54 protein-coding genes and 2 pseudogenes (1 of these 56 running past the window's edge) are annotated in these 56834 nt (G+C 62.1%); 27 read left to right on the forward strand and 29 right to left on the reverse strand.

Going from position 1 to position 56834, the window contains the following annotated elements; translation table 11 throughout:
• Together CDI09_RS07315 and CDI09_RS07320 are read right to left on the reverse strand one after the other, a co-directional pair.
• A pseudogene (locus CDI09_RS07315) lies at nt 1-505 on the reverse strand (hypothetical protein); the annotation flags it as partial.
• 105 nt (nt 506-610) lie between these two features.
• The gene (locus CDI09_RS07320; protein WP_078523723.1) at nt 611-1129 is read right to left on the reverse strand and encodes a hypothetical protein; all 519 of its coding nucleotides are present in this window, start codon (nt 1127-1129) and stop codon (nt 611-613) included.
• A gap of 170 nt (nt 1130-1299) precedes the next feature.
• Between CDI09_RS07320 and CDI09_RS07325 the strand changes: the two genes are divergently transcribed.
• From CDI09_RS07325 to CDI09_RS07345, 5 genes are all read left to right on the forward strand, one after another.
• Nucleotides 1300-1842: an iron transporter gene (locus CDI09_RS07325; RefSeq protein ID WP_078523724.1), complete on the forward strand. Its 543-nt coding sequence runs from the start codon at nt 1300-1302 to the stop codon at nt 1840-1842.
• A gap of 12 nt (nt 1843-1854) precedes the next feature.
• Nucleotides 1855-2991 (forward strand): ABC transporter substrate-binding protein, encoded by a 1137-nt coding sequence (locus tag CDI09_RS07330; protein ID WP_078523725.1) that lies wholly within the window; start codon nt 1855-1857, stop codon nt 2989-2991.
• Entirely contained in the window at nt 2978-4081 is a 1104-nt protein-coding gene (locus CDI09_RS07335; RefSeq protein ID WP_078523726.1) for a FecCD family ABC transporter permease, read from the forward strand. The genes CDI09_RS07330 and CDI09_RS07335 overlap by 14 nt, the downstream gene beginning before the upstream one ends.
• Nucleotides 4081-4860 carry an ABC transporter ATP-binding protein gene (locus CDI09_RS07340; RefSeq protein WP_078523727.1) on the forward strand — a complete coding sequence of 260 codons (780 nt, stop codon included), beginning with the start codon at nt 4081-4083 and terminating at the stop codon, nt 4858-4860. Before CDI09_RS07335 ends, CDI09_RS07340 begins: the two co-directional genes overlap by 1 nt.
• A gap of 971 nt (nt 4861-5831) precedes the next feature.
• Nucleotides 5832-6341, forward strand: a complete 510-nt coding sequence (locus CDI09_RS07345; protein WP_078523728.1) for a MucR family transcriptional regulator — start codon at nt 5832-5834, stop codon at nt 6339-6341.
• A 241-nt stretch (nt 6342-6582) separates the two neighbouring features.
• Here CDI09_RS07345 and CDI09_RS07350 read toward each other — a convergent pair whose 3' ends face one another.
• The 5 genes from CDI09_RS07350 to CDI09_RS07370 all read right to left on the reverse strand — a co-directional run bounded on the left by CDI09_RS07350 (nt 6583) and on the right by CDI09_RS07370 (nt 10357).
• Nucleotides 6583-7368, reverse strand: a complete 786-nt coding sequence (locus tag CDI09_RS07350) for a sulfite exporter TauE/SafE family protein (protein ID WP_078523729.1) — start codon at nt 7366-7368, stop codon at nt 6583-6585.
• A 192-nt stretch (nt 7369-7560) separates the two neighbouring features.
• The gene (locus tag CDI09_RS07355; RefSeq protein ID WP_078523730.1) at nt 7561-7797 is read right to left on the reverse strand and encodes a hypothetical protein; all 237 of its coding nucleotides are present in this window, start codon (nt 7795-7797) and stop codon (nt 7561-7563) included.
• Between the two features lie 254 nt (nt 7798-8051).
• Nucleotides 8052-8993, reverse strand: coding sequence for a nucleoside hydrolase (locus CDI09_RS07360; RefSeq protein WP_078523731.1), 942 nt, complete (start codon nt 8991-8993; stop codon nt 8052-8054).
• A gap of 368 nt (nt 8994-9361) precedes the next feature.
• Nucleotides 9362-9838 carry a DUF3574 domain-containing protein gene (locus CDI09_RS07365; RefSeq protein ID WP_078523732.1) on the reverse strand — a complete coding sequence of 159 codons (477 nt, stop codon included), beginning with the start codon at nt 9836-9838 and terminating at the stop codon, nt 9362-9364.
• Nucleotides 9839-9973: 135 nt separating this feature from the next.
• On the reverse strand, nt 9974-10357 hold the full coding sequence (locus tag CDI09_RS07370; protein ID WP_078523733.1) for a VOC family protein: 384 nt from the start codon (nt 10355-10357) through the stop codon (nt 9974-9976).
• A 202-nt stretch (nt 10358-10559) separates the two neighbouring features.
• Between CDI09_RS07370 and CDI09_RS07375 the strand changes: the two genes are divergently transcribed.
• Nucleotides 10560-11252: a YfdX family protein gene (locus tag CDI09_RS07375; protein WP_078527556.1), complete on the forward strand. Its 693-nt coding sequence runs from the start codon at nt 10560-10562 to the stop codon at nt 11250-11252.
• Nucleotides 11253-11378: 126 nt separating this feature from the next.
• Here CDI09_RS07375 and CDI09_RS07380 read toward each other — a convergent pair.
• A pseudogene (locus CDI09_RS07380) lies at nt 11379-11840 on the reverse strand (hypothetical protein); the annotation flags it as partial.
• Here CDI09_RS07380 and CDI09_RS17560 point away from each other — a divergent pair.
• The 3 genes from CDI09_RS17560 to CDI09_RS07390 all read left to right on the forward strand — a co-directional run bounded on the left by CDI09_RS17560 (nt 11832) and on the right by CDI09_RS07390 (nt 13148).
• Nucleotides 11832-12125, forward strand: coding sequence for a hypothetical protein (locus CDI09_RS17560; protein ID WP_146220817.1), 294 nt, complete (start codon nt 11832-11834; stop codon nt 12123-12125). The pseudogene CDI09_RS07380 and the gene CDI09_RS17560 sit on opposite strands and share 9 nt — an antisense overlap.
• Nucleotides 12126-12145: 20 nt before the next feature.
• Nucleotides 12146-12520, forward strand: a complete 375-nt coding sequence (locus CDI09_RS07385; protein WP_078527558.1) for a con-10 family general stress protein — start codon at nt 12146-12148, stop codon at nt 12518-12520.
• Nucleotides 12521-12614: 94 nt separating this feature from the next.
• Nucleotides 12615-13148, forward strand: a complete 534-nt coding sequence (locus tag CDI09_RS07390) for a DUF4142 domain-containing protein (protein WP_078523734.1) — start codon at nt 12615-12617, stop codon at nt 13146-13148.
• Between the two features lie 302 nt (nt 13149-13450).
• Here the strand turns inward: CDI09_RS07390 and CDI09_RS18430 are convergent, their stop codons facing one another.
• Both CDI09_RS18430 and CDI09_RS18435 read right to left on the reverse strand, forming a co-directional pair.
• Nucleotides 13451-13588 carry a hypothetical protein gene (locus CDI09_RS18430; protein WP_205836648.1) on the reverse strand — a complete coding sequence of 46 codons (138 nt, stop codon included), beginning with the start codon at nt 13586-13588 and terminating at the stop codon, nt 13451-13453.
• Nucleotides 13589-13636: 48 nt separating this feature from the next.
• On the reverse strand, nt 13637-13807 hold the full coding sequence (locus tag CDI09_RS18435) for an immunity protein Imm33 domain-containing protein (RefSeq protein ID WP_205836649.1): 171 nt from the start codon (nt 13805-13807) through the stop codon (nt 13637-13639).
• Between the two features lie 376 nt (nt 13808-14183).
• Between CDI09_RS18435 and glgA the strand changes: the two genes are divergently transcribed.
• The 6 genes from glgA to treY all read left to right on the forward strand — a co-directional run bounded on the left by glgA (nt 14184) and on the right by treY (nt 26815).
• The gene (gene glgA / locus CDI09_RS07400; RefSeq protein ID WP_078523735.1) at nt 14184-15818 is read left to right on the forward strand and encodes a glycogen synthase GlgA; all 1635 of its coding nucleotides are present in this window, start codon (nt 14184-14186) and stop codon (nt 15816-15818) included.
• Between the two features lie 65 nt (nt 15819-15883).
• The gene (glgB, locus tag CDI09_RS07405) at nt 15884-18103 is read left to right on the forward strand and encodes a 1,4-alpha-glucan branching protein GlgB (RefSeq protein WP_078523736.1); all 2220 of its coding nucleotides are present in this window, start codon (nt 15884-15886) and stop codon (nt 18101-18103) included.
• A complete protein-coding gene (gene glgX, locus CDI09_RS07410; protein ID WP_078523737.1) occupies nt 18100-20229 on the forward strand; it encodes a glycogen debranching protein GlgX in 2130 nt (709 codons plus the stop codon). The genes glgB and glgX overlap by 4 nt, the downstream gene beginning before the upstream one ends.
• Nucleotides 20226-22007, forward strand: a complete 1782-nt coding sequence (gene treZ, locus CDI09_RS07415) for a malto-oligosyltrehalose trehalohydrolase (RefSeq protein WP_078523738.1) — start codon at nt 20226-20228, stop codon at nt 22005-22007. Before glgX ends, treZ begins: the two co-directional genes overlap by 4 nt.
• The gene (gene malQ, locus CDI09_RS07420) at nt 22000-24078 is read left to right on the forward strand and encodes a 4-alpha-glucanotransferase (RefSeq protein WP_078523739.1); all 2079 of its coding nucleotides are present in this window, start codon (nt 22000-22002) and stop codon (nt 24076-24078) included. Before treZ ends, malQ begins: the two co-directional genes overlap by 8 nt.
• Nucleotides 24071-26815 (forward strand): malto-oligosyltrehalose synthase, encoded by a 2745-nt coding sequence (gene treY / locus CDI09_RS07425; protein WP_078527560.1) that lies wholly within the window; start codon nt 24071-24073, stop codon nt 26813-26815. The genes malQ and treY overlap by 8 nt, the downstream gene beginning before the upstream one ends.
• Before the next feature lie 2 nt (nt 26816-26817).
• Here treY and CDI09_RS18080 read toward each other — a convergent pair whose 3' ends face one another.
• On the reverse strand, nt 26818-26955 hold the full coding sequence (locus CDI09_RS18080; RefSeq protein ID WP_167370148.1) for a hypothetical protein: 138 nt from the start codon (nt 26953-26955) through the stop codon (nt 26818-26820).
• A 616-nt stretch (nt 26956-27571) separates the two neighbouring features.
• Between CDI09_RS18080 and CDI09_RS07435 the strand changes: the two genes are divergently transcribed.
• Entirely contained in the window at nt 27572-28813 is a 1242-nt protein-coding gene (locus CDI09_RS07435) for an FAD-dependent oxidoreductase (protein ID WP_078527562.1), read from the forward strand.
• Complete coding sequence (locus tag CDI09_RS07440) at nt 28813-29265, forward strand: c-type cytochrome (RefSeq protein WP_078523741.1); 453 nt, start codon at nt 28813-28815, stop codon at nt 29263-29265. The genes CDI09_RS07435 and CDI09_RS07440 overlap by 1 nt, the downstream gene beginning before the upstream one ends.
• A gap of 17 nt (nt 29266-29282) precedes the next feature.
• On the opposite strand, the gene CDI09_RS07445 is transcribed toward CDI09_RS07440, so the two are convergent.
• Nucleotides 29283-29492, reverse strand: coding sequence for a hypothetical protein (locus CDI09_RS07445; RefSeq protein ID WP_078523742.1), 210 nt, complete (start codon nt 29490-29492; stop codon nt 29283-29285).
• 326 nt (nt 29493-29818) lie between these two features.
• Between CDI09_RS07445 and CDI09_RS07450 the strand changes: the two genes are divergently transcribed.
• Nucleotides 29819-30049 carry a hypothetical protein gene (locus tag CDI09_RS07450; RefSeq protein ID WP_236944559.1) on the forward strand — a complete coding sequence of 77 codons (231 nt, stop codon included), beginning with the start codon at nt 29819-29821 and terminating at the stop codon, nt 30047-30049.
• A 152-nt stretch (nt 30050-30201) separates the two neighbouring features.
• Here the strand turns inward: CDI09_RS07450 and CDI09_RS07455 are convergent, their stop codons facing one another.
• A complete protein-coding gene (locus CDI09_RS07455) occupies nt 30202-30519 on the reverse strand; it encodes a hypothetical protein (RefSeq protein WP_236944560.1) in 318 nt (105 codons plus the stop codon).
• 111 nt (nt 30520-30630) lie between these two features.
• A complete protein-coding gene (locus tag CDI09_RS17565) occupies nt 30631-30906 on the reverse strand; it encodes a hypothetical protein (protein WP_167370135.1) in 276 nt (91 codons plus the stop codon).
• 27 nt (nt 30907-30933) lie between these two features.
• Between CDI09_RS17565 and CDI09_RS07460 the strand changes: the two genes are divergently transcribed.
• From CDI09_RS07460 to CDI09_RS07475, 4 genes are all read left to right on the forward strand, one after another.
• On the forward strand, nt 30934-31659 hold the full coding sequence (locus CDI09_RS07460; RefSeq protein ID WP_249034005.1) for a glycosyltransferase: 726 nt from the start codon (nt 30934-30936) through the stop codon (nt 31657-31659).
• A gap of 108 nt (nt 31660-31767) precedes the next feature.
• On the forward strand, nt 31768-32073 hold the full coding sequence (locus CDI09_RS07465; RefSeq protein ID WP_078523744.1) for a hypothetical protein: 306 nt from the start codon (nt 31768-31770) through the stop codon (nt 32071-32073).
• Between the two features lie 93 nt (nt 32074-32166).
• On the forward strand, nt 32167-32625 hold the full coding sequence (locus CDI09_RS07470; RefSeq protein ID WP_078523745.1) for a hypothetical protein: 459 nt from the start codon (nt 32167-32169) through the stop codon (nt 32623-32625).
• Between the two features lie 283 nt (nt 32626-32908).
• Nucleotides 32909-35419, forward strand: coding sequence for a mechanosensitive ion channel family protein (locus CDI09_RS07475; RefSeq protein ID WP_078523746.1), 2511 nt, complete (start codon nt 32909-32911; stop codon nt 35417-35419).
• Nucleotides 35420-35470: 51 nt separating this feature from the next.
• Here the strand turns inward: CDI09_RS07475 and CDI09_RS07480 are convergent, their stop codons facing one another.
• The 5 genes from CDI09_RS07480 to CDI09_RS07500 all read right to left on the reverse strand — a co-directional run bounded on the left by CDI09_RS07480 (nt 35471) and on the right by CDI09_RS07500 (nt 40079).
• Nucleotides 35471-35776: a hypothetical protein gene (locus CDI09_RS07480; RefSeq protein ID WP_078523747.1), complete on the reverse strand. Its 306-nt coding sequence runs from the start codon at nt 35774-35776 to the stop codon at nt 35471-35473.
• A 142-nt stretch (nt 35777-35918) separates the two neighbouring features.
• The gene (locus CDI09_RS07485) at nt 35919-37286 is read right to left on the reverse strand and encodes an Nramp family divalent metal transporter (protein ID WP_078523748.1); all 1368 of its coding nucleotides are present in this window, start codon (nt 37284-37286) and stop codon (nt 35919-35921) included.
• Nucleotides 37287-37864: 578 nt separating this feature from the next.
• Nucleotides 37865-38020 (reverse strand): hypothetical protein, encoded by a 156-nt coding sequence (locus CDI09_RS18085; RefSeq protein ID WP_170120486.1) that lies wholly within the window; start codon nt 38018-38020, stop codon nt 37865-37867.
• Between the two features lie 74 nt (nt 38021-38094).
• Nucleotides 38095-38583 carry an RcnB family protein gene (locus CDI09_RS07495; protein WP_078523750.1) on the reverse strand — a complete coding sequence of 163 codons (489 nt, stop codon included), beginning with the start codon at nt 38581-38583 and terminating at the stop codon, nt 38095-38097.
• A 335-nt stretch (nt 38584-38918) separates the two neighbouring features.
• Complete coding sequence (locus CDI09_RS07500) at nt 38919-40079, reverse strand: acyl-CoA dehydrogenase family protein (RefSeq protein ID WP_078523751.1); 1161 nt, start codon at nt 40077-40079, stop codon at nt 38919-38921.
• A 507-nt stretch (nt 40080-40586) separates the two neighbouring features.
• On the opposite strand from CDI09_RS07500, the gene CDI09_RS07505 reads away from it, so the two are divergent.
• The gene (locus CDI09_RS07505; RefSeq protein ID WP_205836650.1) at nt 40587-41924 is read left to right on the forward strand and encodes a hemolysin family protein; all 1338 of its coding nucleotides are present in this window, start codon (nt 40587-40589) and stop codon (nt 41922-41924) included.
• A 35-nt stretch (nt 41925-41959) separates the two neighbouring features.
• Here CDI09_RS07505 and CDI09_RS07510 read toward each other — a convergent pair whose 3' ends face one another.
• Nucleotides 41960-42457, reverse strand: a complete 498-nt coding sequence (locus CDI09_RS07510; RefSeq protein ID WP_078523753.1) for a hypothetical protein — start codon at nt 42455-42457, stop codon at nt 41960-41962.
• 199 nt (nt 42458-42656) lie between these two features.
• Nucleotides 42657-43619, reverse strand: coding sequence for a hydrogen peroxide-inducible genes activator (locus tag CDI09_RS07515; protein WP_110571229.1), 963 nt, complete (start codon nt 43617-43619; stop codon nt 42657-42659).
• Nucleotides 43620-43761: 142 nt separating this feature from the next.
• On the opposite strand from CDI09_RS07515, the gene ahpC reads away from it, so the two are divergent.
• From ahpC to CDI09_RS07530, 3 genes are all read left to right on the forward strand, one after another.
• A complete protein-coding gene (ahpC, locus tag CDI09_RS07520; protein ID WP_078523755.1) occupies nt 43762-44325 on the forward strand; it encodes an alkyl hydroperoxide reductase subunit C in 564 nt (187 codons plus the stop codon).
• Between the two features lie 84 nt (nt 44326-44409).
• Nucleotides 44410-45993, forward strand: a complete 1584-nt coding sequence (gene ahpF, locus CDI09_RS07525) for an alkyl hydroperoxide reductase subunit F (protein ID WP_078523756.1) — start codon at nt 44410-44412, stop codon at nt 45991-45993.
• A 269-nt stretch (nt 45994-46262) separates the two neighbouring features.
• Nucleotides 46263-47654 carry an NAD-dependent succinate-semialdehyde dehydrogenase gene (locus tag CDI09_RS07530; protein WP_078523757.1) on the forward strand — a complete coding sequence of 464 codons (1392 nt, stop codon included), beginning with the start codon at nt 46263-46265 and terminating at the stop codon, nt 47652-47654.
• Nucleotides 47655-47718: 64 nt separating this feature from the next.
• On the opposite strand, the gene CDI09_RS07535 is transcribed toward CDI09_RS07530, so the two are convergent.
• The 4 genes from CDI09_RS07535 to CDI09_RS07550 form a co-directional block, all read right to left on the reverse strand.
• Nucleotides 47719-49104 (reverse strand): glucoamylase family protein, encoded by a 1386-nt coding sequence (locus CDI09_RS07535; RefSeq protein WP_110571230.1) that lies wholly within the window; start codon nt 49102-49104, stop codon nt 47719-47721.
• Nucleotides 49105-49484: 380 nt separating this feature from the next.
• Nucleotides 49485-51008 (reverse strand): efflux transporter outer membrane subunit, encoded by a 1524-nt coding sequence (locus tag CDI09_RS07540; RefSeq protein ID WP_110571239.1) that lies wholly within the window; start codon nt 51006-51008, stop codon nt 49485-49487.
• 8 nt (nt 51009-51016) lie between these two features.
• Nucleotides 51017-52543, reverse strand: coding sequence for a DHA2 family efflux MFS transporter permease subunit (locus tag CDI09_RS07545; protein ID WP_078523758.1), 1527 nt, complete (start codon nt 52541-52543; stop codon nt 51017-51019).
• A complete protein-coding gene (locus tag CDI09_RS07550; protein ID WP_078523759.1) occupies nt 52540-53670 on the reverse strand; it encodes an HlyD family secretion protein in 1131 nt (376 codons plus the stop codon). The genes CDI09_RS07545 and CDI09_RS07550 overlap by 4 nt, the downstream gene beginning before the upstream one ends.
• 117 nt (nt 53671-53787) lie before the next feature.
• Between CDI09_RS07550 and CDI09_RS07555 the strand changes: the two genes are divergently transcribed.
• Nucleotides 53788-54507, forward strand: coding sequence for a TetR/AcrR family transcriptional regulator (locus CDI09_RS07555; RefSeq protein WP_110571231.1), 720 nt, complete (start codon nt 53788-53790; stop codon nt 54505-54507).
• On the opposite strand, the gene CDI09_RS07560 is transcribed toward CDI09_RS07555, so the two are convergent.
• From CDI09_RS07560 to CDI09_RS07575, 4 genes are all read right to left on the reverse strand, one after another.
• Nucleotides 54441-55052, reverse strand: coding sequence for a YceI family protein (locus CDI09_RS07560; protein ID WP_078523761.1), 612 nt, complete (start codon nt 55050-55052; stop codon nt 54441-54443). The genes CDI09_RS07555 and CDI09_RS07560 overlap by 67 nt on opposite strands.
• Before the next feature lie 40 nt (nt 55053-55092).
• On the reverse strand, nt 55093-55899 hold the full coding sequence (locus CDI09_RS07565) for a DODA-type extradiol aromatic ring-opening family dioxygenase (protein ID WP_078523762.1): 807 nt from the start codon (nt 55897-55899) through the stop codon (nt 55093-55095).
• A gap of 175 nt (nt 55900-56074) precedes the next feature.
• Nucleotides 56075-56332: a hypothetical protein gene (locus tag CDI09_RS07570; protein WP_205836651.1), complete on the reverse strand. Its 258-nt coding sequence runs from the start codon at nt 56330-56332 to the stop codon at nt 56075-56077.
• Nucleotides 56333-56466: 134 nt separating this feature from the next.
• Nucleotides 56467-56834, reverse strand: the 3' portion of a protein-coding gene (locus CDI09_RS07575) for an OprO/OprP family phosphate-selective porin (protein WP_078523763.1). The gene runs 805 nt beyond the window's last position; only the last 368 of its 1173 coding nucleotides appear in the window; the start codon falls outside the window, past its right edge; its stop codon occupies nt 56467-56469.

The following is a 56834-nucleotide window of genomic DNA, read 5'->3' on the forward strand; positions in this document are numbered from 1 at the left end:
TTTCGGTATCCACGGTCAGCGTGGGCATGGTCACGCCGTCATAGGCGGGGCCGGTGCCCGAGCCACTGGAGCCATCGTTGCTGGAAGGCGAACCGCCGGTGCCGTTGCCCCACACTTCATCGACTTCCTGAATGTCGAAGCTGATGCCGTGCTTGTACAGCCACGGCCGCGCGCCCCACATATTGCCCAGCAGGTTGCCGCTGGTGTCGAGTTTGTCGCCATCGCCTGCGGCCTTTTCCTCCGCTTCCGCCTGGGCGCGCTCGGAATCACGCACCGTGGCGGGGTCGATCTGCTCGACCAGAGGGGTGGAGTTACCGAGGCGGGCGCGGTCTTCCTCGATCTGGGTCTGGACCTGCGCGAAGCCGGTTGCGGGCAGTACCAGCCCGAAGCAGACCAGGCATGAGCCCGCACGCAGGCGGTGGCGCGTCAGCCTGGAGGGGAAAAATGCCGGGCAGCGGGAAAGGGCATGTCTGGCAATGGCAGTCGCGAGGAATGAAGGGCTCATGGGGTCCGCCGTATTGAGAATCAATTTCATTAAGAATGGTTCTCAATAACATTTTGATACGAAGCCGTCAATTCAAACCGGTATGCGTATATTGCAATCCTGTTATTATCTAAGAAAAACCTTGGGCACGCCCTCGCTGTTGAGGCAGGACATGATCATCACCCCGCTCCATAGCAGCAGCGAAAGACTGGCCCCGATGCGGCCGCGCATGCTCATGGCGGCATTGCCGCGCAGCACGGGCAGGTAGACGCTGCGGTGGCACCACAGCGCGTTGAGCATGGCCAGCGTAATAAGCGCCAGCTTGGGGGTAAGATACGCGCGGCTGCCGATATGCACCGGGTCATAGAAGAACAGCACCACGCCCGAGACCATGGCGATGGCAAACGTCACGTGCAGCGGCCGCACCATGAGCTGGGCCGCGGGTGCGATGCGTGCGGCCATGCGGGGCCTGAGCACGCCAAGGTCGAACAGCATGTCCATGCCAAAGAACATGGCCATGCTGATGATATGCACGATGCGGATCAGGTAATGGACCGGCTGGAGCCAGAAGTGGAACATCCGACTGTCCAGCGCCATCAGGACCGCATAGGGCAGGCGCATGAATGCGAAGGGGTGGGTGATCATGGCGGGTGGCTCTCCGTTACCTTGCAGAGGGCATACCATCCGTTGACAGTGATAACAATTATCATTATCAGAGCTTGGAAATCAGCCGGTTGGGAAGCTGCGATCAGGCCCTGGTGTGACTGTAAACAACAATAAATGGCAGCAGGCACCCGGACTTAATTCAATTAAGTATGGAAACCGTCATCATGAACAAGAAATATTCCATTCTGGCCTTCGCCGTCGCGGCGCTGCCTGTCCTTTCCACCGCTGCACAAGCGCGTGAATACCCGATCGGTGGCCCGGTCCATGAACATGACATGGAAATTGCCTCGAGCTACCTGACCGGCATCATGGTCGACCCCATGCCCGCAGGCATGATGGACAACACCAAGCCCGACACCATCCACCTCGAAACCGACGTGCATGCCACGGCCGACAACGTGTGGGGCTACCCCGATGGGGCCTGGGTGCCGTATCTGAACATCGGCTACAAGCTGACCAAGGATGGCACAACATGGAAGGCCGAGGGCACCATGCATTTCATGACCGCCAAGGATGGCCCGCATTATGCCGATAACGTGCAGATGAATGGCCCGGGCCGCTATACGGTGGTGCTGACCTATTCCTCGCCCGAGCAGAACGGCTTCCTGCACCATGTGGATAAGGAAACCGGCACGCCGGGCTTCTGGCAGCCGTTCAGCGAGAAATTCAACTTCGCCTATCCCCAGAAATAAGCAGGGCATATCATGAAACGGATACTGGACGGATGGCGGGCCGTGGCCTGTGGCGCGGTCATGGCCGTGGGGCTTGCGGGGCATGCGCCCGCAGCAGTGGCTGATACCGTGACCGACCTTGCAGGCCGCAAGGTGGACGTGCCGGCCAGTGTCCATCGCATCATACTGGGGGAAGGGCGGCTGATCTATGCCCTTGCCCCGCTGGAAAAACAGCACCTGTTTGACCGGATCGTGGGCTGGCAGGGTGAGTTCCGCGGCGCGGATACGCAGAGCTATGACCAGTATGTCGCAACCTTTCCGCAGGCGGCAGGTGTCGCGCTGATCGGTAAGACCACGGCGGATACGGTCAGCCCCGAGCGCGTGCTCGACCTGCACCCTGACCTTGCGATTTTGACCGTATCGGGCCATGGCCCGGGCAAGGCGAGCGAACTTGTGGGTCAGCTTGAAAGCGCCCATATTCCGGTCATCTTTGTCGATTTCCGCGCTGATCCGGTCAATGACACCATCCGCTCCATGCAGATCCTCGGCCAGGTGCTGCATCGCGAGCAGGAAGCGACTGACTATCTCGCCTTCTACCAGTCTCACCTCAAGCGCATTACCGATCGTGTTGCTTCAGTGCCTGAAAGCCAGCGGCCCAAAGTGTTCATTGAAATGCTGGCCGCCATGCGCGAGAGCTGTTGCCATACGGCGGGCAAGGGCAATATGGGGGCGTTTATTGCAGCCGCCGGCGGCCAGAACATCGCGGCCCCGCTATTGCCGGGCTATATTGGCGATATCGACCTCGAAAAAGTGATCGCCTCTGACCCCGATATTTACATTGCGGACGGCACCAAGGGGCCGAAGGCCAGCGGGCCGGGCGTGCGCATGGGGGCCGAAGTAACGCCGGATGTAGCCCGTGCCTCGCTGCTCAAGGTCATGGAACGCCCCGGCATTTCATCGCTGCATGCCGTAACGGATGGGCATGCGCATGGCATCTGGCACTCGTTTTATGATTCGCCGTACAATATTCTTGCCATCGAAGTCATGGCGAAGTGGTTCCACCCCGATCTGTTTACAGATATCGACCCCGACGCCACGCAGAAGGAACTCTACAGCCGCTTCCTCCCCGTAAAGCAGGAAGGGACCTTCTGGATTGATGCGCGTCCCTGAGGAATCGATCGGTACGCCTTCTGTTTCCTCCTCCGCGGGCCTGTCAGCTTATGCGCGTGAGGTGCGGGGGCGCTACCATGGGCTGCTGCGGCGGCGCATGGGGCTGCTTGGCCTGCTGCTCGCGCTGATCGTGGCCTCGGTGGTGCTTGATTTCTCGCTCGGGCCATCGGGGCTTTCGCCTTCAGCCCTCATCCGCACCCTGCTGCACCCGCATGACGTGCCCGCCGGGCAGGGCGTGATCGTGTGGCAGATCAGGCTACCCTACGCGCTTATGGCCGTATGTGTCGGGGCGTCGCTGGGGCTGGCTGGGGCGGAAATGCAGACCGTGCTCGCCAACCCGCTAGCAAGTCCCTTCACGCTCGGGGTCTCGGCGGCTGCGGCGTTTGGCGCGTCACTCGCCATCATTCTTGGCTGGCGGCTGCCCGGCGTGCCCGATGCGTGGGTGGTGTCGGGGGATGCCTTTGTCTTTGCCATAGGCTCCGTGCTGCTGCTCGACATGGTCTCGCGCAGGCGCAATGCGGGCACCGGCACGGTGGTGCTGTTTGGCATTGCGCTGGTGTTCGCCTTCCATGCGCTGGTGTCGCTGCTGCAGTTTGTGGCCAATGAAGATGCGTTGCAGGACCTGGTGTTCTGGACCATGGGCAGCCTGACACGCGCAACATGGCCCAAGCTGGGCCTGCTGGCCGCCGCCTGCGTGATCGTGGCCCCGCTTTCCTTTGCTGCGTCATGGAAGCTGACCGTGCTGCGCATGGGCGAGGAACGTGCCGCGAGCCTGGGCGTGGACGTGCCGCGCGTGCGGCGTGGCGCGTTGCTGCGGGTGAGCATCCTGTCCGCTCTGGCCGTGTCCTTCGTGGGTACGATCGGTTTCGTGGGGTTGGTAGCGCCGCATATCGCCCGCCGCATGCTGGGCGAGGACCATCGTTTCTACCTGCCGGGCAGCATGCTGGTGGGCGCGCTGGTGATGTCGCTTTCATCCATCGCGGCGCGCAACCTGCTGCCAGGCGTGGTCATTCCCACCGGGATCGTGACCGCGCTGGTGGGCATTCCGTTCTTTCTGGCCATTGTGCTGCGCAGGCGGAGCATGACCTGATGGACGGGCTGTACTGCGAGCACATGACCGTGCGCTACGGCAGGCGCACGGTGCTGGATAATATAAGTGTCGGGCCGTTTCCGCACGGCCAGGTCTCGGCGCTGCTTGGCCCCAATGGCAGCGGCAAGTCAACGCTGCTGCGCGCCATGGCCGGGCTGGGCGAGGCCACGGGTAGGGTCATGCTGGGGGCGGATGACCTGACGCGCCTCAGTCTGGCCGGGCGCACGCGGCGCTGCCTGTACCTGCCGCAGGCCCTGCCTGCCATGGTGCACCTGCAGGTTCTGGAATCCATGCTTGCCGCTCAGCATGCCACCGGCGTTGTTCCATCCGATGTGCAGGGCGATGAAATCGATGCCGCCCTGCATATGCTGGATGTGTTTGGCATAGCCCATCTGTCCATGCGGTATATGGATGAACTCTCGGGCGGGCAGCGGCAGCTTGTGGGGCTGGCACAGGCGCTTGGCCGCCACCCCGATGCCCTGCTGCTTGATGAACCGCTCAGCGCACTTGACCTGCACCACCAGTTTGCGGTGATGGAGATCCTGCGGCGTGAAACCGCTGCACGGCAGATCGTGACCGTGATGGTGCTGCATGACCTCAATATTGCCGTGCGCATGACTGATTACGACGTGATCCTGCGCGAAGGACGGATTATTGCCGCAGGCACGCCACAGGCCGTTATTACGCCCGAAACTCTGGGCCAGACCTATGATATTGTGGCGCGGGTGGAAAAATGTAGCCGGGGCCTCCCACACGTTATGGTTGACGGCCTGTGTTAAACCGGGTTTCGAGACCCGAGGAAAATTACAATTCATTACATAATGGATATTTCGTCGCCCTGCCTGTGACGGTCGGCGGCGAATCACAAGTAACGCGCTGTCTGTCATAACAGGATGGTGATGGGCAATGCCTGCAGGGCAGACCCTTATACAGTGCGCTACAATAACGCGAACCCGGCCATGCAGCGCAGTAGCTGTATTACGTGCAGGGGCATCGGGTCGTGCAGTGCCGATGTGATAACATGGTATGATGATGAATACTGTATTGAGGCATGATGCTGAAAAAAGTGCTGATATGTAAAAGCATGTTAGCAAAATGTAATGACAGGCGTCTGGCCGGACCGGTTACGACCGCAGCCTGCGGGCATTATGGTTCATCTGTCTGTTTGTGGTTATTGATGCAGATATATTCTATTTATAACTAAATATAAACCATAATCGCTAAAATTTGTCATAACATCGCGTGTTTATACTCTGTTCCTGATGCGGATACAATGAAAATTCTGTAACGTAGAAGCAGTGATTCGCCCTTTTCCGGGCGCGTTCCATTTAATTATTATAAGAGATTGTTTGAAAAAAACATTGATAAAAAATAAGAAAAGTTTTTGGGTGCCGTCTTTTTTTAAAAGGCAGCGTTTTCTGAAGCTTTTTATAAAATATTCACCAAAAACCTTTATAATTTCAGGATATTATTGATCCTGACTTTTCAAGCAGCCTCTAAACAAAATAATTGCATATATGCAGGGGGAAGGATAATGGTTGGATTATTATAATGTAATCATGACCTGCAAGAACAGCATGGCGCACCCTATGCAACCTATGCTGGCGGCAAAAGCAGGGGAGGCTGTAATGGGGGTGGCGTAAAAAATACGGGTTAAAATGCTTTATTGTGGTTGCATAATACACGCATGATTATTACTCATAGGGTTAATCATCCCCTGATGACCCGACCACCAAGGAAAGTACCGACATTGGATAATAAAGAAATCCCGCATACCGAACTGGTATCCATGACCACCGAGATCGTGGCCGCGCACACCAATCATAATACGGTTGCTGTTGAGCAGATCCCCACACTGGTCGAGACCGTTTATACTGCGCTCAAGGCACTCGGGGCTGAAAAGGCGGTTGAACCCGCGCCGCTGCAGCCTGCCGTGCCCATCAAGAAGTCGGTCTTCCCCGATTACATCGTCTGCCTTGAAGACGGCAAGAAGCTGAAAATGCTCAAGCGCCACCTGCAGACCGCTTATGGCATGACGCCGGAACAGTATCGTGAGAAGTGGGGCCTGCCCGCCAATTACCCGATGACTGCGCCGAGCTACGCCGCGCACCGCTCGTCGCTTGCCCAGAAGATCGGGCTCGGCCGGAAAGTGGTGGTTGAACCCGTGGCCGAGGAAGTCGAGGAAACACCTGCTGCAAAGCCTGCCCGCAAGACCCGCGCACGCCGCAGCAAGAAGAACACGGACGACACGCTGGTCTGAGCCAGCCCGTTACGTAAAGACAAAACACCCGCCCCGGTAACGAGGCGGGTGTTTTTTTTGTTTGTTGTATCAGGCAGAAGAAGCAGATTGAGCTTTCATATCAAGAAGATATTTTTAAAAATTCATATTGATGAAAGTTCTGGGCACCTGCCTTTATCTGCCAATAGCACCCCCTGAACCTTTTTCATGACCTGCCCGGCATTATGTCCTGTCTGTCCACGCCAGACAGGCGGGGCGTGGATCAGATAACCTTGAGGCCCACGGTCAGCAGGATGGCGGCCAGGATAATCCGCTGCGCCCGGTCAGGAATAAGGCCGATGCACAGGCTGCCCAATATAATGCCCGGAACAGACCCGCACAGCAGCGATGCCAGCAGGGGCATGTCGATATCCCCGATCCACCAGTGCCCCATGCCCGCAATGGCCGTGAGCGGCACGGCGTGGGCGATGTCGCAGCCCACGAGGCGACGGATTTCCAGGCCGGGGTAGAGAAAGATCAATGCCGCCATGCCAATCGCGCCAGCGCCGACAGAGGACAGCGTGACCATGACGCCGAGCACCGCGCCAAGCAGCGTGGTCAGGTGCGCGGTCATGGCGGGGTTGATGGCAGCAGCCTTGCGGCGTGAGAGATCCTGCAGTTTCTGCCGGAACAGTACGCTTGGCGCGGTAATGAGCAGGGCAATGCCCAGTGCGACCGAAATGACATGCGTCACAGCGGGTGAGGGGCTACCCGCCCAGTGCAGGGCGGCAATGGTCAGTAGCGTTGCCGGTATGCTGCCCAGCGCCAGGCGGCCCACCACATGCCATTCCACGGACTGTTTGCGACCATGCACCAGTGTGCCCACAGTCTTGGTCAGGGCGGCATAGAGCAGGTCGGTGCCCACGGCGGATTGCGGATGCACCTTGAACAGCAGGATCAGCAGCGGCGTCATGAGCGAACCACCGCCCACGCCGGTCATGCCCACAAGGAAGCCAACGCCAAGGCCGGAGAGAACATAAAGCAGGTTGATGGATTCAAGCAGGGGCATGGTGGCGGGTTATCCGTTTCTGATCGCCTGGCGCTAAAAACACGATAAAATAAAGTGAAATATCAGGTATCTGTGCAGTTTTCTACGTGGAATTATGATCCGGCACAAGCCTGATCGTTAATAAGCTGCCCCGTTATTTTTGCAGGTATCGCGTAAAATAGAAAAAACCCGGCGCGAGGCCGGGTTCCATCATCAGTAAGGGTAGGGATAGGGCGGCGGCGGCGGGGGTGGCCGCCATGCCCACCGGCGTGGCGGCGGTGGGCGGTCATAACGCCAGCCACTCTCGCGCCAATAAGGGCGGCGCGGCCCACCGGCATAGGGGGCATGCCAGTGCGGCTGGTCACGCCACCCCCAGGGCTGGGCCTGCGCTCCACCATGCGCACCGAGTAAGAGCAGGGCGGTAAAAGCAGCCAGGATCATCTTTTTCATGGCGTCCTCCTGCTGGCAGATAAGCCCCGGATTGCGGCAGGATCTGGATGGTTGTTTTACGCAATGCAATAAACGGCCCGGAAACCGACATGCGGGGCAGGACTTGCGAAAAGCCTGTCCCGCCATCACCGCGGCAGGGGGCTGTTCCGGTGGAACCGGACTGTCAGCCGCTGGTGAATGACTGCACCATTCATGATGAACCCGTCATGGTCCGGGCCAGCGGTGCCTGCCAGGCATGGGCGGCCCGGCCAGCTTCAGGGCAGGCGGTCCAGATGCGCCAGCAGTAGCGCCCATAGGCCGTCACTCTCCACTTCATTGAGGAAAAGCGCGTTACGGGGCCGGTCGGTCACATGCCACCAGTCAATAGCGGTAGCCCCCTGCATGAGCGGACTGCCCACCTCAACCGATACGTTCACCTCCCGCCCTGCAAACAGGTTGGGGGCAAGCAGCCAGCCGATGGTGCAGGGATCGTGCAGGGGGGCACCGTCCCACCCATATTTGGCCAGGTCAAACCGCCCCGAAAAGCCCAGCATGGCCGCTGCCGCCCGGGCGCAGCGGCCCTTCAGCGCACTGAGCCCCGCCATCCGTGCCGGCGTGACCAGAAAGCGGTGGGTTACATCCAGCGGCACGAGCGTGTGCGCGATGGCGTGGCGCAGCACGATATCGGCGGCATCGGGGTCGGCATAGACATTGAACTCGGCGCTGGGCGTGATATTGCCGCCTTCCGCCCATGCGCCCCCCATGGAGACGATGCCCGCCATACGCTGCGCGATATCGGGCGCCTTGACCAGCGCCATGGCCAGATTGGTCATTGGCCCCAGCGTTACCACCGTTATGCTGCCCGGTGGATGTGCCCTGATCGTATCGATCAGGAAATCCACGCCATGCTGCGCGCGGGGCTGCATGACGGGATCGGGCAGGGTGGGGCCATCCATGCCGGTCTGGCCATGCACATGCGCGGCGGTAATGGGCGTGCGGCGCAGGGGGGCAGCGCAACCGGCATGAACCGGAATGTCGGTGTGCCCGGCGAGTTCCAGCACCTTGCAGGCATTGGCGGTTGTGTGATGCACCGACACGTTGCCCGCCACGCTGACCACGCCCAGCACGTCGAGACCGGGGGCGGCGAGGGCGAGCATGATGGCAATCGCATCGTCCTGCCCCGGATCGGTATCAATGATGATCTTGCGCGGGTTCACGATAATCCGGTCCTTTATACTGTGGGGCGCTGGTTGGCATAGGTAACCTGATTGAACCCGTGTTGACAAAGTCACGCAACGCAACCGCCACGATCCGTTTTGTGTCCCTATGATAGCAAACATGATGCGCTGCTGGTGCGTGAGGCGCAGGGGGTGACCGCACGGACAAGGGCACTGCGCCCCATGTCATCTCAGCGCGCCGCCACAATTCAGTGCTTATGGGCCGGTGACCCTTGGCGTGCCGCGCAATAGCCCCGTCGGGTTGAACCATAACCCGGACGTTCCGTATGCCGTCTCCGCACGGTCTGGTTGCCCCATGCTTCCATCATGGCCGTAAATAGTGGTGGGGCGGGGTATTAAGTGCTCTCTCAGAACGCGGCGCAGCCGGGCGTGATGACCAGCCCCACGGAATCCTGCCCGAAGCGCTGGCGATAGGCCTGGCGTATGGCCTCAAGCCGTGGCTGGAGGTCAGGAGTGAAGGGGGTTGCCACCCAGATGATGCGCGAGGGTTCGCGCACGATGCGCCCGCTGTGCTCATCCCGCCATTGCCCCGTCATCCGCAGGACCGAAAAACCGGCGGGAAAACGCGGGGTAATGATGTCACGCACGAAATGGGTCCAGTCACGCTGGCTTACATGACCGCCATCAGGGCGGTTGAGGCCGAACAGGAGCGAGACCTGCAGCACGGATGGGGCATGTAACGCCGTGCAGGCGGTCTGTAGCGCATTCGGCCCAGGCGCATCCGGCCCGCGTGCATGGGTCGGGTGCCCCCACGCCACCGCCATGACCAGAACGGCGATGCACAGGCACCATCGTGTTGAAAAGACAGCAGGCTGGCGGCTCATGGTCTGCCTTCTTTCCGCCCGTTACGAGGCGCGGCGCAGTCGAAAGTTTCTGGTGAAGCTTTATTCAAACGCTTCGGAAGAACGCCGCCTCCCCGAAAAAAGGCGGCGTCCGGAAACTGTATCGGCTGGTCCGGATCAGGACTTTACGCGATAGAGCGCGCACAGCTTGTTGCCGGTCGGGTCGCGCAGATAGGCCAGGTACAGATCGCCATTAGGCATGTGGCGGATGCCCGGCGGGTCTTCGCAGGTGGTGCCGCCATTGGCCACGCCAGCGGCGTGCCATGCGTCGATCACTTCAGGCGAGGGGGCGGCAAAGCCGATCGTGCCCCCGTTGGCGGCCGTGGCAGGCTGGCCGTTGACCGGCTTCGTAACAAGGAAAAAACCCGTATCACCGTTATAGACCAGCTTGCCCTTGGCATTGATGGTGGCGGGGGGCACGCCAAGGGTTGCAAATATGCTATCGTAGAATTTCTTTGCGGCTTCAATGTCGTTTGCGCCAACAGCAATATGGCTGAACATGCAGTTTCTCCGTGAGTAATAATGGTCTGTCACGATCATGGCACGGCGCGCGCGGGGCCGACAACCGCCCGCATGCGGCCCACGGTGTAACAATGGCAATAGTCATGGACCCCGTGTGCCATTTTTTGTAATATTCCGCCCGGGCGCGGATATCCGGGCCACGGAATAAATGAACAGACAGATTGCTCTGAAAAGGGAAACCATGCGTTTTATCGCTTCACTGGCCGCCGTGGCGGGACTGCTCGCCGCCCCACTGGGTGCCCACGCGGCATCGGTGCATACGGATTGGGAAAAGTTCAAGGCCACCCGTGCGTTCAATCACCTCTCGGCTGATGGGCAGCGCGCCATGATGGATGTGCTCAATGCCAAGCAGGTGCTCGACGCAGGCCAGACCGACGCCGCCATTCCCGCGCTGTATGACGCGACCAGGCGCCTGACCGCAGCAGGCAAGGCCAACACGCAGTTCATCGCTGCCGAGACAAGCCTCCACCCCGCCCCGCAGCACCCGGCGGCCCCCGGCCACGTGGCAGGCACCACGCCCGTGACCTGGATTCCGGTCGGGGGTGAAATCATTGGCAGCGAGACGCTTGCACCCGAGAAGAAGGCCGCCATCGCCACCGCCAACACCCAGCTCAAGGCGGGCCAGACCAAACAGGCCGCGCAGACGTTGCAGGTTGTGGGCGAGGATGCCGATTTCATCATGGCGCTGACAGCCCTTGAACCCACGCAGGGCGCGATCAACCGCGCCACCGTCTTCACCGAAGCCCGCCACCCGCAGGAGGCTTCCGCAGCCCTGCAGCAGGTGCTTGATAATGTCGTGTTCGTTTCGGAAGATGTTTCCGAGACACTGGCCCCACCGACCGCCGGAACCCAGGCTACCCCTGCACAGAAATAACCTGCCACGGGCCTGAAAGCGGCCTTGGCAGACGAGATAAAGTTTCCGGGTGCCGCCTTTTTTCAAAAAGGCGGCATTACTTTTAAAATGTTGAAGCTGTTCGATATACGGGATGGCTATTCTTTTCTCCCCACCCACCTTTTTCTTTTCACGTTCGGCATCCACGCTCATGCGCTGGAACGCGCCTAGCGAAAGGACGATGAAGGTCGCCACCACCAGCAGGCTGGCGGGGTAGAGAATGGCGGCCGGTTCGCTTGTACTGGTCTCGAAAACGCCAACCAGTCCTTCAATGAATACCGCAATGATGATGGTGGTGATGAACTTGGTCAGGCTGGCCCGTGCCTCGCCGAGGCTTTTCTTGCCGCTGGTCTGGATCACCTCCTCCTCCACGAAGTATTTGGCCACGTCAAAGACCGCCACCGCAATCACGACATAGCTGATGGCCTGCAATATGGCGTTGCGGCCCGTATGCCATGACTGCCCCACGGCCCTGATCAGGTCGAACATGCCCGATGTCAGCAGGAAAAGGGCCAGCATCATGAGCAGCAGACTGGCGCAGGCGAACGCGAAGCGGGAGAGATGTTGCATGTTGCTCTTTTCCTGATGCTGTGGCCATGGCGATGGGCTTCCTATCGCGTGGGGTGGGGATGGGTTGCGGGTGAAGTTGGGGCTACCGCTTCGCTTTATTATGAATTTTGTCCATATAAGGTGTTTGTGGTGCTGAATATTTATTTTTTATTTTCCGCAGGTGTGCCGAAACCGCCTGCCGGTTGCCTCGTTGAACCCTCCACAGCACCTGTTGCCGGGATTGCTTTCTCGCCCTGGCCCCATGAGGCGGCGAGAAAAAACAAGGATCCCGTATCCGTGCTGTAATCTGGAAAAGGTGAATGACCATGTCTTATCGCATTCCCATGCAAGAACGCACCCGTACTGCCACCTCAGCACCGGCTGATAGCCGGGGTGGTGGGGGCGCCGAGCATAATCCGGGCAACTTCGCCAATGACCGCAAGAAAGCCTCGGAGGCGGGCCACAAGGGCGGCCAGCACAGTTCGGGCAATTTTGCCCAGGACCCCGAGCGCGCAGCCGAAGCGGGCCATAAGGGCGGGCAGCACAGCCCCGGCAATTTCGCTCACGACCCGGCAAAGGCCGCCGAGGCAGGCCATAAGGGTGGCCAGCATAGCGGCGGCAATTTTGCCCAGGACCCCGAACGCGCGGCGGAAGCCGGGCGCAAGGGCGGCCAGCATAGTCACGATCACGGTAAATCCTGACTGATGCCGGGCGGAACCCCGGCCTGGTTCCGCCCCTTCCATTGCCCGGCCGGGCCGGGATGACACGGATTTCTGATCCATCTGGAGCAAAACAATGAAAAAAAGCATGATGGTGATACTGGGGCTGGTGGCCTGCGTGCCCGCGCCGGTCCTGGCCCAGTCCATACCCGAAAAGGCAGGCATCAACTCCCTGATGGGGGTGGCGCCCCGCACGGATGATTTCATCAAGCTGGCCACGATCAGCGATATGTTCGAGATCCAGTCAAGCGAACTGGCATTGCAGGACAATGACCCCAAGCTGACCGCCTTTGCCAACCGGATGATCGAAGACCACAAGAAAACATCCGCCGCCCTGAAAGACCTGCTCCAGAGCAGTAATGTACAGGTCAGTCCGCCCACTGGCATTGACGAGGCCCATCAGGACAAGCTCGATCACCTCAAGACCCTGCATGGCCGTGACTTCGCCCTGCAGTACCGTGCGGACCAGATCGCGGGGCATGAAGATGCTGTCTCGCTCTTCCGCCGTTATGCGCAGAGTGGTGATAACGCAGCGCTCAAGACATGGGCAGGCAATACACTGCCCACACTTGAAAACCACCTGCAGATGGCCAAGGACCTGCCACAGTAAACCCGCAGGCACGCCACCCGCCTGTTCGGGGGCAGCCTGTATCAACACCTGCCAAGGGAGTATTTCCCATGCAATACGGTCAAGACAAACAGATGCATGGTGGGGCGGCGACCAACCCGCGCCATGATATACCTTTAGCCACCCCGGCAGAAAAGCGGCATGTCTTTATTGTGGGGGGCATGGTGGTGTTTTTTGTAACGCTTATCGTGCTGACATGCCTTTTCGCGCCCCACATCCCGCTGCCACGGTTCTGAGCGTGGCAGCACTCCTTTTAAGGCCGCCTTTTTTCAACAAAGGCGGCCTTACTGTTCTTCAACAGGTCTGCTGGATTCAAGCTCAAGGTAAATCCGGTCATGCGCCGTGTCGAACCGCCATCCAAATGACAGGGCCACATAGCGCGCCAGGTCGGGCCGTACTACGGTGACATAATGGGCGTGCACGGTTTTCAGGCTGGTGATGTCACCATCATAGCAGTCGGTGATGATCCATCAGCCTGACATATGGGGTGGCGAGGCATAGCGCACGCCCTGCACCATATCACGTTCATAAACCCCATCGGATACCACGATCAGCTGCTCGGGCTCGGGCGGGCTGAACGCGGCCTGCGCTTTGCGGCAGGTGATGTGCTGTTCTTCCCAGTAGGTTACGCGGGCATCCATGCCTGGCTGTTCTTTTTGCCCGGACGCGCTGCATCCGGTCACGGGTTCATGAAAGTCAGAGTAGTCGTCAGCAGCACATTCGCCGCATGTGGCCCAGTAGCCGTAACGAATGGGCTCGCCGTTTTTTATGATTGGGGTCATATCCTGCCATTTCCGTACCCAGCCCTGATAGGGGAAAGAATAACCACACGTGTCGGTATTGTAAATAATGACACGGAATTGCCATTTTTATTGAATCGGCACTAATTAAATAAGTAATGAGAGTCCATAAAACAGATCACTTAACCGTGTGGGTGAGACCCAGGAGGTAATAACCCGTTAACCGCTACAGATCCAGAAATAGGACCGGTTTCTCCTCCTGCAAGGAAACAGGCCGATGATGAATGCGGTTACACCTTTTTCAACACCCATCCGCCTGCTTTCGGTCGCGGCAGAGATGTTTCCCTTCGTCAAGACCGGCGGGCTGGGTGATGTAGTGGGTTCCCTGCCACATGCGCTGGCCCCTTACGGCGTGGAAGTCACGACCCTTCTGCCCGGCTACCCTGCGGTCATGGCGGCACTTTTCACGCGCGCGCAGGTCATGCACCATCCCGACCTGCTGGGACATGAGGCCACGCTGTGGTCGGCCCATGTGGCGGGGCTCGATCTGCTGGTGCTTGACGTGCCCGCCCTGTTCGACCGCCCCGGCAACCCCTATCTCGCCCCCGAGGGGCAGGACTGGCCCGATAACGGCCTCCGCTTCGCAGTCCTTTCACGCATGGCGGCCGATATTGCCCAGGGTCGCACGCCGCACCCGCGTCCCGATCTGGTGCAGGCGCATGACTGGCAGGCGGGGCTGACGGCAGCCTACCTGCATCATGACCAGCAGGCCGCTGAACGCGGCGGCCAGCCCGTGGCTACCCGCGTGCCGGTCGTCCAGACCATTCACAACCTTGCCTTTCAGGGGCGTTTTCCCGCGCAGTGCCTGGCGGAATTCGGCCTCCCGCCCGAGGCGTTCTCGGTCGAGGGGTGCGAGTGCTACGGGGCCATCAGCTTCCTCAAGGCGGGGCTGTACCATGCTGACCGGATCACCACCGTCTCGCCATCCTACGCGCAGGAAATCCAGACACCCGAAGGCGGCATGGGCCTTGATGGCCTGCTGCGCCACCGTGGCGACCGGCTGGAGGGCATTCTCAACGGCATCAGCACCGAGACATGGAACCCGGCCTCAGACCCGGCGGTGCATTTTCCCTACATGGTGGGTGATACCGTGGGCCGCGCGCCCAACAAGCGCGACCTGCAGGCGGAATTCGGCCTGTGGGCTGACCCGGATGCCTTTGTGGTGGGCGTAGTCAGCCGCCTGACCGCGCAAAAGGGCATAGACCTGTTGGCGGACGTGACCCCGCGCCTGCTGGCAGGCAACACCCAGCTTATCGTGGTGGGCGAGGGCGACCGCGAGATCGAGCGCCGCCTCGCCAGCCTGCAACGCCAGTTTCCCGGCCGGTTTGCCTGCCATCTCGGCTATAGTGAATCCCTTGGCCACCGCCTGCCTTCGGCGGTGGATGCGCTGCTCATTCCCTCGCGTTTCGAGCCCTGCGGGCTGACCCAGCTTGGCGCGCTGCGCTATGGCGCGGTGCCGGTCGCCGCCCGCGTGGGCGGCCTGGCCGATACGATCGTCAACGCCAACCCCGCCGCCATTGCCCAGGGCGCAGCGACGGGCTTCCTGTTCACGCCCGTTGATGGCGAGACCCTGCTCGCCACCGTGGCGCGCGCGCGCCAGTTCTACCGGCGCAATCGCCACATGTGGCGCCAGCTCCAGCTTACGGGTGCGGCCTATGACGTGTCGTGGAACGACAAGGCCGCCCATTATGTCAGGCTGTTTGCCGAGATGCTGGGCATGGACACGGGTGGGCGCGCGGATTCAAACGTGATCAGCCTGCCATCGGGGCGGCACGGCCTGCGCGAGGGGCGCAGGCGGCGCATCGCGCGCAGGCCACCCCGCCTGTCACGCGCGCTGGTCGCCCCCCATTAAATACGCCCGGCCCCCTGCTGGGCCCTGTTCACGGCATATCCCTACAGCACAGTAAAGGCCCCGGCATGCGGATCAGGCACGATGCAGCCCACTATGTTCTTCCCGATGGTATTGATGATCTTGTGCATGGGCGCAGTTCTGACCCGTTTGCCATTCTTGGCCGTCATAACATGGGGCGTGTCGATGTCATCCGCGTGCTGTACCATGATGCGGCCCGCGTGCGGCTGGTGGTTGAGCGCCCGCGTGCCGCCGCCATCGAGCGCCCGATGCGGCGCATGGGCGAGACGGGGCTGCATGTTGGCACCATTCCCGCAGGCGCGCGCTATCACCTGAAAATCGTCTGGGCCGATGCGGTGGAGGAAACCGCCGATCCCTACGCCTTCGGCCTGCTGCTCGATGAGGCGGACCTGACCCTGTTTGCCCAAGGCCGCCATGGTCAGCTTGACCACCTCATGGGCGCGCAGCCCATGGTGATTGATGGCACGGTGGGCGTGCGCTTTGCCGTCTGGGCGCCCAATGCGCGGCGGGTTTCGGTCATAGGGGACTTCAACTTCTGGGATGGCAGGCGCCACCCCATGCGGCTGCGCCACGGCGCGGGGGTGTGGGAGCTGTTCATTCCCGGTCTTGGTCCCGGCGAGCGCTATAAATTCGAGATCATGACGCGTGAGGGCCATATCCTGCCGCACAAGGCCGATCCCTTCGCCCGGTTTGCCGAGCGTCCGCCCGCCACAGCCTCGGTCGTGGCCTCGCCCGCCCCTTTTGCCTGGAACGATGCGAACTGGATGGCCACGCGTGGGCGCGCGCAGGCCGAAAATGCTCTGCTTGCCATATACGAGCTGCATGTTCCCTCATGGCGCAGGCCGCAGGGTGATCCGGACCGCATCATGTCGTGGCGGGAACTGGCGGGCGAACTCATCCCTTACGTGCAGGCGGCGGGCTTTACGCATATCGAGCTCATGCCGGTCATGGAATATCCGTTTGGCGGCTCATGGGGCTACCAGCCGCTCGGGCTGTTCGCGCCCTCGGCCCGGCATGGCACGCCCGCTGATTTCGCAGCCTTCATCGATGCCTGCCACACGGCTGGCATCGGCGTGATCCTGGACTGGGTGCCCGCCCATTTTCCCAACGACGTGCACGGCCTGGCCTGTTTCGATGGCTGCGCGCTGTATGAACACCAGGACCCGCGTGAGGGCGTGCACCGGGACTGGAACACCCATATCTACAACTTCGGTCGCCATGAGGTGCGCGGCTTCCTCATCGCCAGCGCGTTGATGTGGCTCGAGCGCTTTCACATAGACGGGCTGCGCGTCGATGCCGTGGCCTCCATGCTGTACCGCGACTACAGCCGACGGGAAGGGGAGTGGATACCCAATATCCATGGCGGGCGTGAAAACCTCGAGGCCGTGGCCTTCCTGCGCCAGCTCAACGAGACCGTGCACGAAACCTGCCCCGATGCGATGATGATTGCCGAGGAATCCACTGCCTGGCCGGGCGTGACCCGCCCTGTGCCGCAGGGAGGGCTTGGCTTTTCATATAAATGGAACATGGGCTGGATGCATGACAGCCTGCGCTTCTTTGCGCGTGACCCGCTCTGGCGTGGCTATCACCTTAATGAAATCCTGTTCGGGCTGCATTATGCCTTCAGCGAGCACTTCATCCTGTGCCTGTCGCATGATGAGGTGACACACGGCAAGGGCTCGCTGCTGGCCCGCATGCCAGGCGACGGGTGGCAGCGCCATGCCAACCTGCGGGTGTTTCTCGCCTTCATGTGGGCCCATCCGGGGCGCAAGCTGCTGTTCATGGGCGGCGAGTTCGCGCAGGAGGCCGAATGGTCACATGAGGGCGAGCCGCCCTGGCGCAGTCTGGATGATCCGCTCAAGGCGGGCATGCTGGGCCTCGTCTCCGATCTCAACCGCCTCTATCGCGAGCTGCCCGCGCTGCATGCGCTCGACAGTGATCCCGCCGGTTTTGCGTGGGTGATTGGTGATGACACCGCCAACGCCGTGCTGGCCTGGCTGCGGCTGGCCCCGGGCCATGACCCGGTTCTGGTGGTGCTCAACCTTACGCCCATGGTGCGCCATGGCTACCGTGTGGGCGTGCCGGTGGGCGGGGCGTGGCGCGAGCGCCTCAATTCCGATGCGGGCGCCTATGGCGGCAGCGGGGAGGGCAATGGCGGTGGCGTCATGGCGCAGCCCGAGCCTGCCCACGGCCAGCCCTGCTCGTGCGTGCTGACCCTGCCGCCGCTGGCAGCCCTTTACCTTCAGCCTGCGGGAGATGGCTCATGATGCGCTTTCCGCCCGCGCTCTCGCCCGGCAGTCCCACCCGCCTTGGCGCGTGCTGGGATGGGCTTGGCGTCAATTTCGCGGTGTTCTCGGCCAATGCCCAGCAGATAGACCTGTGCATTTTCGACCCGCGCGACCGGCGCGAGATCGCGCGCTTCCGCCTGCCCGAATATACCGATGAAATCTGGCACGGCTACCTGCCCGATGCCGAGCCGGGGCTGTTATACGGCTTTCGCGCCTTTGGGCCGTATGACCCGGCCAACGGCCACCGCTTCAACCCGCACAAGCTGCTCATCGACCCCTATGCCCGCAGGCTCACGGGTCCGATTTCATGGTCGGACACGCAGTTCGGCTACCGCCTGCACTCGCCGCGCGCCGACCTGTCGTTCGACCGGCGTGACAGCGCGCCCTCCATGCCCAAATGCGTGGTGGTGAACGACGCCTATGAATGGGAGGATGACATCCTGCCCCGCGTGCCGTGGCATGATACCGTCATCATGGAAGCGCATGTCAGGGGCCTGACCATGCAGCGCGAGATGGAGCGCAACCCCCAGCCTGGCACGTTCCAGGCCCTTGGCGCGCCGCAGATGATCGCGCACCTGCACCGGCTGGGGGTGACCACGCTTGAACTGCTGCCCATCCAGTGCTTCGCGCCCGAGCGCTACCTGATCGAGCGCGGGCTGACCAATTACTGGGGCTACAACACGCTGGCGTTTTTCGTGCCGCATGCGGGTTATCTGGCCAGTGGCTCGCCGCATGAGCTGCGCGCGGCCATCAGGCGGCTGCACAAGGCGGGCATCGAGGTGGTGATGGACGTGGTCTACAACCATACCTGCGAGGGCAGCGAACTCGGCCCCACCCTGTGCTACCGGGGGCTGGACAATGCCACCTATTACAGCCTCGTACCGGGCGACGAGCGCCACCTCATCAACGATACCGGCTGTGGCAACACGCTCAACCTGTCACACCCGCGCGTGCTGCAGATGGTGCTGGACTCGCTGCGTTACTGGGCGAACGAATTCCACATTGACGGCTTCCGCTTCGACCTCGCTCCGGTGCTCGGGCGCGAACCCTATGGTTTTGACCAGGGATCAGGCTTTTTCGATGCCATCATCCAGGACCCGGTGCTCTCCACCCGCAAGCTCATTGCCGAACCGTGGGATCCCGGCCCCGGAGGCTACCAGTTCGGCAATTTTCCGCCCGGCTTTGCCGAGTGGAATGACCGCTTCCGCGATACGGCCCGGCGCTTCTGGCGCGGCGATGGCCAGCAGCAGGGTGATATCGCCGCCCGCATCGCAGGCTCGGGCGACCTGCTCGACCGCAGGGGGCGCAGGCCGTGGAGTTCGGTCAACCTGATTACCGCGCATGACGGCTTCACGCTCGAGGATGTGGTCAGCTACGCCGAGCGCCATAACGAGGCCAACGGGGAAGACGGCCAGGATGGCAGCGCTGACAACAACAGCGCCAACTGGGGTGTGGAAGGCCCGACCGATGACCCCGCCATCCTTGAGCTGCGTGGCCGCGTGCAGCGCGCCATGATGGCCACCCTCATGTTCTCGCACGGAACCCCCATGCTGCTGGCGGGCGACGAGTTTGGCCAGACCCAGAACGGCAACAACAACACCTACTGCCAGGACAACCCTACAAGCTGGCTGGACTGGCGCCGCGCCGCCACGCCGGAAGGCCAGCTGATGACCGGTTTCGTTGCCCGCCTTGCCGCGCTGCGTCGTGCCCACCCCTCGCTGCGGGCGGCGCGCTACATGCATGGCCGCCACAGGCCACTGCCCGACATGCCCGATATCGGCTGGTTTGGCCACGATGGTACGCCCATGGGGGTGGAGCAGTGGACTGACGAGACATTTCACCTGCTGGGCGTGCGCCGCGCCAGCACCGAGGCCGATGGCACGCTCGACATTACCTACATGCTGCTCAACCCCGGGGGGAACGATGTGAACGCAACACTGCCCGGCCCCGAAGGGCAGTGGACCCTGCTGCTCGATACCACGCAGCCCGAACGGGCGGCACAGCCGCTGGGGCCGGACGTGCATGACATCACCGTGCCCGCCCACGGGCTTGTGCTGCTGGCCTTCGCGCCCGGTGGCGATAACGCAGGGGAGGATGCCGCATGAGCACCCATTTCCAGTCTGCCCGCTACGCCGGGGCCACACTGCTCGATGCCGGGCATACCCGCTTCCGGTTCTGGGCGCCCTCATGCCACACGGTTGTGCTCGAGGCGCAGGGTCACGCACCGGTCGCCATGGCACGCGACAGGGAAGGGTGGTTTGAATGCGTGTTTCCCTGCGGGGCGGGCACGCGCTACCGCTACCGCGTGGCCCGTGACCTTGCCGTGCCGGACCCCGCCTCATGCTATCAGCCCGATGACGTGCGCGGGCCAAGCGAGGTGGTCGATCCCGCCACCTATGACTGGCGGCATGGGGCATGGCCGGGCCGCCCGTGGCATGAGGCGGTCATATACGAGGTGCATGTGGGCCTGATGGGCGGCTATGAAGGCGTGGCGCGCGAACTGCCGAGGCTTGCGGCGCTCGGAGTCACGGCCATCGAGCTCATGCCGCTGGCCGAGGTGCCGGGCGGGCGCAACTGGGGTTATGACGGCGTGCTGCCATTTGCCCCGGAATCCGCCTATGGCCCGCCCGACGCCCTCAAGGCGCTGATCGATACGGCGCACGGGCTGGGGCTGATGGTGTTCCTTGATGTGGTGTACAACCATTTTGGCCCTGACGGAAATTACCTGGCTGATTACGCAACACCCTTCTTCCGCTATGATACGGCCACGCCATGGGGAGCGGCGATTGATTTCGGGCAGGATGCGGTAAGTCAGTTTTTTGTTGATAACGCCCTGTACTGGCTCATGGAATTCCGCTTCGATGGCCTGCGGCTCGATGCCGTGCAGGCCATTGTGGATCGGGACTGGCTGCTGGCGCTGCCCGCTTTCATCCGCACTCATGTCGAGCGCGGGCGGCATGTGCATCTGATCGTGGAAAACGAAAACAATGATGCCGGCCTGCTGCGCGCGGGCTATCGCGCCCAGTGGAATGATGATGCCCATAACGCCCTGCATGTGCTGCTGACCGGCGAGGACGAGGGCTATTACGGCAATTTCGCCCCCGATCCGGCGCCAGCGCTGGCGCGCGTGCTGGCCGAGGGCTTTGCCTTTCAGGGCGAGGTGCAGCCCGTAAATGACAAGGCGCGGGGCAGCCCGAGCGCCGACCTGGCGCCTGACCGCTTCATCATCTTCCTGCAGAACCATGACCAGATCGGCAACCGCGCGCTAGGCGAGCGGCTGGGCGTGCTGGCCACGCCTCAGGCCCTGCGCGCGGCTTACGGGCTGGTGCTTTTGTGCCCGCAGATCCCGATGCTGTTCATGGGCGAGGAATGGGGCTCGCGCCAGCCTTTCCTGTTCTTTACCGACTACAGCCCGGCGCTGGGGCGGATCGTGCGCGAGGGGCGGCGGAAGGAATTTGCCGGTTTCTCGCATTTTGCCTCGGCGGAGAAACGCGAAACCATCCCCGACCCCAACGCACCGGAAACGTACGCCGCCTCGCGTCTCGACCCCGCCGAGCGCGATGCCCCGGCCCACAGGGCATGGAACGCGCAGATTGCGGAACTGCTGGCCCTGCGCCATGCCGAGATCACACCTCGCCTGCCCGGCGCGCGTGCCATGGGCGCACGGGTTCTGGGCGCAGGGGCGGTTTTTGCCCGGTGGCGCATGGGGGATGGGGCGGTGCTCTCCATTGCCCTCAACCTGGGCAATGCGGCGGTGCCGCTGCCAGACATGCCACAGGGGCGCTGCCTGCACGCTGTGCTGCCGCAGGGGGTGGACCTGTTCTCCGCCACGCTGCCCCCCCATGCCATGATGGCCTGCCTGAACGAGGCACAGGATGAATAACCGCACCCTTGTCGAGCGTGCCCGCCATGCCGGGCTGAGCCTGCGCTGGCGCGATGCCGCAGGCGAGATGCACCGCGTCTCGAACGAGAGCCTGCGCCGCCTGCTGGCCGTGCTGGAAGGTCATGCCCCGCCGCCACGCCCGCGCACGGCGCTGCCCGCCATGGTGGTGGGCGTGGCCGGGCAGGCGACCGTGCTGCCCCTGCCACCCGGCGATGCCGGAGGCCGGTTTCGCCTCGTGCTGGAAAATGGCACGGAAATCGAAGGTAAGCTGCGCCTGATGCGTGGCCACCCCGCGCTGCCCCCCGTGGGGGTATGTGGCTACCACCGGCTGGAGGTGGGGGATACGCCCCCCGCCACCCTGGCCATAGCACCCCCATCATGCCCGCGCGTGAGCAGGATGTGCGCCGGGGGCAGCGTGCGGGCCTGGGGCCTGGGGGTGCAGGTTTATGGCCTGCGCATGACGGGTGATGGCGGGATTGGCCATTTTGGCGCGGTGGAAACCCTGGCCCGCACGGCTGCGGCACGGGGGGCTGATGCGCTGGCCATCAGCCCGGCCCATGCCATGTTTGCCGCACGCCCCGGGCAGTACAGCCCGTATTCCCCCTCGTCGCGGCTGTTCCTCAACGGGCTGCTGGCTGATCCGCATGCCGTGTTCGATACCGCAACCGTGCAGGCCGCCGTGGTCAAGGAGGGCACTGCCTATGTCGATACGCTCAGGCAACTCGAGGATGCGCCGCTGATCGACTGGGTGCGGGCCAGCACGTGCCGCTACCAGTTGCTCAGGCGGCTGTATGATGAGCGGATCGCGGCCAGTCCGCCAAAGGCCATGCGCGACTTTCGCAAGGCTGGGGGCAGGGCGCTCGAGCAGCATGCCCTGTTCGAGGCGTTGCATGCCTATTTTTCCACCCGTGGCGAACGCGGCAGTGACTGGCGGCGCTGGCCCGTGGCCATGCGCCAGCCTGACAGCCCGGAAGTGGCGCGTTTTGCACAGGAATTCGCCCATGACGTAACCTTTCATGTGTTCGTGCAATGGCTGGCGGCCACCAGTCTGGCCCGCGTCTGCGCAGGCGCCCAGACAGCGGGCATGCGCATCGGCCTGATCAAGGACATGGCGGTGGGCGTGGACCCCACGGGCAGCGAATGCTGGGCGCGCCAGTCCGAATTCCTGCTTGGCGCCAGCATTGGCGCGCCACCCGATGCGCTCAGCCCGCTGGGGCAGGACTGGGGGCTGACCACGTTTTCACCTGCGGGGCTGCGGGCCACGGGCTACCGCGCCTTTATCGACACGCTGCGCGCGGGTTTCGCCCATGGCGGGGGCCTGCGCATCGATCATGTCATGGCGCTGGAACGGCTGTGGATCATACCGCAGGGCGGCGCCTCGGCTGAGGGGAGTTACCTGTCCTTTCCCGTGCGCGACCTCATGCGGCTCGTCGCCCTTGAGGCCATGCGGGCCGACGCCATGGTGATTGGCGAGGATCTGGGCACGGTCACCACCGCCTTTCGCAAGGCGGCGGGCGCGCACGGCATCATGGGCATGAACGTGCTGTTTTTCGAGCGCACGCCGCAAGGGATGTTCAAACCGCCCGCCGCCTGGTCGCCCCACGCCACGGCCATGACCACCACCCATGACCTGCCCACTGTGGCGGGGTGGTGGCAGGGAACGGATATTGCATGGCGCGAGAAACTGCATCAGCTCCCTGCGGGCCTCGACCCCAACACCTTGCATGACGAGCGTGAAAATGACCGCACCGCCCTGTGGTCCGCCCTGATGCAGGACCGGCCCGCAACCGCCGCGCGGGGGCGGAGTGGTGAAAAGCCGCCGCCTGACGCCGCCGGGGCAGAAAAGGTGGTGGAGGAGGCGATCGGCTTTGTGGGCCGGGCCGCGTGCCCGCTGGCCCTCATGGCGGTGGAGGACATGCTCGGCCTTGCCGAACAGCCCAACCTGCCCGGCACCACGAGCGGCCACCCCAACTGGCAGCGCCGCTACCCCGGCATGAGCGCGACCCTGCTGTCTGGCCATGAGACGCGCCGGCGCTTCAACCGCCTGCGCGCGGGCCGCGCGCATGAATAGCAGCACCCCTGCCGCCATGGTGCGGGCCACGTTGCGGCTGCAGTTCCGCGCGGGCCTGACGCTGGATGACGCCACGGCCCTCGTGCCGCAGTTCGCCCGCCTTGGCATAAGCCATCTTTATGCCTCGCCCCTGTTTGCAGCCCGCCCCGGCTCGACCCATGGCTATGACACCGTGGCCCATGACCGCATCGACCCTGCGCTGGGGGGCGAGGCGGCCCTGACGCGCCTGGCCGACCGGCTGCATGCTCACGGCATGGGGCTGATCCTTGATATCGTGCCCAACCACATGGCCGTCGATGCCCATAATGCGTGGTGGATGGATGTGCTGGCCTGGGGGCAGGCTTCGGCCCATGCCACATGGTTCGATATCGACTGGCATGACCCCGATCCGGACCTGCGCGGACGCGTGCTGCTGCCGTTCCTGGATCGCCCGCTGCCCGAGGCAATAGTGGCAGGCAGCCTCGTACTGCGCCATGACGGGGATGGGGGACTGTTCCACATCCATCACCATGAGCACCGTTTTCCGCTCTGCCCGGCAAGCTATGCAGGCCTGCTGGCGCAGGTGGAAGCCCCCGGTGCGCTGCTTGCGGCCTTCACCACCGTGGCGGTGCGCGGCGGGCCGGGAGCGGAAGCGGATTCCGCGCTGGCGGCCCTGCGGCACTGGGCAGCAACACAACGGGGGCAGGCGGCCATGGCGCGCCTTGCCACCCTGCATGACGGGTGTGACCCCGCGGGCCGTGCCCGGCTGGAAGGCCTGCTGGCCGTGCAGTCATGGCTTCTGGCCTGCTGGCGCGAGGCCGCGACGCGGATCAACTGGCGGCGTTTTTTTGATATTACCGGCCTTGTGGGCGTGTGCGTGGAGCGTGCCGAGGTGTTCGAGGCGGTGCATGGCTGCCTGTTCTCGCTTTACCAGCGTGGACTGGTCGATGGCGTGCGGGTCGATCACATTGATGGGCTGGCCGCCCCCGCCACCTATTGCCAGCGCCTGCGCGCGCGGCTTGACGCGCTGGCCCGCCTGCGCCCCGAAAACGCCCTGCCGGGGGCGGCTATTTACGTGGAGAAAATTCTTGCCTCCCATGAGAACCTGCCTGCCGCCTGGCCGGTTGCGGGTACCACGGGGTATGATTTCATGGATCAGGTTTCAGCCGTGCTGCATGATGCGCGTGCAGTACCCGTGCTGGATAAGCTGTGGGCGGCCTGCGGGCCAGAGGCCAGGACCTGTGGCCTGATTGCGCGCGAAGCCCGCGCCCAACTGCTGGCCGAGGGCTTTGCCGCCGAATTCGGGCAGCTGACCCGCCTGCTGGCCACGGCGCTGAAGGCGCGGGGGGCGGACTGCACGCCAGCAGGCCTGCGAATGGTGCTTGAGGCCATGCTGGTATCCTTCACGCTCTACCGCACCTATTTTGGCGATGAAGCGGTGCAGGACCATGCCGAAGATGGCGCAGCCGTGCACGATGCGGCCAGGGCTGCCCGCTCACGGCTTGGAGCCGGGCAGGAACCGGTGCTTGATGCGGTGCTGGGCATCCTGTCCGCCCGGCCGGAGCAGGCGCCTGCGCCGTGCGTGCGCCGCGCCGAGCAGGCCTTCGAGCACCTGACCGCGCCACTGGCGGCCAAATCAACGGAAGATACAGCCTTCTACCGTTACGCACGCCTGATCTCGCGCAATGATGTGGGGTCCGACCCGGCACGGCTCAGCCTTACGGTTGCGGATTTTCATGCCGGTTGCGCCGCGCGGGCGCGCCTGCACCCGGACGCCATGCTCACGACCGCGACCCATGACCACAAGCGTGGCGAGGATAGCCGCGCCCGCCTTGCCGTGCTGAGCGAGATGGCGCCACAGTGGTGCGCGCAGGTCAGCGAATGGTTTGCCCGTAATGGAGCGCAAGCCGGCATCGGGCCGGACCGCATTGATGAACTGATGCTGTACCAGACCATGCTCGGCGCGTGGCCCCTCACGCCTTTCGCCAGCGTGGTCCTGCGTGAGGCATGGTGCGACCGGATCGTGCAATGGCAGACCAAGGCCCTGCGGGAGGCCAAGCGCCATACGAACTGGCTCGACCCCGACACGGCGTATGAGGAAGCCTGCACGGCCTTTACGCGCCGTCTTGTCGCCAGCGCCGCTTTCACGGCGCAGATGGACCGTATGGTGGCGTGGATTGCCCCGGCGGGCGCGCTCAACGGGCTGGCGCAGACCCTGCTGCGGCTGACTACGCCCGGCGTGCCGGACCTGTATCAGGGCTGTGACCTGTGGGATTTCAGCCTTGTTGACCCCGATAACCGCCGCCCGGTTGATTTTGGCCTGCGCCATGCGCTGCTCGAGCACGCCAGCAGTTTTGACGCCTCCGCCGCTACATGGCGCACCGGCCAGGTCAAGCTCGACCTGATCCGGCGCATCCTGTCATTTCGGGCACGCTACCCTGATCTGTTTGCCATAGGGAGCTACCAGCCGCTTGAGCTGGAAGGGGCGGACCGTGACCATGCCATTGCCTTCCTGCGCCAGCATGACGGGTTCACCCTGCTGGTAGTGGCCCCGCGCCTGCCGCTGGGCATGGAAGTGCAGCCCGATACGCTGGCCGTGGGGCGCGACATGGCGCTGCGCGTGGCCCTGATGCAACATGCAGGCCCGTGGCACAGCCTGCTGGGTGCCGCACCCGTTGAGGCCGCCATGCCGTTTGCACGCGGGCAGGTGCCACTTGTCTGCCTCGTGCATGACGCGGGCGGGCGGGGCATGCCCTGAAATCAGGCGGTGGCGCGAGAGCGCAGTTCGGTAAAACGGATTTCCCTGCCGTTATGGACAGGCATGTCAAAACCATATCCATGTTCCTGTCCGTGCCAGTCTAGGCGCGGGTCGCCATTGATGATGGGTGTGTTCATCATAACCACACCCGAAGCCGACGCTCATCATGGTTGTTTCCAGCACGCAGCAAGCCATGATGTATGCCTGCCCCGAAAAGGCAGGTGAGCAGGCGCGCTGTTCGGCAGGTATTCACACGGGCTGGATTGCAGGATGGTCCGGCCCGCAGGCATGTCGGCAATGAAAAAATCGGCTTTGCGTGCTTTATCCTCAAATTCCATACGCGCCAGTATTTCTTCATGGATCACCTAATTAAAGGCGATATGGGAGGCATTAAAATCCACATAGAATGAAAATTATATAATATTGATCTCCACGTAACCATGTCCATGCCGTCCGCCTGCGCCCGCACGGCCTGAAGGCGTGCCGACGGACCATGAGCGTTTCCGGTGCAACGGCATGGCCTGGTTTTTTCTAGCTGCGGTTTGACTGCGAGGGAGAGGAAATTTACCTTGCCCACCCCATGAAAGCACAGGCCATGACAGCGGATTTAAAAAAGCAGCATACAGAACATTTTTAAACGGATCTGCATGAAGGCTCATGTAATGAAACCGGCGGATTTTCCATGACAGGCGCCCGGTAAACAGAGGTTTGAACGTGAACAGTTTTCTTGATGACCCGAAAAACACGCCCTCCCGTCTGGGCCGGAGGGGGCTGTTTGCCGGTTCCCTGGCCCTTGGCGCGCTGGCTGGTGGCCGGTGGGCTTCCGTGCCCGCAGCGGCGGCGGCGCTGCGGCGCACGGCGGTGCCCGGCACGGTGCCCCGTCTTGTGCCCATGCGCCCCCATGCCGATCAGATAACCGATATCAAGGTCTGCCTGCGCCCGTTCCGCGCGGCGGGGCCCCGGCTGGATGTCGAGCGGGTGGGCGAGAAGGTGGTTATTCATAATTATGGCCATGGGGGCAGCGGGTGGTCGCTTTCATGGGGGTCGGCCGAGATGGCGGTGGGCAAGGCGGCCGCCCTGTCGCCCCGGCGCGTTGCGGTGGTGGGGTGCGGGGTCATTGGCCTGACCACGGCGCTGACGGCGCAGCGCGCGGGGCTTGATGTCACGATCTATACGCGCGACCTGCTGCCCCATACACGCTCGGTCCGGGCCAATGGCAGCTGGACACCGGATTCACGCGTGGCGCTGACAGCCCCCGCAGGCCCGCAATTTGCCGATACATGGGAGCGGATGGCCCGCTATTCATGGAAAAGCTATCGCGATTATCTTGGCCTGCCCGGCAACCCGATCGACTTCCGTGACAGTTATGTCCTGTCCGACACGCCCTTTGATGCGCCGGAATCCGAGCCGGAAAATCCGGGCCACAAGGGGGATTACGCCTCGACCGGCATGCCGCAGCAATCAAGCGAATTTGCCAGTTATGGCGAGCGGATACGCGATATCATTCCTGCCGCCGAGCTGCTTTCAGCGCAGGAAAATCCTTTTTCGGTGCCCTATGCCCGGCGCGCGCCGCTCATGATCTTCAATTTCGGGGCGTATGGGCATCTGCTGCTGTCCGAGTTTTATCAGGCCGGGGGGCGGATCGTCATTCGTGAGTTCCATACGCCTGCCGACATGAAGACACTGCCCGAGCCTGTCATCATCAACTGCCCCGGCTATGCGGCGCGTGACCTGTGGGGGGACCGTTCGCTCATTCCCGTGCGCGGCCAGACCGCGTGGCTGCCGCCGCAGCCGGATGCGGCTTATGGGGTGCGATACAAGGGGGCCTCCGCCCTCTCGAAAAGTGACGGGTTAATGATACAGGGGTTTGACATGTCGGGCTTGGGCGAAATGGATGGCGTGGGCAACAGTTTTGAACATGCCGACCGCAGCGAGGCGGAAAAGGCGATTGGCATATTTGAAAACCTCTTCGCCCGTTTCCCCGCGGTACAGGGCTGATGCGCGGCCTGCAGGCAAGGCTGCGTGGTGCCGCGCTGGGGGTAGGGCTGTTTGGCATAATGGCGCATGCAGCACTACCCATGGCCCATGCCGCACCGGCGCGGGCCGGTACTGCCTATTACACCACGGCACAGGCCGGGCGGGGGGCTTTGACCTACCAGCAGTTCTGCGCGGTGTGCCACGGGGCGGATCTGGGCGGGGCCTTTGACGTGCCGCCGCTTGTGGGGCGTTTTGCTGCCAACTGGGCAGGCGCGCCGCTGGGCCAGCTTTTTGACTACATGGCAAAAGCCATGCCGCTTTTTGCGCCCGGCACGCTGACACCCGCGCAGAATGCGGACCTGCTGGCGTTCATGCTGCGTGAAAATGGCGCGCCTGCTGGCGGCCGTGATCTTACCCCTGAGGGGGTGAAAACCATGGTGTTTCCCAAAATGACTGCCGCCACCGTGAAGTAAAACAGGGCAGGGCGCGGCTAGTGGTGCAGCATGCCCATGCCCGCCTGCATGGCGGTATGCAGCATGTCAGACCACAGGCCGCGCCTGCCGTCCGACGTCCCGCCTTCGGCCGGGGTGTCCATTTCCCGGCCGTTTGTAACGGGCAGTCCGTCGTCATCAAGCGGCACGGAACGGGCAGTACAGCCAGCCAGCATCATGAAACAGGCCAGCATGGCGGCAGCCCGCATTCAACCCGGCCTGCTGATCTGGCTGTTTGACACATCTATTGTCTCTGGTGCCCTGCGAACCAGGAAAAACATGCACGCTCCACGTAATTGCCCACGATTGACACGATCTTAACGGGTGCGGCTTCGCAACAGCCGTAACGAAACGTGATGTTTGATTGCGTCACGTAATAAGGGTTGCTGCATCACGGTACAGAGAGATTGCAGGCCCGTGCATGAACCCGTGCTATGCTGCGGCGTTGGATGCGCGTGGCGGGTATGACCCACCGCACCAGCATAAACCTCGTGACAGTTCCAATACCCACAACGCAAATGCAAGGGAGATGGACATGCCGAAGTCAGATCATGATGTAAACATCCAGGAAGTTGAACTGCGGGCGATCAGCCTGTGGAACAAACAGCACCCCGACCGCCCCTGGCGGCGGTTGAGCAACCTGCATCGCTACCGCAGGAGCACGCATGCCCTGCAGGGCATGCCCGCCTTTCCTGAAGAACAGGCGCAGTTCCGCTATCTTGCCACCCATGCCATGACCATGTCGCAAGCGAAAAGCTGCGCCTGAGGCAAGGCAGGGAGTGCTGCTGCCTGTTCTTGGGTTGAGCGTGACAACACCAGGCAAAGCGGGGTTGCGGTCAGCAGCCCCGCGAAAGGCCTGTTGTTACAAGCAGAATTGTAGATGAAGCGATTGTCCGACTGGCGACACCTTGCAATTTTCTATTGCAGGGCGGATGGGCTGCGCAGGGTCTGGTGGTTGGAAGACATGCCGGGACCATCCGGACTTTTATTGGCGGCGGGCTGACGGGTCAGCGGCTGGTCGGGCTGCCTGGGCTGGTCTGCGGGGTCGGGCCGTTCACTCTTTTCAGGCAGCGGCACGGTCTTGCGGGACTGCGGGTGCGCCCGTTCTATGGCAGAGGGGGAATTATCTCCCGGCAGGTCCACGCTTCTGTCGGTCGGATGTTTCTGGGCCAGGGCAGCCGAACCACTGACCATGAGCACCATGCCCGTTACTGCAAAGACAGAAATGATACGCATGGTATTCTATCCTTTTTTAAGAAATGCGAGGGGTGGATACAATCTTGCAGGCAGGCTCCCCGCTGGTCGTATCGTGCTGATGGGGGTACAGTTCCGGCCCGTGCCTGAATATTATGGAATATGATTTCTCCAGAAATGATTTGAAACTTTACGAACGGGATCATGTTTGTCCTGCCATGCCCGCGCTGCCTGTGGCAGGGTGCGCCGCCCATCGCCTGCTGCCCATGAAATGGTAATGGAGAGAAAAACATGACAATACCAGAGCAGGAAAAAACGGATTTCTTTGATTCCGATTTTTGTCAGCACAAGAACTTCTGGCAAAAACGCAAGGTTTCCGTTCTGGCGGATATGGTGTTTGATTTCCATAATCGGAAGTATTTCCGTCATGTCAGGAATATTGCCAGCAGGCAGCCGGTGCGCAGAATTCTCGTTACATCCGTGCGGGTGCCAAAACGCGAGCGCAGGCTGCATGAGGTGTTCAGACGGCTGAGAAATACAAAGCACAAGGTTGATTTCGTAACTGCCCAGATGCGCGACAAGGGCAAGTTCGGCAACATCAATACAGCCCTCGCAACAGTAAAACTGCAGGATTATGACTGGGTGGTCATTACCGATGACGACGTTGCCCTGCCGCCGCGTTTTCTGGATGGGTTCATATCGCTGTGCGAGGTCATGGGGCTGAAAATTTCCCAGCCCGCCCATCGTTACCATTCCTATACATCCTTTACGTTCAATTATCGCAAATGGAACAGCCTCGGGCGCATTACCCGATATGTGGAAGACGGGCCGGTCACCGCCTTCCACCGTGATGCGATGGCCTATGTCTATCCATTCCCCGAATTACGCTGGGCCTGGGCGACGGATATCGCGTTCTGCAACGCGGCACGCCGCAACCACCATAATGTTGGCATTGTGGATTATACGGCCATAGAACACCTCAAGCCTGCGGGGCAGGACTACCCCATGCAGGCGGCAAAGGCCGAGGCGCGGGCGTTCCTGTCGCGTCAGGCGCTACGGCCAGACCGGCGCGAGCTGTTTCGCAACATGGAAATCCTGCGCGACATCCACCCCGACCGCCTGACCTATGATGTACCCTGCCCAATGGGCCAGCCCGCCACATGGCCCGCGGCCCAGCCCTGAAGCATCAGCCCTGAGGCGTCAGTTTTGGCGCAAAAGGCGGCCATACCTTCCGGGTCATGGCATTTCATGGTGTTCTATGCCCACCATGAAGCAGGATAAGAAAACGACATGACACAAGGCCACGATCATCTGCCCGCGCCTGAACAGGAGCGCCTGGCCTTGCAGATCTGGCAGAATGCCTTCCACGCGGCGGTGCTTGACCTTGATGAAGCCCAGCGCGCGGCGCTGCTGCGGCGGCTCGGGCAGTTCGGGCAGGTCATGGCGCAGGGCCGCGAAGGGGCCAGCCGGGTCAACACCCGTGCCGTGCGTGAGCATGCGCTTGGCGTGCTTGCCCAGGTTACGCAGGCCGCGCGCGAACGCGTGCCCCGCGCGCATGTGCCGCAATGGTGCCACGATGCGCCCGATTGTGACTGATGCTGTATAACCGTATGTATTCACACGACTGTTGTCTGCCCGATCATGCCGGACCATCATGGAACCTGTATGCATGATGAGTGGAGGCAAGACGTGATTGACCGTGAGTTGCAGGGGCAGTTGCTGCGCCACATGGCCGATCAGGGCGGCACGACCACCCTGCGGCCCGTACAGGCGGCGGATGAGGAAAAATACGCCCGCAACCTGATGGATCTTGAACTGCAGGGCCTGTGCAAGGGCGGGGTGGGCATACGCCCCACGGGCCTTGGCATTACGGGTGAAACCAGCCTGACGCCAGCCGGTCGCGCTTATCTCGACCGACCCGATGACCTGCACGTCACCCTATCGGGGCCTGAAACGCTGAAAGCGCTGCGCCAGCGCATTGTCGATGATCCCGACCTGTCCGATACGGAGCGGCACAGCCTCGACCGCGCGGTCGAGACCATGCACCCGCTTGCGCTCAAGGCGCTGGGGCAGGACCTGCTGGCGCGGGCCCTGCGGCATGACCCCGATGCCATACCGCTTATCCGCAAGCATGTGGGCAGGCCGTGATGGGGGTATTAATTTATTTTTCAGATATAAGATAAATCGATATAAAATTATCATATAGGCATTATCAAAATAAAAATTAAGCACAGAAAGTAATTGGGGCTGATACAAAGTATAGGGTGAAAGGGTAGGGCAATTTATTGCATATCTGCCCGGCTTCCCCGTGCCTGCGCTTTTACATCCATCTCTGCGATAAATCGCGCCATCTGTCCGGGTCGTGGCGCATTTCCTGCCATGTCTGTCCGGCAGATCGGCAGGATCGAGCAGTCGGGACGGAATTTGAAAAATGCGCCATTCAACACAAACCGGCCAGCGGGGCGAGGGGCGGCATTTTTCCGCAGGGAGCCAGCGGCACGGGGCCTTCGGAGCTCTGTTGCGCGGAGCGGTTCTGGGGTTGCTGGTCGGGCTGGCGGGTTTCGGGCCGCATGTGGCCCGTGCGGCGGATGAAAATGTGGCGCCAGCACCTGCCGCGCCCGCTCATGGCATGACCCCCGAGCAGGCGCGGCAGGTGCTGGCGGTGATTAATGATCCCGCCCGCCGCGCCGAGTTTGAAAATACCCTGGCGGCCATTAGCGCCGGGCTTCCGCCAGCACCCGCCCCGGCTCCGGCCCCTGCTGCGCCACCTGCGCACGCGGCGGCCTCCGCACAGGAACTGACCGTGCAGCCTGACAGTCTGGGCAGCGACCTTGTGCAGGACACCGAAGCCCTGCGGGCCAGCCTGATCGTGCAGGCACAGCATTTTGTCGCCCTGTTCGGGGATCTGGCGTTCGTCGTTCACTGGACGCATACCATCTTCGCCGACCCGCAATCACGCGGTATCCTGCTTGATGCGGTGGGAAGGGCGACGCTGATTCTGCTTCTGGCGCTGGCAGCCGAGCATGGCCTCTCGCTGCTGTTGCGCAAGCCCCTGCGCGGGGTGACCGCACGCGCGCTGGCCACGGAAAAACGCCTCAACCTGCCTGATGCCTCAGCCGCCGCGCCAGCGCCTGCCGCACCGGCGGCGCCCACGGCAGATGGCAATGGTGAACAGCCAGCCACTGAAGCCGCAGCCCGCCAGCAGGACATGCAGGCCCAGCACGCCACCCTGCGCCTGCTGGCGCGCGTGCCGTATTCGCTCATGCACATGCTCATCAAGCTGGTGCCGGTGGGGCTGTTCTTCGGGCTGGGCACCGGTTTTGCCTATATGCTGACCACCACCCACCAGGCGATGCTGGTTACGTTGACGCTGACCAACGCCTATGTGGTGGCGCGCGTGGTTTACCTGCTCATGGAAACGCTGTTTGTGCCGCATTCGCCCGCCATCCGGCTGTGCAGCGCAAGCGACCAGACGGCCTTCATGGTCACGCGCTGGCTCAACTTTCTGGTGGCGGCGCCCTCGGTCGTGGTGTGTCTTTCCACGCTTGGCGGTGTGTTCGACATGCCTGCCCGTGGCACGGAAGCCATCATCCGCTCGGTCGTGCTGATCGAGCATGTGCTGGTGGCCATCTTTACGTGGCGGGTGCGCAGGCATGTCGCCTCGGCGCTGCAACCCTCGGCGCGCCTGCGCCAGCAGCCGTTCTGGGCGTTCGTGGGCCGCCTTGTGTATCTGTGGTGGATACCGGCCATGTTCTTCAACTTCGCGCTGTGGCTGATCTGGGCCACCCACATCCAGGGTGGTTATGCGTGGATCATCCGCACGGTCATCCTGACCACGGCGGTCGTGATCCTGTCGCGTCTGTTCTCGGTGCTGGCCTATAACGTGCAGAACCGGCTGTTCCATATCTCGCCCGCCATGGAGGCGCGTTATCCCGGCCTGCAGGCGCGGGTGAATTATTATTACCCGACCGCGCGCAAGATCCTGTCCTTCCTGCTATCGTTCGCCACCGTCATCCTGTTCCTGCAGGCACTCGGGCTGCCGGCCATCAGTTTCCTGTTCCACGGCAAACTGGGGCAGAAGGTGATGGGCACGATCACGTCGGTCATCGTTGCCTATACGGTAGCCGTGTTCATCTGGGAGGCAGTCAACGCGGTGCTGCAGGGCCAGATCGCGCGGTTCGAGAATTCATCACAGCAGGGGCGTGCGAGCCGCCTGCGCACCGTGCTGCCCATTATCAAGACCGTGCTGCTGGCGCTGATCATCATCATCGTCGCTGTCACCACGCTTTCACAGATTGGCATCAACGTCGCACCACTTCTGACGGGTGCGGGAATCATGGGTGCGGCCATCGCCTTTGGTGCGCAGAGTCTGGTCAAGGATTTCATCACCGGCTTCTTCATGCTGGTGGAAAACGCCATACAGGTAGGCGACTGGGTTACAGCGGGTGGCGTGTCGGGCACTGTGGAGCATCTGTCCATCCGCACGTTGCGGCTGCGCTCGGTCAATGGCGACCTGCATATCATCCCGTTTTCCGGGGTATCGTCCATCGCCAATACTTCACGTGATTACAATCTTGTGGTGGTTGATGTCATGATCGACCTCAGCCAGGACACGCAGCAGCTCACAACAATATTGCAGGAAGAACTTGTGGCCCTGCGCAAGATCCCGCGTTTTACGCATCTGATCCTGTCGGACTTCACGTTTCTGGGCATTGAGCAGGCCGATGGCAATGGCGCGCGCTTCCTTGGCTCCATCCGCACGGCGCCGGGGTCGAAATGGACCGTGTACCGGCAGTATTACAGCCGCGTTGCCGTGCGCATGAATGCAGAGGGCATCAAGTTCCCCGTGCCAAGCTATCTCAACTTCGTTGATAACTGGCCGGGTAACGAACTCAAGATCGACGCCACGACCAAGGCGCCCCCGCAGCAGGGGCAGGCCTGAAAAAACAAAAGGCCCCTGCCACAAACCGGGCAGGGGCCTTGACTGGCTGCATTACGCGACGCGCAGTGTCACCTTGTGCAGTTCCTTTTCCACCTTCGCATCGGGGTGACCGACATGGAAGGCTTCCCCGGGCAGCAGCTTCAGGTCAGTGATGGTGTCGAGCGGCAGGACGCTCCATTCACCCATGGGCGGCACGCGCTTTTCGTGGGCGTCTTCGCCACGATAGATGAGCACCTGCGGCTTGCCGTCACGCTCACCGAGCGCGTGGGGGGAGCCGATGTAGTTCTTGGCATCGAAAGTAAAACCGACAACGCTTTTCTTGCTGATGGCGTCACGAAGCATGTTTTCAACGGACATGGCTGTTTTCCATTCTGGTAGATATTGACACGCTCCCGCATGTTATAACGGGCTGTGAGCGTTATAACCTGTCTGACCCGGCACAGAAGGGGCGGGGGTGGTTCATTGTTGCAATACTGCCCTGCACGGCCCCGTGTGGCGGTCAGGAAAGCGTATCGAACAGCAGCTTGAAATTGAGCGCCAGAATGACCGCCGTCACGACCCATGACAGGAGGGTGACAGGCCGCGATATGACAAAAGGCCCCATCTTGCCCCGGTCAGACACAAATATGACCAGAGGTATGACCGCAAAGGGCAATTGCATGGACAAAATGACCTGGCTGAACATGAGCAGCCGCCCCACGCCCTGGTCGCCATACAGAGCGGTAACCACCACGACCGGAGCGATGGCCAGCCCGCGCGTGAGCAGCCGCCGCGCCCAGGGAGGCATGTGCAGGTGCAAAAAGCCTTCCATGATGATCTGTCCGGCCAGCGTGCCGGTCACGGTGGAATTGGTGCCTGCCGCCAGCAGCGCCACTGCAAATAGTGTGGACGCAATACCCAGCCCCAGAATGGGGGAGAGCAGGCGGTAGGCATCCTCGATTTCGGCCACATCCTGATGGCCGCTGGTGTGAAAGGCCGCGGCCGCCACGATCAGGATGGCGGCGTTGATGAACAGCGCCAGCATGAGCGCGATCGTGCTGTCCCACGTGGCCCAGCGGATTGCGTCGCGCCGCCCTGCCTCGGTGCGGGAAAAGGCGCGGGTCTGCACAATGGAGGAATGCAGGTAGAGGTTATGCGGCATAACCGTCGCCCCGATGATGCCGATGGCGATATAGAGCATCTGGCTGTTGGTCACGATTGCGGCGCGGGGCATGAACCCTGCCAGCACGGCGGCAATGGGCGGATGGGCTGCGACAACCTGCGCCACAAAGCACAGGGCGATGATGCTGAGCAGCCCGATAACAAAGGCTTCAAGGTAACGGAAGCCCCGGTTCATGAGAATGAGCACGATAAAGGCATCAAGCACCGATATGACCGCCCCCATGACCAGTGGCAGGCCAAACAGCAGTTGTAGCGCCACCGCTGTGCCAATGACTTCTGCCAGGTCGCACGCCGTTATGGCCAGTTCGCAGGCCAGCCACAGCACGATGTTCACCGCAGGGGGAAAGTGGTCGCGGCAGGCCTGCGCCAGATCGCGCCCGGTGGCGATGCCCAGCCGGGCCGAGAGCGATTGCAGCAGCACGGCCATGAAGTTTGACAGCAGGATGACGGCCAGCAGCGTGTAGCCAAACTGTGCCCCGCCCTGCAGGTCGGTCGCCCAGTTGCCGGGGTCCATATAACCCACCGACACCATATAGCCTGGCCCCATGAAGGCCAGCAGCCGCCGCAGCCATGAAGCCCCGGCCTGCGGCACCTGCACGGAGGCGAATACTTCAGGCAGGCTGTTCTGATCGGATCCGGATGTTGTTTCAAACCGCCAAGCCGTGTTTTGGGTGGGGCGCGGCGGAGCAGGATGGTCAGGAGTCATGGAGTGAGCTAATCGTATCCGCTCACAATATGCAATACGCTATATTAGATAGCACAAGAAAATATTATCAGGCCATGGTATGTTCGGGGGCATGCGGATGGCGCCTCGTAGCACGAGGATTTTCTACCTTGGCGCAGAACAGGAATTCTGGAAGTATTATGAGTAGATAATATTGTAAATATATTTATAAAACAAATAAAATAAATAAAGAGAAATAGAAAATTTTATCAGGAAATAGGTTGCGCGCTGGTCGAGACAGTCGGGGATACTAAAAAGGCGCTTTTGTATGTAGAAGGCGATGAAGGATATATTTCTGATGCTATCTACGTCCTGAATGGTCATGGCACGATCGAATTCAGGATATGTTCTGTGCAATTGGGTGATCTACTATCTGATTTCTGGCACGAATGCAAAAACAACGATGCGCATCATATATCGACAATAATGTTATAGAAAATAGAAAAGTAAAAATAGAATTAAAATATCCGCATGAAGTCAATATCCATGAAGAGAATACCTATTGTTATGATGCGGTAGAGTCTCTTTTCGAGAAATCGGACGTAGATCATTCGTATGGCTTACGACAGCTGGAAGATGGCAGGCACCACGCGCATGCAGCGGGTGCGAACACCGATCATGCCGATGAATGAGCCGGTTATGGCGCGTATGATGCGATGCGCGATATATTTTTCAGCTTGCGGTTCCTGTGCAATCAGCACCTGGAGCACTACCATGCCTGTAGGGGCGGGCGTTCATATGGCCACAGGACATGATTTTGTCCCATGGCCATTTTACCGGTCTATCGGTATTAGCGCATGACGCTGCCGAGCGTGGCGCTGACCACACCTGCGATCACGCCTGTGGTGATGCCAGTCAGCAGGTACTGGTTGCCATAGCGCATCCACTCGTAGCCTGACGGCGGGGCGGAAAGGCCGCGGTGGCTCTGCCAGTCATTGACAATCCAGCGACTGTTGCGCGGGCCATCATAACGCTCGCCCCGGTGCCAGACGCGGTTCATGTCGGGATTATTGTCATGCCAGCCGCCATCGCGGTTGCCGCCAGGGCCTGCCATGCGGTGGTCGGGGCCGCCATGCGGGGCAGGGCGGCGCTGCGGTCCGGGTGCAGGGCCGCGCGACCCGGGACCACCCGGGCCTGCATGCGGGCCTTCATGGCCGACGGGGCCGCCCATGCCACCCGGACCGGATGCCTGGGGTCCCCCAAAGGGCTGGGCCTGGGCGGATGTTGCAAAGCCCAGCAGGCAGGCTGCGCCAAGCGCCAGAAAAGAGTGTTTTTTCATTACGTTTACAGGCCTGATCTCGAAGGTTGGGTCAGCCCTGATCCTACGAAATGCAGGCAGGGTTGAAAACGATTATTATTTCATCTTTAGAAAAGGTAATTTTCATTAAATTTCGCAATAAGCGGCTGCTGGAAAAGACAGGCCAATAATACCCTGAAATTATAAAAGTTTCTGGTGAAGCGTTTTCTAAAAAGCTTCGGAAGACGTCACCTTTTTGAAAAAAAAGGCGACACCCCCAAACTTTTATTTTTCATCAATAGCTTGTTTTCAAGCAATTTTTAGGACACGCCCGCTATTATCATACATGAATGAAAAGCAGTCGGCGAAAAACCGTCCTACCGCCCCGTATCAAGTGCCGCCTTGCCTGCGGTGGCCAGCGCCACATCGGCCTGAGGGGTATGGATGCGTGCGCATAACACATTGCGGTAATGGCGCTCGAGCGGGTTGTCCTGGCTCAGGCCCGGGTTGCCAATCGCGGCAAGGCCGAGTTCAACCGACCTGATGGCGTTTTCCGTCACTACATACTTGGCCAGATTGGCTTCATGCGAGGGGTAGTTGCCGCTTTCGGCCTTGGTCAGCGCGGTTTCAATCAGGCTTTCATTGACCATCAGCAGCGCATCGATCTCGCCCAGCAGGGTCTGGAAGCGGGGCAACGTGGCCAGTGGCTTGCCCAGTGCGGTCGGCACGCGTTCATGCAGGAAAGTAATCAGCCAGTCCCGTGCCGCGCGGGCCACGCCATCATACAGGCAGGCAATGGCCAGCACATGCCCCACGACCAGCGAGCCATCGCGGGTGTGCCATTCTTCGGGCGCGCGCAGGTCCACCAGCGCGGTGTCAGGCAGTTCCACATTGTCAAACACCATGGTATGGCTGCCCGTGGCGCGCATGCCCATCTGGTTCCAGCTTCGCTCTATGCTCACGCCGGGCAGGGTCAGGTCCACGAGCACCTGCCCCACGCGTGGCGCGTCCTCATCAGTGGCGGCCCAGACCGTGCCCCAGCGCAGGGCGGTGGACCCGGTGGAATAGATCTTGCGCCCGTTCAGCCGGGGCCTGCCATCAACCCATGTGATGCGCGTGCCTGGCAGCCCCCCGCGTGAGGGCGTGCCCAGTTCGGGCTCGACCCGCAGCGCGTTAATCAGCGCGCCTTCGTGCAGGGCGGTCTCGATCACCTGTTTGCGCGCGGCTTGAGGCCAGTGGGTGGCCCTGGCAATGACGGCATGCTGCAGGTAGTGCATGCCAATAATCAGCGCCGTGGTCGGGTCGCCTTTGGCCAGCGTGCCGATGACCTCGACAATCTGCCGCAGCCCGCCCTCCTGCCCGCCATCCGCACGGGCTATGGTCAGGCCCAGCAGGCCAGCCGCGCGCACATCATCAAGGTTATCGGTCGCAATCTCTCCCGATCGGTCATAGGCCGCCGCGCGCTGCGCAAAACGGGCCACCATGTCCGTCAGGGCGACTTGAGTCCGTGCCGGGGCGGGGGAGGGTGTTGCGTTCATGGATCACCTGTTTCCTTGCTACGGCTGTTCATGCCTGCGTGCGCGGGGGTGACAGCACGCAGGCGGTACCAGAATGCCCCCTCGTGGCGGGGAGAAGAAGAGCGTCATATATCCTGTCTGACAGATAAGACAGAATTATAACACCATCAATAGTGATTTTATTGTTTCACCATAATTTATGGTTTCATACACAGGTCCGTCGCCGCCCGGCCAGGTCGAAGCCAGCGCAACAGCGCCCTTGATGATACGGCGAAGTATGCTGTCAGGCTGGTGGCCTGCAAAGCGGAAAAAGATTTGACGCCTAAAACGACACAGGCCCGAAAACGCTTATGTCCCGCCCGCTTTTCCATCTGCCATATCATCGGGGCAAGGCGGCGGCGGGGCCGTGATTTGTTTTTGTTCCGATATGATGGGTCAAGTAAAAAAATATCCGTCGCGTGCATATAGTCCTGCCGGTAAGGCGGGGTGCGTGTTATACAGTGCTGTATTTATTTTGTGGGTGTTCTGGTGGTCCTGTTTTTTTCTGGCCTGATTGCGCTTGTGCTTCTGGTCGCACTCAATATATTTATTTCGCTATCGGAAATATCGTTTGCCGCCGCCCGTGATGCCCGCCTGCGCTCCCGCGCCGAAGCGGGGGATGAACGGGCCGTCGCCTTCCTGAAATTGCGGCGCAACAGCGGGCAGGTCATGACCGTGTTGCAGATATGCCTCAATGGCGTGGGCGTGCTTGGCGGCATGATCAGTTCGCAGATGCTCTCGCCCTCCCTCACGCATGGCTTTACACAGTGGGGCCTGAGCGCAGCCACGGCCGAGACGCTGGCTTCCATGCTGGGGTTCATGCTCGTTACCGGCCTGTTCGTGCTGTTTGCCGACCTGCTGCCCAAGCGCATCGCCATGAATGCGCCCGACAAGATCGCGCTGGCCGTGGGGTGGTTTCCTGCCCTGGCGTTGCGGCTGCTCTTTCCCATCGTGTGGGTATTTTCCAAGGTGTCGGACGCAATCCTGCGCGCGCTGCGCATTCCCGCCGCCTCGGCGGTGGAGCCCGTAACGCCTGAGGACCTGCGGGCCATTCTTGCCGCCGGCACCGCCTCGGGCGTGCTGCTCGAGCAGGAGCACCAGATGATCCAGAACGTGCTGGGGTTGCAGGACCGCTCCATCACCTCCGCCATGACCCCGCGTGACGAGATCGTATTCCTCGACCTGCAGGAAACCACCGAGATGCAGAAGGCCAAGGTGCGCGCCAAGCCTTATTCCCGCTATCCTTTATGCAATGGCGGGCTGGACAACGTGGTGGGCTCCATCCGGGCGGAAGACGTGCTGGCCGCCGTGGTGGACCGCGACCCCGCTACGCCGCCGCCACCCGTGCGCAAAGGCGGCCCTTCGGCGGAGAGCCCCATCTTTCAGGTGCGCCGCGACGTGCTTTCGGTACCCGAGACCATCAATCTGTGGGATACGCTGGCCCAGTTCGACATACACGGCGTAGGCTTTGCGCTGGTGGTGAACGAATACGGCCTGGTCGTGGGGCTGATTACCTTCAAGGATATCATGGGCGCGCTGATGGGTGGGGTGGCCAACCCGTTCGAGGAGCAGCTGATCGTGCGGCGCGATGCCAATTCGTGGCTGATTGATGGCGCAGCCTCGATCGGGGATGTGCGGCGCGAACTCGACGCCTCCGATCTTGATGAAGCCGGCCCGTTTGATACGATAGGCGGTTTCATCATGCACCGCCTGCGCCGCATGGCGCGCAAGGCGGACCGGGTGGACACGATGGGCTTCCGCTTTGAAGTTGTTGACGTGGAAGGCTTCCGCATCAACCAGTTGCTTGTTACCCGCCTGACCGGGTAGCGGGCCTGCCCGCAATGGTTGCCCGCATCAGGGCGTCAGTTATCCTTCTGGGGTAAGGTGATGGATTGATACTCCAGCACCGGGCCGTTGTGACTGGTTGATTTTATCTTGCCTGTCAGCGTGACATACTGCCCCAGATAGGACGTGAACTCGCTGATTGAATTCTTCGGATCATGTTCCGTGATCGGGAGGAACATCGTGGGGGTGACATTGCTGTCATCGATGTAGTCACCTTCTCCCGTATTTTCAACTTCCTTGAGCCGGTAAGGCGTATCTGTTTTCAATACAGCGTATTTGTAGTAATTGCCTGAATGTTTGTCCCTGGTTTCAACAAACTCTATTGTGCCCTTGAGCGTAATATCTGATCCGTCATCCAGAGTTGTTGTGTAGTTTGGTGCGGAGTATTTGATAGTCAGAGTAGTATCATTATCACCGCTGGCATGGCCCGAACTTGAAAAACCGCAGAGAACGGAAACAGAAATGACTAATGAGGAAGCAGAAATCTTGCCCCATGAGACAACAGTGCGGCGCATATCAGGTTCCGTGCTTGTGTTTGGGGTAAAGGGGAGAACCGAACACCAGCAGGCGGCGCCCGTTCACGCGACAAACCCTACTTTAGACCGAATTCCCTGATTGTCCAACGTGCCGGGGGCAGATCCGCCCGGCCAGCATTGCCGCTGTAGTTCGTCTTTCATGCCCGACTTATGGTCAGGCGAAGCCACCGGTCCTTGACTACTGCATGTCCTGCTCAGGGCCGGTTTTTGCGGGGAAGGGCGACAGCGGGGTACAGCCTTCGGGCGTGTTGTTGCGCAGGCATGTGGCGAAGTCGGCAAAGGCTGCTCCGCGCGGGTCGGAGGCGCGCCAGACCAGCCCGATCGTGCGGCTTGCCGCCGGAATGGGCTGGACCGTAATCAGCCCTTCCCATTCGCCACGGTTGCGCAGGGCGAGGCGGGGAATGAGCGAATAGCCTTCGCCTGCGCCAATCATGTGCCACAGCATCTCAAGGCTTGCAGCAAGGCGTTCGGGTTCATGGCTTGATGACATGCCGCACAGGGCCAGTGCCTGGTCGCGCAGGCAGTGCCCGTCTTCCAGCAAAAGCAGGTCCGGTCCCTTCAGGTCGGGCATGGTCAGGTTCTTGCGCTCGGCAAGTGCGTGCTCGGCGGGGAAGGCGGCCAGGAACGGCTCGCTGAACAGCGGCACGCTATGAAAGCCCTCACCACTGACCGGCAGGGCCGCGAGCACGATATCGAGTTCATCATGGCGCAGCATGCGCAGCATGATGTCGGTCAGGCTATCGGTCAGGCGCAGTTGCAACTGGGGGTAGTAGCGGCGCAGCAGCGGCAGCAGGTTGGGCACGTAATAGGGGCCGAGCGTTGCAATCACGCCAATGCGCAGCAGCCCTTCAAGCGGGCCGGTGCGCACGCGCGCGGCCTCGATCATGGCGCGGGCGGCGGCCAGCACCTCGCGCCCCATGCCAATCAGCCGCGCGCCATCAGGCGTGGGCGCGACATGGCGGCGCGAACGCTCGAACAGGACCACGCCCAGCAGGGCCTCGAGCTTGCGCACCTGTTCCGACAGGCCGCCCTGGCTCACGCCGCACCGCTCGGCAGCGCGTGAAAAGTTGCGCAGGTCATCGACCGCTACAACATATTCGATATCACGCAGGGAGAGGCCGGAGAGAGGAATGTAGGTCATGCGTATAGATAGAACCTATTTTGGGTCATTTGTAAAAAGGTTTATCCTATCACAGACATTGACAGAAACTGTTTCTGCGCATTTCGTGGACGTGGGATAAGAACCCGTCGACAACTGACACGCGAAACCAAGGAGCATTCCAATGGCACGCATCAATGACTCGCTGAAACCGTTTACGACCGACGCCTTCCATAACGGCCAGTTCATCAAGGTGACCGATGCCGACGTGAAGGGCAAATGGTCCGTTTTCTTCTTCTATCCGGCGGATTTCACCTTTGTCTGCCCGACGGAACTCGAAGACCTCGCGGATAATTACGCCGCCTTCCAGAAGCTGGGCGTGGAAATCTATTCGGTCTCGACCGACAAGCATTTCACCCACAAGGCATGGCATGACACGTCGCCCGCCATCGGCAAGATCAAGTATGTCATGCTGGGCGACCCGACGGGCCATATCGCACGTAATTTTGATGTGTATATCGAGGAAGCTGGCGTGGCCGACCGTGGCGCGTTCCTGCTCGATCCCGAAGGCAAGATCCAGTACATCGAGATCACGGCAGGCAGCGTTGGCCGCAGCGCCGCCGAACTCCTCTCCAAGATCGAGGCGGCGCAGTATGTCGCTTCCCACCCCGGTGAAGTCTGCCCCGCGAAGTGGAAGGAAGGCAGCGAAACGCTGACCCCCTCACTCGACCTCGTGGGCAAGATCTGATCCCGGCCTCTGGCCTGGTCCCGCACGGTGCGGGCCGGGCCAGAGCCCCCGCACACCCTGCCTGAAAAAGTGGAGAGACGTGCCATGTTGCAAGATGCCATCAAGACGCAGCTCAAGGGTTACCTCGCCGGTCTCGCGCACCCCATCGTGCTCGAAGCCTCGCTGGATGATACCCCGCCCTCGCGTGAGATGCATGAACTGCTGCACGAGGTCGCCGCCCTTTCCGACAGGGTGCAGGTGAGCGAGCAGGGCGAGGCCACGCGCAGGCCTTCCTTTGTCATCAAGCAGGCCGGGGCCAGGACAGGGAACGTGAGCTTCGCCGCCATCCCCATGGGCCACGAGTTCACCTCCTTCGTGCTCGCCATGCTGCAGGTGGGTGGCCACGCGCCCAAATTCTCTGATGACATGGTGGCCCAGATCCGCGCCCTTCCGGGGGATTACAATTTCGAGACCTATGTGGCGCTGTCATGCCAGAACTGCCCCGACGTGGTGCAGGCGCTCAACGCCATGAGTGTCATCAACTCCAATATTCGCAACGTCACGATCGATGGCGCATTGTTTCAGGATGAAGTGAGCGCGCGCAACATCATGTCGGTGCCGCAGGTCTACCTCAATGGCGTGCTGTTCGAGACCGGTCGCACCGATGCGGGCCAGATCCTGGCAAAGCTCGATGCGGATGCGCCAAAACGCGCCGCGGCAAAGCTGAAGGATATCGCACCCTTTGACGTGCTGATTATCGGCAGCGGGCCTGCCGGGGCCTCGGCTGCGGTCTATGCGGCGCGCAAGGGGGTTCGCACCGGTCTGGTGGCCGAGCGTTTTGGCGGCCAGATGATGGATACCGAAGGCATCGAGAACTTCATCTCCGTGCCCGAGACAACCGGCCCGAGGCTTTCGGCAGCACTGGAAGCCCATGTGCGCGCCTATGATGTCGATGTCATACCGGGCGAGGTGGCAACCGAACTCTTCCCCGCCGTCCATCCCGGCGGGCTGCATGGCGTGGCGCTGGAAAGTGGCGCGATCCTGCACGCCCGCACCGTCATCGTGGCCACCGGCGCGCACTGGCGCCACCTTGGCGTGCCGGGCGAGGAGGAATACCGCAACAAGGGCGTGGCCTACTGCCCGCATTGCGATGGCCCGTTCTACAAGGGCAAGCGCGTGGCGGTGGCAGGTGGCGGCAATAGCGGGGTGGAGGCGGCGATCGACCTTGCCGGCATCGTGGCGCATGTCACGCTGCTCCAGCGCGGCTCCCACCTCAAGGCGGACAAGGTGCTGTGCGACAAGCTGGCCACCCTGCCCAACGTGACCGTGCTGACCGAGGCGCTGACCACGCGCATCGAGGGTAACGGCCGCAACGTGACCGGGCTGACCTATCGCGGCGGTGACGGGGCGGACCATCATGTCGATCTGGAAGGCGTGTTCGTGCAGATCGGCCTGCTGCCCAATACGGACTGGCTGAAGGACACGGTGGAGCGCAACGCGTTTGGCGAGATCGTGGTCAATGATCATGGCGCGACCTCGGTGCCCGGCGTGTTTGCCGCAGGTGATGCCACCACCACGCCCTACAAGCAGATTGTCATCGCCATAGGTGATGGCGCGAAGGCGGCGCTCTCGGCGTTTGACTATCTCATCCGCGTGCCAGCCCCGGTGGAGAAGAAGGTGCCTGCCTGAACAGGGCCTGCGTTGCCGATACCCTGCAATCCTGAAAAAGCGCCGGATAACGCCGCCTTTTTGAAAAAAGGCGGCGCCCGGAAACTTTTCCTGTTTTTGCTGCCTGCCATCCTCAAATGCCGCCTGCACGCCAAAATGGCAGGCAACCCGCGCTGCTGCCTGCCGTTGGGCCAGAACAGGCAGCATGCAGGGCCATCCCGTGCCTTCCCATCGGTCAATCGGGGCGCTGCAGCACGAAAGCCTGCATCATTTCGTACGGAGGCAGAGCAATGGCCTACAGGACCATCAATCCGTTTACCAACGAGACCCTCACCACCTTTCCTGACCTGACAGATGCGGAACTGGCGCAGAAGCTCGATTGCGCGCAGGCAACCTACCGGCAGTGGTCGAAACAGCCCTTCAGCGCACGGGCGGCCATTGTGGGGCGCGCGGCTCAGTTACTGCGCCAGAACAACGACCATTATGCCCGCCTGCTGACACTCGAGATGGGCAAGCTGTACCGTGAGAGCCTGGCGGAAGTCGAACTCTCGGCGGATATCCTGCAGTATTACGCCGATCATGCCGAGGAATTCCTTGCCCCCCAGAAACTGACCGAAAAGAGCGGCCGGGGCGACAACGCCATGCTGATCAGCCAGCCGCTGGGCATCGTGTTTGCCATCGAGCCGTGGAACTTCCCGTATTACCAGCTTGCCCGCGTGGTCGGGCCGCAGTTCATGGCGGGCAACGTGGTGGTGGTCAAGCATGCCTCCAACGTGCCGCAATCGGCTGCCGCCTTCGAGCAGCTTTTCCGGGACGCTGGCGCACCGGAAGGGTTGTACACCAACCTTTACGCCACGCGTGACCAGTTGGGCGAGATCATTGCCGATGATCGGGTGATAGGCGTGGCGCTGACCGGCAGCGAGGGGGCAGGGGCCATTGTGGCGGCGCAGGCGGGCAAGGCGCTCAAGAAAACCACCATGGAGCTTGGCGGGAGCGATGCCTTTATCGTGCTCGATGATGCCGATATGGAAAAAGCCGTCAAATGGGCGGTATGGGGCCGCATGAACAATGGCGGGCAGTGCTGTGTCGCCTCCAAGCGCATCATTGTGGCGGACGCGATTGCCGATGAATTCCTTGACCGCTTCGAGACAGCCCTGGCCAAACTCGTGCCTGGTGACCCGATGGACGAGAAAACCGGCGTGCCACCCCTGTCATCGCAGGCCGCGGCTGACCAGCTGAACGATCAGGTCGCCCTTGCGGTCAAGCATGGCGCGATCGCCATCCGCGTGGGTGAGGCCCCGCCCGAGACCGGCGCTTTCGTGCAGACAACCATCCTGACCGGCGTCACGCCGGAGAACCCCATCTTTCATCAGGAACTGTTCGGCCCCGTGGCCATGTTCTTCCGCGTGCGTGATGATGAGGAAGCCATACAGCTTGCCAACGACAACCCGTACGGACTGGGCGGTTCGGTCTTTACCAGCGATACCGCGCGTGGCGTGCGTGTGGCCGAGCAGATCGAGACCGGCATGGTCTATATCAACCACCCCACATGGACCACATGCGACCTGCCATTTGGCGGGGTCAAGCGCTCGGGGTTCGGGCGGGAACTGTCCTCGCTCGGCATTCAGGAATTCGTCAACAAGAAACTGATCGACGTGGTGCCGATCGATGCAGCGCCGTAATCCCCGATAAAGTCCCCAGGGTGCCGCCTTTTCCCCCAAAGGCGGCGTTATCAGCAACCCGCCTTTACGAGGGATGGGGTGCCGCGGGCAGCACGGCGCTGGCATGCGCGGCGTCCACCCCTGCGGGTTGTGTCGTGGGCTGCGGGGCGGTTGCGGTGCGTGGCGCCGCAGGCAGCCAGCCGCCCTCGAAGCCCGCGCGTTCAAGCCCGGCGCGGATATAAGGGCTGCGCTTCATCACGTTCCACACCAGCCCGCTGCGCCAGTTTTCAATCATGAGCAGGATCGGCCCTTGATCGATGCCAAGATATTCATGGTCGGTCCAGAACGCCTTGCCATCGTGGAAGCTGGGGTTGAACGCATCCACAAAACCATACTGGCCATAAATCTGCTGGCCATACCGCGCCTTCATGTCGCGCAGCGTGGGCAGCACGATCTCGGGCGCGAATGCGATGGAACCGGCAGCCGCAGTCGGCGCAATGGTGCCATCATCGAGCGTATAGTCACGCCCCGCGCCCCGGGCGGAATAGGACAGGAAATGCCGCGCCTGCCCATCAATCTGCTGCGTGGTGTCACCGGGGCCATCACATGCGGTCAGGCCCCACATCGTGGCGCTGTAGCCCTGCCATTTGCCGGGGTTGGCAATGGCATAGGCCTGCTGGGCATAGACCGCGCGGCGACTGTTCTCAAAGTAGTCGATCTGCTTCTCGCGCGCCCAGGCATCGTGCAACCCGCGAAAATCAATCCATGCATGGGTGTACTGGTGGCCAAAAAGCGGGGCGAAGTTGAGAAAGGTCTGGCCGTAATAATCGCCCCAGCGCTGGTTGTTGGTGGCAAGCCAGGCCTGCCACGAGGCGGGTTCCAGTCCGTGGGTCGGGGCGCCGAGGGCCAGGATATAGGCCATCATCCCCTCGCTGTAGCCTTCCCAGTAATTGGGAATGAACTGGTGCTCTGGGCTCCAGCCCATGCTCAGCCGGTTATCGGGCCTGCGCATCCACTGCCAGTCCACGCGTTCGTACAGTTTGTCCGCCAGGGTGCGGATTTCACGCTCGGGGGCCGTGTCGCGGGTGTAATAGGCCTGTGCAAACAGCACGCCCTGCATGAGCAGCGACGTGTCGATGCTGGAGAGTTCGATATCACGGTTGAAGCGCAGGCCGGTCGTTTTATCGAGGAAGTGGTAATAAAAACCGTGATAGCCAGCAGCCTTGTCCGGGCTGTCATTCTGCGGGCTCTGCATGAGGTAACGCAGGGTTGCGAGCGTGCGCTGCACCGCCTGCGCGCGGGTGATGTAGCCGCGCTCGGCCCCGATGCCATAGGCCGTAAGCCCGAAGCCCACGGACGCCACGCTGCTCAGGGTCTGGGGTGAGGGGTAGCGGTCGGGTATGAGGCCGGTGCGCGGGTCGCCCGCATCCCAGAACCACTGGAAGGTGCGGCGTTCAAGATCATTCACCATGATGGTGTCAGGCGCGCTGGTGCTGACGGGGGCGGGGGCTGCGGTCTGTGCAGGTGCTGCAGGAGTTGTTGCCCATACGGACGGAGCGGACGTGCAGCACAGCACTGCCGAGAGGACTATGCCTGCATAGCCCCGCGTGTGGGTAAAGCGCAAAGCCCGGTCTCCTGCCTGGTGCTATTGCATACCGTTATGAATTCAGATCAGGCATGAAGGCAAGATCCGGGAATCGTTTTGGGCGCAGGAGTTGCATTGCAAATTGTAACGTCTGGCCATGTCTTCCATGCATGCCCTGACACACCGCCCTGCAACCACGACAGGCGCGGGTAAACAATGGGGGCGGTGGACGGGGCGACCTGCACTCGGGCGCAGGCCGCGTGACATCAATGCGCCGGAGACTGTGCTGCCACGGGCTGCGTGGCGGGTGCCGCCTGCCAGCCCAGGCCGAGCGCCTTCTGCACGGCGATATAGTCGGTCGTCATGCTGGCGCGGGCCTGCGCCTGCTGCTGCTCGATCTGGATGCGCTGGCGTTCAACATCGAGCGCGTCGATGACCGAGAGCGTGCCCGCGCGCTGGCGCTGCTGGGCCAGTGTCCATGACTGGTCGGAGGCGGTGCGGGCCTCATCGAGCTTGAGCACGTATTCACGCTGGCGGCCAAAGCGCGACAGGCTGCCTTCCGCATCCTGCAGGGCGGCGAGCACTACAGTCTGGTAATGCGCAAGGGCCGCGTCACGCCCGCCCTTGGCCTGCCCCACGCGTGAGTTGGTGCGGGCAAAGTTCAGGATGCTCCATTCCAGCGTAGGCCCGCCCATGTAGGAAAAACTGTCACCCGAGAAGAACCGCTGCCCGTTCGCTCCGGTAAAACCCACCGTGCCAAACAGGCTGATCTTGGGAAAATACTGGCCAATGGCCTGACCGATCTGGGCATTATTGGCCGCGATATCGCGCTCGGCCACGCGAATGTCGGGCCGCCTGCGAATCATGTCGGCAGGGTTGCCCACGGGCACGAGCGCAGGCGGCACGGGCACGGGGGCGGGGCTGGCCAGCATGGCGTCAAGCTGGCCGGGTTCGCGGCCTGCAAGGGTGGCGAGCGCATCCATATAGCTGGCCTGCTGCGCCTTCATCGGAGCGATGGCGCCCTCGACCTGCGCAAGCTGGCCTGCAAAGCGGGCCACGTCCTCCTGCGATGCGGTGCCCTGCGCGCGGCGCTGGCGGGTCAGGTCCAGCATCTGGCGCTCGATCGTGATCGTGCGCTCCATCAGCGCCAGACGGTTCTGCACATCACGCAGGCTGACATAGTTGCGCGCCACATCGGCCACGAGGCGCAGCCGTGTATCGGCCAGCTGGGCCAGTTGGGCCTCGCTTTGCGCACGCGCGCCCTCATAGCCGCGCCGGTTGCCGCCAAAGGGATCGATTTCCCAGCTGGCATCAAAACCCGCGCCGTAGGAATCGGATTTGATGGCCGGTGGCAGCGTCATAGCCTGCTCGGCCCCGCTGCCGCCGAGCACGGACGTGATATCACCCGTGGGAATGCGCGTACGGTCCCAGAAGGCCGCCGCCCCACCACCGGGGAAGAAGCCCGCAAAGCGCTCGCGCTGGGTGGCGCGTGCTGTGTGCAGGCGGGCGGCGGCCTGCTTTACGTCAGGGCTGTTTTGCAGCGCGGCGGTGATGAGTCGGGTCAGGATCGGGTCATTGAGCCCGGTCCACCACTGGGCGAGTGGTTCCTGCGCGGGGGTGCGCGCAGGGTCGGCGCGGTTGAAGGCCTGCGCGTGCTCGGCGGCGGGGGCGACGTGGGGCGGGCCCTTGTAGTCCGGCCCGACAGAGCAGGCGGCAAGGGAGAGGCTTGCGGCAGCACCCAGCACAAGGCGGCGAGGCTTGCGGCACAGGGAGGGGAAAAGGCGCATCATATCTGTTGTCATCCCACCGTCATGCCGGCGTCTTTGGGGAGGGGTCTGATCAGCATGACCAGCGGCAGCATGGCCAGCAATGCCATGCCAAATATCCAGAACAGGTCGCTATAGGTCATGACCGTGGCCTGCCGGGTAATGAGCGCGCTGAGGCGGGCGAGGCCAAAATGCTGCACGAAGTCCTGCCCGGCCAGCGAGTTGGCGGTTATCGTTTCCTCAAGGCGGGCGGTGTGCAGGTCCAGCCTGCGGTCATGCAGGGTGGCCACCGCCGCCAGCCCGAACGAGCCGCCAAGGTTGCGCGCGGCGTTGAACAGGCCGGATGCATCCTCGGCATACTGTATGGGCACGGCGCTCGTCGCGGCCTGGTTGAGGAACAGGAGCGAGAAGAACTGCGCAAATCCGCGCACGATCTGTGACCAGAAGAAGTGCTCGCCCGCGCTGTCGGGCGAGAGATGGGCGTTCATGAAACAGCTCACCACATACAGGAACATGCCAAAGCCGATGGCGAAGCGGATGTCGAGCTTGCGCACCAGAATGGGGAACACCGCCAGCATGAGCAGCGTGGGCACGCCGCTTATGGCCGCGACCATGCCCGACTGCTCGGAATTGTAGTCCGGCACGGCCGCAAGGAACTGCGGTATGAGATACAGGATGCCATAAAGCGCCCCGCCTACCCCGAGACTGAGGATGAACACGCCAAAAAAGCTCTTCTGCAGCAGTATTTTAAGGTGAATGACCGGTCGGGGCGAGCGGAACTGCCCAATGACCAGCAGCGTCATGCCAATCACGCACATGACGCTGAGTTCACGGATCATGTCGGATTCAAACCAGCGTTCGCGCTGCCCTTCCTCCAGCACCACGGTCAGGCCGCCCAGCCCCATGACCAGCCCGGCCAGCCCGTAATAATCCGTCTCGCGAAAGGCGCCCCAGTCGATCTTGCCTGCGGGCAGCCCCACGAACAGCAGCACGCCCAGCCCGATGCTGATGGGCAGGTTGAGGAAGAAGGCGTAATGCCAGCTCAGGTTCTCGGTCAGCCAGCCGCCAATCACCGGCCCGATCACGGGGCCGAGCACGGCGGTCATGCCAAACAGCGCAATGCCCACCGGGCGCTGGGCGGGTGGCAGGCGGGTGGCCACGATGGTCATGGCGGTGGGGATCATCGCCCCCCCGGTAAAGCCCTGGCCCACGCGGCCGATAATCATGTGCAGCAGGTTGGGCGACAGCCCGCACCACATGGAAAAGATGGTGAACAGCACGGCGGCGATGAGCAGGAAGTTGCGCAGCTTGAAAATGCGCTCGAACCAGCCCGCCAGCGGAATCATGACAATTTCGGCCACCAGGTAGGCGGTGGTGACCCATGTGCCCTCGCTGCTGCTGGCCCCGATCTCGCCCTGGATGGTGGGCAGGGCGGAGTTGACAATGGAGGTATCAAGCGTTGCCATGAGCGCGCCGATGGTACCTGCCGCAACCGCCAGCCAGGCGGCGGCATCCGCCTTCTCGACGGGTGGCTGCTCTTCAGCCGGGGCCGTGGTCATGGGCCGCCATCCGCCGCGGGCTCGACCAGCGTATCAACCGCAGCCGTGACCGACAGGCCGGGCACCAGCACCGCGCGCTCGCTGCCTTCGGGCTGGATGCGGATGCGCACCGGCACACGCTGCACCACCTTGGTGAAGTTGCCGGTGGCGTTATCGGGTGGCAGCAGCGCGAACTGCGCGCCGGTGCCGGGCGCGAAACTCTCGACAGTGCCCTTTATTTTGGCGCCCCCCAGCGCATCGACCGAGACTTCAACCGGCTGGCCGGGCCGCATGCGGCGGATCTGCGTTTCCTTGAAGTTGGCCACGAGGTAGAGGTCCTGCACCGGCACGATGGTCATCATGCGCGTACCCACTGTGGCGTACTGCCCCACGCGGGCGGTCTTGTCGCCCACGCGGCCATCAATGGCGGCGCGGATGGTGGTGGCGTCAAGATCGACCTGGGCCGTGCGCTGCTGGGCAATGGCCTGCTCGATACGGGCCTGCGCCTGCAGGATCTCGGCGCTGTAGGTGGCAAGCTGGCGCTGGGCGGACTGCAGGCCCGCGGTGGCCTGCGCAAGCTGGGCATGGGCCTGCGCGCTGCTGTTGCGCAACTGGTCGTAATGCTCGCTGGTTTCGGCCCCGGTGGCGGCAAGGGCGCGGTAGCGGGTCACCTCGCGGTCGGCAAAATCGGCCTGCGCCTGTGCCGCCTGCACGCGGGCCTGCGCCTGCGCGATCTGGGCATCCTGCGCATCGATCTGTGCTTTGGTCTGGGTAATCGCGGCCTGCCCCTGATCGGCCAGTGCGCGGGCCTGCTCGAAGCGTGCGCGCGGGTCGCGCTCATCAAGGCGCAGCAGGACCTGGCCCTTGCTCACCTTCTGGTTCTCGGCCACCAGCACTTCATCCACAAATCCCGCCACACGGGTCGAGACCGTGACCTGATCGGCCTGCAGATAGGCGTCATTGGTGGACTGGATGAAGCGCCCATGCATCCACCAGTGCACAAGCCACACCACAAAGGCGATCAGCGCCACGCCGCCAATACCGGCCAGCACCATCTTGCGCATGGCGGCCCTGCGCGGGTCTGCCGGTTTTTTGGGGGTGGCAGGCTGGCCTGCGGGGGAAGGGTCGGTCGGGGGGGTATCAGGCATGCGCCACCATTTATGGAACGGGTCGGTACGGTTTTGTTAGGATGGACAATACGCCCCGGTCAAGCCACATAAGCGCGGGGCCTGTGCCCTGACCGCCGCCAGACCGGGAGTTTCACGATGCCGAACGCCATGCCCCGACCGCGCCGCTCAGGCCGCCCCACACCTGCGGATTCAGCCCAGTTGGACCGCTACCTGCTTGAAGTGGCGGGTGAACTGTTCATCGCCCATGGCTATGCAGGCACCTCGATGGGACAGATCGCGCGCGCTGCGGGGGCCAGCAAACAGACGCTGTATCATCGCTATGCCTCGAAAGAGGCGCTGTTCAAGGCTGTCATTACCCATTTATGCGCGCGGCTTCTGGAACACGACACGCAGGTTTCGCTCCGTGATCCGCTTCAGGCCCTGCATGCGGTGTGCCGCATGCTGCTCGACTTCATCATGCAGGAGGATGTGATCGCCACCTACCGCATGATGATTGCCGATGGCTACCGCTACCCGGCCCTGATCGACCATGCGATGGATGAAATCGTAGCCCCCTTTCACTGCCGTATCATCAACCTGCTGCGTGCGGCGGGGGAGGCGGGGCAGATTCCGCCCGGCCATGACAACGAACACACCGCCCGCCTGCTCACCGGCCTCATGACCGGCTGGGCCATACAGCAGCGCCTGCTCGGGAGGCACCCGCTGCCCGAGGCTGCCGCACGCGCGGCTTACGTTGATGAAACGTGGCGGTTCTTCCTGCACGGGCTGGGCGTGGGGCAGGGGCGTAATCAGTCCTGTTTTTCAAAGGCTCCAGCAATGGAAAGCGTTACCTCGTCGCCCACCATGGGCAGGTAGGTCTTCATACCGAACGCGCTGCGCTGGATGGTCGTGGTGGCCTGAAAGCCGACCGTATAGGCCTTGTCGAGCGGGTTGATGCCCGCGCCGACATACTGCACCTGCAACACCACAGGGCGGGTGACGCCATGCAGCGTGAGGTCACCGGTAACGCTGGCATGGTCAGCCCCCACCGGCACGACACGGCTGGAAACAAAGGTGGCGTTGGGGTAGCGGGCAGTATCAAACCAGTCCTGCCCCCTGAGTTCGGTTGTCAGCACGGGGCTGGTGGTGGTGATGCTGGCTACCGGCACGGTTACATTCAGGCGTGATGCGGCAGGCAGGGCCGGGTCCAGCCGCAACGTGCCCGAAATGCCCGCAAACAGGCCCGAATAAGGGGTGAAACCCATATGCAGCAATGAAAATGTGATCTGCGTATGGCCCGGCTCGACCCTGTACTGCCCGGGGCGCACATCGGCCGCCGGTGTGGTGGCGGCAAGCGGGGCAAGGGGCAGGGTGACAGCCAGCGCCGTGAGCATGCCCAGGGTGATGATCTTCGGGGTCATAGGCGTCCTGTCCTTGCAGGCGAAGGGGAGCGGCGTGCCCTTAGCCAAAGCGGAAGCCGGACAGTGCCTTGCCCATGATCGTATCACTGTAATCACGCCTGCCAAGGTCATTTCCTGCCGCACCGGCGGCAAAGAGCAGCGGCAGCAGGTGCTCGGGCGTGGGGTGGCAGATACGCGCACCGGGGGCCTGCGCCCAGTGGGTCAGGGCCTCGGCGCGGATGGGGGGTGGTGATTCCACCGCCCGCGCCAGCCATGTGTCAAACGCGCGCGACTGGGCATCGGATTGCGGATCGCGCCCCATCAGGTGGCGCACGTTGTGATAGGTCATGCCGGTGCCCACGATCAGGATATTGCGCGCCCGCAGCGCCTGCAGGGCAGCCCCCATGTGCAGGGTATGCGCGGCATTGAGGTCGCGCGGGAGGGAGAGTTCCACCACGGGAATATCTGCCTGCGCGAAGGCCAGCATAAAGGGAATGAACACCCCATGGTCCAGCCCGCGCCCGGTATCGGCCTCGCCGGGCATGCCTGCATGGGCCAGCAGGTCGAGCACCTCGGCAGCGAGTGCCGGCGCGCCGGGGGCGGGGTATTGCAGGTGGTAGGTATGGGGCGGAAAGCCGGAATAATCATAGATCAGCGGCGGGTGCGCTGATGCGGTGACCATGGGCACCCCTGTTTCCCAATGGCCGGACATGACCACAATGCCATCGGGCCGGGCAGGCAGGGTGGCGGCAACACTGCGCAGATAGGCGGCCATATGGTCCCATGTATCGGGCCAGTCCATGAAAAAACAGGGGCCACCACCATGCGGCAGGAACAGCACCGGCTGGCGGGATGGGGATGGTTCCATGAGGGCGTTCTCCCGGTGTCGGATCATGACAGGACGCTGTCTGAGAATAACCTGCTTTATAAAGGGTAAGGTAGAACGTCTTTATGATATACAGGTTCTCGCAACGGCGGCCTGTCCGGACCGCACCTCATGGCAGACAGGGCCGGACATGCAGCGCCGACCCTGTCACGGGGTTTTACTTCCCGCAGCTTTTCTCGAACTCGTTATGAACGTCCTGTTCGTTTATCTTGATTTCCCCGCGATAGACCGACTGGGGCTTGAGGTCCACGCGTGCGCCACCAACCGTGACGGTGGTGTCGGAATTGACTTTCCACTCGCCTGAAGGCTCTTTGGACACGGACTTGCAGTAATCGGGATGACCCTGCGCGAAAGCTGGGGTTGCCAGCGCGATTGCCGCGACAGTTGCGAGAATGGAAGCAGATCGGATCAGCATGTTCTGTATTCCTTTATGTGCCGGTTATCGCCGATGCATCGACCCGGGCAGTGTGCGCCGGTAAATGTGGCGAGTGTTTGGCAACAAAAAGTTACAAAACTCATATTCAGGATTAGGGAGCTGCCAGCTACCGCTCAGAATTTAATCTGGAAAAGCGACATGATGGCATGGAAGTGCTCAGGCGCCCTGCCGCTTTTTACCTGCCCGTATTCATACTGCACGGTGGTGCGGATGATGGCGGTGGGCCACCAGTTCAGGGCAAGCGAGCCGGTCTGCTGGCTGCCGCCGCGCACGGTGGCTGAATCAAGATTGACTTCAGAGTAGCGGGCCGCGACTTCCAGCACCCCGTAGCCGTTGCACAGCACATCCTGCCCCCGCGCGCATGTAGGGGCGGAAAAGGCGGCCGAGCGCCCCTTCCACTGTCGCGGCGTGCCATTGATCGTGTAGCCCAGCATGCCATACCAGCCATGAAAGTTCAGGTTCTGGCTGCCTGCGGCGGGGC

Origin of the sequence: Komagataeibacter nataicola, assembly GCF_003207795.1 — a bacterium.
GTDB classification, from domain to species: domain Bacteria; phylum Pseudomonadota; class Alphaproteobacteria; order Acetobacterales; family Acetobacteraceae; genus Komagataeibacter; species Komagataeibacter nataicola.

Coding starts and splice junctions, on each gene's coding strand:
- CDI09_RS07510 (WP_078523753.1), bottom strand. CDS start 42,457: ATGCGCCGCACTGTTGTCTCATGGGGCAAGATTTCTGCTTCCTCATTA.
- CDI09_RS07475 (WP_078523746.1), top strand. CDS start 32,909: ATGCGCCATTCAACACAAACCGGCCAGCGGGGCGAGGGGCGGCATTTT.
- CDI09_RS18435 (WP_205836649.1), bottom strand. CDS start 13,807: ATGGATGCCCGCGTAACCTACTGGGAAGAACAGCACATCACCTGCCGC.
- CDI09_RS07370 (WP_078523733.1), bottom strand. CDS start 10,357: ATGTTCAGCCATATTGCTGTTGGCGCAAACGACATTGAAGCCGCAAAG.
- CDI09_RS07540 (WP_110571239.1), bottom strand. CDS start 51,008: ATGATGCGCCTTTTCCCCTCCCTGTGCCGCAAGCCTCGCCGCCTTGTG.
- CDI09_RS07500 (WP_078523751.1), bottom strand. CDS start 40,079: ATGAACGCAACACCCTCCCCCGCCCCGGCACGGACTCAAGTCGCCCTG.
- CDI09_RS07515 (WP_110571229.1), bottom strand. CDS start 43,619: ATGACCTACATTCCTCTCTCCGGCCTCTCCCTGCGTGATATCGAATAT.
- CDI09_RS07375 (WP_078527556.1), top strand. CDS start 10,560: ATGCGTTTTATCGCTTCACTGGCCGCCGTGGCGGGACTGCTCGCCGCC.
- CDI09_RS07555 (WP_110571231.1), top strand. CDS start 53,788: ATGCCGAACGCCATGCCCCGACCGCGCCGCTCAGGCCGCCCCACACCT.
- treZ (WP_078523738.1), top strand. CDS start 20,226: ATGAGCACCCATTTCCAGTCTGCCCGCTACGCCGGGGCCACACTGCTC.
- CDI09_RS07485 (WP_078523748.1), bottom strand. CDS start 37,286: ATGACTCCTGACCATCCTGCTCCGCCGCGCCCCACCCAAAACACGGCT.
- CDI09_RS18085 (WP_170120486.1), bottom strand. CDS start 38,020: ATGGTAGTGCTCCAGGTGCTGATTGCACAGGAACCGCAAGCTGAAAAA.
- treY (WP_078527560.1), top strand. CDS start 24,071: ATGAATAGCAGCACCCCTGCCGCCATGGTGCGGGCCACGTTGCGGCTG.
- CDI09_RS07330 (WP_078523725.1), top strand. CDS start 1,855: ATGAAACGGATACTGGACGGATGGCGGGCCGTGGCCTGTGGCGCGGTC.
- malQ (WP_078523739.1), top strand. CDS start 22,000: ATGAATAACCGCACCCTTGTCGAGCGTGCCCGCCATGCCGGGCTGAGC.
- CDI09_RS17565 (WP_167370135.1), bottom strand. CDS start 30,906: ATGACGGAAATACTTCCGATTATGGAAATCAAACACCATATCCGCCAG.
- ahpC (WP_078523755.1), top strand. CDS start 43,762: ATGGCACGCATCAATGACTCGCTGAAACCGTTTACGACCGACGCCTTC.
- CDI09_RS07325 (WP_078523724.1), top strand. CDS start 1,300: ATGGAAACCGTCATCATGAACAAGAAATATTCCATTCTGGCCTTCGCC.
- CDI09_RS07455 (WP_236944560.1), bottom strand. CDS start 30,519: ATGCGTATCATTTCTGTCTTTGCAGTAACGGGCATGGTGCTCATGGTC.
- CDI09_RS07320 (WP_078523723.1), bottom strand. CDS start 1,129: ATGATCACCCACCCCTTCGCATTCATGCGCCTGCCCTATGCGGTCCTG.
- CDI09_RS07545 (WP_078523758.1), bottom strand. CDS start 52,543: ATGACCACGGCCCCGGCTGAAGAGCAGCCACCCGTCGAGAAGGCGGAT.
- CDI09_RS07565 (WP_078523762.1), bottom strand. CDS start 55,899: ATGGAACCATCCCCATCCCGCCAGCCGGTGCTGTTCCTGCCGCATGGT.
- CDI09_RS18080 (WP_167370148.1), bottom strand. CDS start 26,955: ATGATGAACACACCCATCATCAATGGCGACCCGCGCCTAGACTGGCAC.
- ahpF (WP_078523756.1), top strand. CDS start 44,410: ATGTTGCAAGATGCCATCAAGACGCAGCTCAAGGGTTACCTCGCCGGT.
- CDI09_RS07390 (WP_078523734.1), top strand. CDS start 12,615: ATGAAAAAAAGCATGATGGTGATACTGGGGCTGGTGGCCTGCGTGCCC.
- glgA (WP_078523735.1), top strand. CDS start 14,184: ATGATGAATGCGGTTACACCTTTTTCAACACCCATCCGCCTGCTTTCG.
- CDI09_RS07335 (WP_078523726.1), top strand. CDS start 2,978: ATGCGCGTCCCTGAGGAATCGATCGGTACGCCTTCTGTTTCCTCCTCC.
- CDI09_RS07450 (WP_236944559.1), top strand. CDS start 29,819: ATGCCGAAGTCAGATCATGATGTAAACATCCAGGAAGTTGAACTGCGG.
- CDI09_RS07495 (WP_078523750.1), bottom strand. CDS start 38,583: ATGAAAAAACACTCTTTTCTGGCGCTTGGCGCAGCCTGCCTGCTGGGC.
- CDI09_RS07480 (WP_078523747.1), bottom strand. CDS start 35,776: ATGTCCGTTGAAAACATGCTTCGTGACGCCATCAGCAAGAAAAGCGTT.
- CDI09_RS07365 (WP_078523732.1), bottom strand. CDS start 9,838: ATGAGCCGCCAGCCTGCTGTCTTTTCAACACGATGGTGCCTGTGCATC.
- CDI09_RS07465 (WP_078523744.1), top strand. CDS start 31,768: ATGACACAAGGCCACGATCATCTGCCCGCGCCTGAACAGGAGCGCCTG.
- CDI09_RS07350 (WP_078523729.1), bottom strand. CDS start 7,368: ATGCCCCTGCTTGAATCCATCAACCTGCTTTATGTTCTCTCCGGCCTT.
- CDI09_RS07355 (WP_078523730.1), bottom strand. CDS start 7,797: ATGAAAAAGATGATCCTGGCTGCTTTTACCGCCCTGCTCTTACTCGGT.
- CDI09_RS07560 (WP_078523761.1), bottom strand. CDS start 55,052: ATGACCCCGAAGATCATCACCCTGGGCATGCTCACGGCGCTGGCTGTC.
- CDI09_RS17560 (WP_146220817.1), top strand. CDS start 11,832: ATGTTGCATGTTGCTCTTTTCCTGATGCTGTGGCCATGGCGATGGGCT.
- glgB (WP_078523736.1), top strand. CDS start 15,884: ATGCGGATCAGGCACGATGCAGCCCACTATGTTCTTCCCGATGGTATT.
- CDI09_RS07550 (WP_078523759.1), bottom strand. CDS start 53,670: ATGCCTGATACCCCCCCGACCGACCCTTCCCCCGCAGGCCAGCCTGCC.
- CDI09_RS07340 (WP_078523727.1), top strand. CDS start 4,081: ATGGACGGGCTGTACTGCGAGCACATGACCGTGCGCTACGGCAGGCGC.
- CDI09_RS07570 (WP_205836651.1), bottom strand. CDS start 56,332: ATGCTGATCCGATCTGCTTCCATTCTCGCAACTGTCGCGGCAATCGCG.
- CDI09_RS07440 (WP_078523741.1), top strand. CDS start 28,813: ATGCGCGGCCTGCAGGCAAGGCTGCGTGGTGCCGCGCTGGGGGTAGGG.
- CDI09_RS07530 (WP_078523757.1), top strand. CDS start 46,263: ATGGCCTACAGGACCATCAATCCGTTTACCAACGAGACCCTCACCACC.
- CDI09_RS07535 (WP_110571230.1), bottom strand. CDS start 49,104: ATGGTGAATGATCTTGAACGCCGCACCTTCCAGTGGTTCTGGGATGCG.
- glgX (WP_078523737.1), top strand. CDS start 18,100: ATGATGCGCTTTCCGCCCGCGCTCTCGCCCGGCAGTCCCACCCGCCTT.
- CDI09_RS07385 (WP_078527558.1), top strand. CDS start 12,146: ATGTCTTATCGCATTCCCATGCAAGAACGCACCCGTACTGCCACCTCA.
- CDI09_RS07445 (WP_078523742.1), bottom strand. CDS start 29,492: ATGCGGGCTGCCGCCATGCTGGCCTGTTTCATGATGCTGGCTGGCTGT.